We start from the raw sequence: 51,145 nt of genomic DNA, 5'->3' as shown, positions 1-51,145 counted from the left end.
GACCTGGCACCCGATCAGAGCCCGAGCTGATCAGAGTCTCAGCTGATCAAATACCCAGCTGAGACCGCAGCCGCAGCACCCCGAGCACGATGACCAGCACGACCGCGACGGTGACCGCGGCGAGCGCGATCCAGCCGGTACGGACCACGCGATCGCGGTCGGTTCCGGCGCCGAGAGCCTGCGGGCCGTAGAGGAACGCCGCGGTCGCCGCGGCACCGATCACCAGGCCGCCGAGATGTCCCCACAGCGAGATGCCGGGGATGGTGATGCTGATGAACACGTTGAGGGCGACGACGGACAGCACCGGTGCGGGGCTGCGCCGCAAACGCAGCAGGATGACGGCCTGCGCACCCATGAGCCCGAACACGGCGCCGGACGCGCCGGCGGTGACCGCGTCGGTCTGCATCAGCACGACCGCCGCGGAGCCGCCGAGCAGCGACAGCAGGTACACGGCGATGTAGCGGGAGCGACCGAGCACGATCTCGGTGTCGCGGCCGATCACCCACAGGGCGAACATGTTGACCGCGAGGTGGATCGGACCGAAGTGCAGGAAACCGCTGCCGAGCAGGCGCAGATATTCGTCGTTGCCCGCGATCATCGGCGGCCACAACGCGAGGTCGCGGAACAGGCCGGATCGCAGCTGGTTGTTCATCACGCTCGACGACTGCGCGGCCGTGATCGCGAAGATCAGGACGTTCAGTCCGATGAGGATGTAGGTGACCAGCGGTGTCGGATGGCCGCTGCGCACGGGGGCACCGGCGACGGTGCGGGCCTGCGGGGTGGCGCTACGGGCTGCGGCGACGCAGTCCACGCACTGTTGTCCGACCGACGCGTCGCGCAGGCAGTCGGGGCAGGCAGGTCGGCCGCAGCGGGTGCAGGCGAGCAGGGTGGGACGGTCGGGATGGCGAACGCACCGCGGCTGGGGCGGACGGCCGCCCCCTTCGGCCGCCGGGCCCCAGCCGGGGTTCGTCATGGAGTTCCTTCTCAGGCGATGGTGATGCTTTCGATGACGACGGCGTCGACCGGGCGGTCGGCCCGGTCGGTCGCGGTCGTCGCGATCGCGTCGACGACCTTGCGCGACGCCTCGTCGACGACCTCACCGAAGATGGTGTGGCGACGGTTGAGGTGCGGCGTGCGGTCGACGGTGATGAAGAACTGGGAGCCGTTGGTGCCCGGGCCGGCGTTCGCCATGGCGAGCAGGTACGGACGGTCGAACTGCAGCTCGGGGTGGAACTCGTCGCCGAACTGGTAGCCCGGGCCGCCGCGGCCGGTGCCGGTCGGGTCGCCGCCCTGGATCATGAAGCCGTCGATGACACGGTGGAAGACCGCGCCGTCGTAGAACGGACCACTGGTCTCGCCCTTGGCGTTCTGCGTCTTGTATTCCTTGGTGCCCTGCGCCAGGCCGACAAAGTTCTCGACGGTCTTGGGAGCGTGATTGCCGAACAGCGAGATCACGATGTCGCCGCGGTTGGTGTGCAGCGTGGCGGTGGCGGTCTGAAGAGGTGAAGTCACCTCTCCATCGTGCCATCCGGACATCTCGTGCGGGAGGAGTGCCCGAAGTGCGCGCCGCGCCCATGTCGGGGCACGTTGTGCCGACGCAACTTGTGTCGCACCTTGTGTCACAGTGGAACGATGACGCGTTCGAAAGAGTCCGGAAGCCATGGTGGATCCGATACCGCGCTCGCACATCCGCTGCTCGCGAATCCGCTGCTCGCGAATCCCCTGCTCGTGAATCCCCTGCTCGCGAATCCACTGCTCGCGAATCCACTGAAGGAATCGACCAGCATCGGTGGTGCACTGCAGGTGGTGGGTCAGGGTGCGCTCGCGCTCGCGCACGGTTCCCTGAGTGCGGGCCTGCTCGTGGCCCGCAGGTCGGCGGACGCCGCGAAGACGGTGCTGAGCCGCGCGCGTCGTACTTCTCCTGCCGGGGTGGTGGCGTTGGCATCCCACTCCGACGGCACCCGCCCCGGCCGCGGTCGCAAGGCTTTGATCGTGGCCGGCGCCGTCGGTGCGGTCGTGGCCGGCGGTGTCGTGTTCTTCCGGGCGCGGCGTTACGAGCATCCCCCGGTGGCGCCGGAGCCGCCGCGCGTCGATCAGGCTCGGCCGGTGTCGGAGGGCACGGCGGCTGAGGGCACCGACTGACTTCGAGTTCGGAACGACGGCCTGGTCACCCGGTGGTACAGGTGGCCGGGTCGTCGTTTGCTGCCTGCCGGTCGATCTCGCGGGCGGCGACGCGGATCTGACGGTCGACGATGTAGCAGGACAGGGCGTAGACCACTGCGAGGAGCACGAACAGGATCGGTACTGCGGCAAGGATTTCCATGTGACGCCTCCGTCGGCGACCCGGGATCACCGGGGGAAGGGGGACGGTCGGGGGTGTCAACGTCGACATGATCAAGAGTACGGACCCCCCGGCCGCCCGGCAGGCTCACATCCACCCAGTGGACGTGATTCCGTTCACATGCCACAACGACCTCGGGTTACCGGTCGGTACCGATATTCCGGATCGTGTGTTTTACCTCACATCGACGTGGATACTGGCCAGTAGGAACCCGATCGTGGAGGCCCGCGATGTCAGAACCCATCCAGATCAGTGAAGAACAAGCCCGGGCGGTGGCCGAGGAGGCCCGCGAATCCGGGTGGGAGAAACCCTCGTTCGCCAAGGAACTGTTCCTCGGCCGACTCACCCTCGACCTCGTCCACCCGTTTCCCCGTCCCACACCCGACGAGGACGCCCGCACCGAGGAATTCCTGGCGAAACTGCGCCGGTTCTGCCTCGAGATGGACGGCGCCCGCATCGAACGCGATGCGCGAATCCCCGACGAGTACGTCGCCGGGCTGACCGAACTGGGCTGCTTCGGCATGAAGATCTCGCCGGAGTACGGCGGGCTCGGACTGTCGCAGGTGGCCTACAACCGTGCCCTGATGCTGATCGCGTCCGTGCACCCCAGCCTCGGGGCGCTGCTGTCGGCGCACCAGTCGATCGGCGTTCCGGAACCGCTGAAACTGGCCGGTACCCCAGAACAGAAGCGGGCGTTCCTGCCGCGCTGCGCGCGCGGCGCGATCTCGGCGTTCCTGCTCACCGAACCGGACGTGGGCTCGGACCCCGCCCGGCTCGCGTCGACCGCGACCCCGGTCGAGGACGGCTCCGCGTACGAACTCGACGGCGTGAAACTGTGGACCACCAACGGCGTCGTCGCCGAACTGCTCGTCGTGATGGCCCGGGTGCCGCGCAGCGAGGGTCATCGCGGCGGCATCTCCGCGTTCGTCGTCGAAGCGGACTCGCCGGGCATCACCGTCGAACGCCGTAACTCGTTCATGGGACTGCGGGGTATCGAGAACGGGGTGACCCGCATGCACCGGGTGCGGGTTCCGAAGGAGAACCTGATCGGCCGCGAAGGCGACGGCCTGAAGATCGCCCTGACCACGCTGAACGCGGGACGCCTCGCGATCCCCGCGATGTGCGCGGGGGCCGGCAAGTGGTCGCTGAAGATCGCCCGCGAATGGTCCGCGACCCGGGTTCAGTGGGGCCGACCGGTCGGCGATCACGCCGCGGTCGCCGCGAAGATCTCCTACATCGCCGCCTCCACCTACGCGCTCGAGTCCATGGTCGAGCTGTCCGGTCAGATGTGCGACGAGAACCGCAACGACATCCGGATCGAGGCGGCTCTGGCGAAGCTGTGGTCCAGCGAGATCGCCTGCCGGATCGCCGACGAACTCGTCCAGATCCGCGGTGGTCGCGGCTACGAGACGGCCGCGTCGCTGGCAGCGCGGGGTGAACGGGCGGTCCCGGCCGAGCAGCTGATGCGGGACCTGCGTATCAACCGGATCTTCGAAGGCTCCAGCGAGATCATGCGGCTGCTCATCGCCCGCGAGGCGGTGGACGCACATCTGAAGGCGGCGGGCGAGCTCGCCGACCCGAAGGCGAATCTCGAGGAGAAGGCCAAGGCCGCGGCGAAGGCCAGCGGCTTCTACGCGAAGTGGCTGCCCAAGCTCGTCGCGGGCAAGGGCCAGTTGCCCACCTCGTTCTCCGAGTTCGGGCAGCTCGCGCCCCATCTGCGGTACATCGAGCGCAATTCCCGCAAGCTCGCCCGCTCCACGTTCTACGGAATGGCCCGGTGGCAGGCCGGTCTCGAGAAACGGCAGAACTTCCTCGGCCGGATCGTCGACATCGGCGCCGAACTGTTCGCGATGGCGGCGTCGTGTGTGAGGGCCGAACGGCAGCGGGCCGACGGCCACCCGGACTCGGCGGGCGCCTTCGAACTGGCGGACGTGTTCTGCCGTCAGGCCCGGCTGCGCGTCGACAAACTCTTCGACGAGTTGTGGACGAACACCGACGACCCCGACCTGCGCCTGACCAGCAGCATTCTCGAGGGCCGCTACGCGTGGCTCGAGCACGGCGTGCTCGATCCGAGCGAGGGCACCGGGCCGTGGATCGCGGCATGGGCGCCGGGACCGTCGACCGAGGAGAACCTGGCACGCCACTTCACCGAGACGCGGCATCGAACCCAGTAGTCCCCCCGAAACGGCGAACGGCCCGCACTCGAAGAGAGTGCGGGCCGTTCGTCAGGAGGTCAGAATCCGCCGCAGTTCGACGGTGCCGGCGCGCCGTTGAAACGGTCGAGCAGGTACGAGACCGACTCCGGCATGCCCATCAGCATCGGCGACAGGTGGTTGACGACGAAGCCCGGCAGGATCGGCGGGGTCGGGTTCGGCGAGAACTGGACGGTCGCGCCCTGTGCACACCAGTCCAGTGCGAGCTGGCGGCCCTGACCGAAGGGCACGGCGTCGTCCTGGGTGCCGTGCTGCAGCAGCACCGGGACCTGCGGCTTCAGGCGGCCGATACGCTGCTCGTCGACGATGGCCCGCGCCTTGGGCAGGCGCTCGAGGACGACGGAGAGCGGTTCACCGGTCCGGGTGTAGTCGCTGGTGCGCTGGAAACCGTGGCGGAAGATCGTCTCGGGGACGCACTCGTTCGCGACCTGGGCCAGCATCTCGCGGCCGTAGTCGTTGATCTCGGCGTCGATCTCATCGGAGATCTCCGGGTACGCGTCCTGCAGGCCGTTGATCGTGTAGCCGATGACGCCGGTCAGCGCGGTGCCGTCGATCTGGGCCAGGGTTGCGGCGAGATCGGCCGGCGGAGCACCCGCGTAGACGCCCTGCAGATCGAGGTCGGGGGCGTAGCTCGGAGCGAGTTCGGCGGCCGCCGCGGCAGCACCGCCACCCTGCGAGTAACCGAAGATGCCGACCGGACCGTCGTCGGGGATCGACGTGCCCGGCAGTTGCTGCGCCGCGCGCGCCGCGTCGAGCACCGCGTGGCCTTCGGCGAGGCGGTTGACGTAGGTGTGGTGTCCCGGGGTGCCCAGACCGTCGTAGTCGGTGACGACCACGGCGATGCCCTGCAGCAGCATCGCGTTGATGGAAATCAGTTCGTACTCGGTGAACAGATCCAGCGGCGGGTTGTAGTCCACCAGGTAGTTCAGGGCCTTCGACGGCGCGCAGCGGTCGCCCTGACCCTGGGTGCCGGGCGCGAGCACGACCAGCGGTCGCTCACCCGGACCGGACCACGGGGTGGACGGTTCGAGGTAGGTGCCGCCCACCGCGTTCGGAACCCCGTTGGCGTCGTGGCTGCGGTAGAGCAGGCGGGTGCCCTGGGCGGGGAACACGCCGTTCGTCGTGGGGACTCGGATCGCGAGATCCGAAGGCTCGCTGCGCAATACGTCGCCGGGGCTGCCGGCGGGCAGCGGGCTCGGCGGCACATAGAAGTCGCCCTCGGCATTGGCGACCGCGGGAGCCGCGAGCACGCTCCCCACCACCGCGGCGGAGGTCACCGCCGCGGAGAACCAGCGTCCGACCCTGCCGATCGCCATACTTCCCCCAGATGTTCTGTGTCCTGCATTCGAAAGTCAGCTGCGTGTGCCCCATCGCACAAGCGGTACGGACTGTAACACGTAACTTACCCTTGCGTAAGGTCCAGCCCCAGCAGCTCACCGCACGACGAACTCGCAGGTCAGCCCTTCAACGCCGCGCGCACCGCCTCGGTGTCGGCCTGCGTCCACCCCTCGGGGTCGAGGATCTCCGCCCACAGAGCCGCGGCCTCCGGGCCGTAGGAATGCCCGTAACCGTCGGGCACCTCGGCCGAGAACACCATGTCCAGGGTCACCTGCCAGAACGTCACGAACGGCATCCAGCGCATCCCCGGATCCACATCGGACCCGAGGGGTTCGCGCAGCCAGTCGGGCTTGTGCAGCAGCAGATCGAACGACCACCAGGTGATCGGATCACTGCCGTGCTGCCAGAACACGATCCGCGGAAGTTCCCACGGCTCAGGCAGATTCGCGTCCCCCGGGCTCGCCGCGAAGCGAATGTTGCGACCCTCGTCGACGATCGGCAGACGTTCGAGCGAACCCCGATCCCGCTGCTCGGTGATCCGCCCCCACGGCTGCGCGAAGTTGGGGGTGCCGACGAACAGCGCGCCGTCGGTCCGCGCGACCAGGTCGGAACCGGACGCGAACGCGGACTGCCCGCCGTACGACCCGAGACTCTCGCCGAAGACCACGAGCTTCGGCCGGGCCTCCTCCGGAAGACTCAGCCACACCTCGTAGACGGCCTCGAACAGTGCCCGCCCGGCCTCCATCGGCGACTCGCGGTCGGCGATGAACGCGAGCGGGCTCGGCAGATACGAGTACTGCATCGCCGCGATCGCCGAGTCCCCGCCGTTGAGGTACTCGAAGGAGTCGGCGACGCTGCCGTTGACCCAGCCGCGACCGGTCGTGGTCACGACGGCGAGCGCCTTCCGGTCGAAGCCGCCGGTTCGCTTCAGCTCGGCGACGACCCGCTCGGCGATGCCTTCGATGGTGTCCGCCGACACCCGGCCCGCGTACACGCGGATCGGTTCCCGGGCGGGCCGTCCCGTCACGGCCTCGATCTGCGCGGCCGACGGTCCGCCGGCGACGAACGTGCGTCCTTCCCTGCCGAGGGTGTCCCACGTCTCCGCGGATTCCGGCGACCCGGAACGTTCCGGCGCGGTCGGCTGCTCCACCCCCTCCTCGGTGCCGGTGTCCGCGATCGCGGAGGCCTCCTCCGCAGCTCCGAGAATTCCCCGGTACAGCGCACCGTTGACGAGCACGACGAGCAACGCCACGACCACCACGAGCGCGGTCACCCGCGCAACCGGCGCCGGCGTGTAGCGGTCGACGAACTGCGCGAGCTTGTTCGTCCCCGCGCGCAGGCCCCGCCCGATCGCCAACAGCAGCAACGCCACCACCAGGGCGATCAGCAGAACCGGCAGATAGAGGGACCGCTCGACCCGTTCCATGGTCACGAGGTCGCGGACGATCTGCTGCCACCACGACCCGAGAATCAGGAAGGTCGGAACCACCACGGCCGCGACGGCCGCGAGCACCCACCAGCCGACGCGGCGCGTTTTCGGCGACCAGTCCGGATGCACACCGCAGCGCCGCAGTGCCCACGCGATCAGGCAGCCGACGCCGTATCCGGTCGCCACGCCGATACCCGTCGCGACGCCCTGCAGATACCAGGTGCGCGGCAGAAGGGACGGGGTCATCGACCACACGAAGAACAGCAGCGCGAACGCGAGACCGACCGGGTGGAACGAGCGCGCGAAGGCCCGGGCGCGCGTGGGGGCACTCATCCTCGGGAGTGTAGGGGCGCAACCGTCCGGTTCGTATCGACACGCCGTACACCGCTACCGTCCGGTATGGGCCCGGATGAGCGATTTCGGTAGCAAGATGTAGGCGGTTCGTTACCTGCGAAGCGAGAGGGCTGTCATGGCAATCGGGGTCGGGCTCCGGATCGGCAGAGTCGTGTCCACCGCAGTGGTCGCGTCCAACGAACCGGGCACCCAGGATCCCGTGGTGATCGCCCGGGACACGGTCCTGCACATCGACGAGGACGGCACCACCACCCTCGGTTCCTACTCCTCCCACAACGAGGCACGCACCCTCGCCGGGTTCCTCGCCCGGGTCGGCGACCCCGCGGGTGTCACCGCCAGCGACGGTCGCGTGTACCGGGCGGAGGACGCGATGGCGACCGCGATCCAGTGCCTGCTGAACGAGACCGAACCGCTCCCGAAGTTCGGGGGCGCCGACGACGGATCCGAGCCCGGCTACACCGCGACCTACCCTTCCCACTGGGATTCCGATGCGGTCGCGTCGCTGCGCGCGGCCCTCGACTACGCGGATCTGCGGCACGTGGACCTGGCGTCGGACGCCCAGGGCGCCGCGACCTGGTATGCCTCCGAGATTTCCGAGACCCCCGGTCAGCTCATCGGTGTCTTCCACATCGACGACGCCGGTTCGACGGTGACGCTGGTGCGGTCCGGCGTACCGGCAGGCAAGGCGTTCCGGGTACCGACGAAGGGCGCACCGTCACCCGCGTCGCAGCTCGCGACCGCGCTCGGCTCGTTCGGGTGGCTGCCGCCGAATCTCGACGCGGTCGTCGTGATGGGTGACGGGATCGTCGCCCGCGACCGCTCGTACATCCAGGAGATCGCGAACAGCATCGCGACGAAGCTGACGGTCCGCACCCTCGTCGGTCCGGGCCCGGAGCAGACCGCCGCGCTGGGTGCGGCGATCCTGGCGGCCGGTTTCGTGCCGGCCCGGGAGACGAAGCGTGCCCGCATCGGGCTTCCGCCGTCGTACGACGAGACGGATGTGCTGACCGGTGGGATCGCGCGCATCCGGGCACGGGAGATGCTCGAGGCCGGGGAGAACGACGTCGTCGCGGCGCGGTTGCTCGCCGTCGGGCCGGACGACGAGGACGACCTCGAACCGGACACGACCGAGCACGACGAAACCGAGAAGCGGTCGCGCAAGCCGCTGATCCCGATCGTCGCCGGGGTCGCGCTGGTCGCCGTGCCGCTGCTCGTGTTTCTCCTGTGAGACAGGTGCCCCGGTGAGACGCCGGGTCAGGCGTCGTCGGTGATCGCCGCGAGCTCGGCGGCGTCCTCTTCGCCGAACTTCTCCTCGAGCGCCTCGGGCGTGTAGTCCAGGTCGATCTCCTCGACGGGACGGCCGCGCGCGGACTCGATCGCACCGAGCCGACGCTGGGCGCGGTCCGCCGCGTACGCCACGAACTCGTCGGGGTCCAACCCGAACGGCTGTTCCTCGAACTGATCGTTGATCCACTGGATCACGCCGAGCGCGTGCGGGAGCAACTCCCCCATACGTTGTTGCACCACATCCCAATTCGCGTCGTCGGCGGCGACGTGCCGGCGGCACGTGAACGTTCCCCACGCCATGTGGCGGCGCTCGTCGTCACCGATCCGCCGTACCAGCTCCTGCATGCCGGGCAGGATTCCGCGGGTCGTGCACACCTTTTGCCACGCGTAGTAGCCGGTGAGGGCGAGGCTGCCCTCGATGACGTGGTTGTAGGTGACGCTCGCGCGCACCTGGTTCGCCGGACTGGGATCGTGTTCGAGGATCCGCAGGGAATCGGGTAGTTCCTCGTAGAACAGCGCGCGGTAGTGCGGGTTCTCCGCGACGTACGGCAGCAGGTCGCCGGTCAGTCCCACCGCGTCCATCCACAGCCGGAACACCTGGGTGTGCTTGGCCTCCTCGAAACAGAACTGCGTCAGGTACATCTCGTCGCCGAGCCGGTTCTCGGCGGCCATCGCGCGCAGGAACGGCTGGATGTCCTGGGTGACGGCCTCCTCCCCCGCCGCGAAGTGCGTCACCAGATAGGCGCTGCTGCGTTTCTGTTCGCTGTTCAGGTCCGTCCAGTCCGCGACGTCCTGCGAGAAATCCAGGTCGAGGGGATCCCAGAACTTGGCGTTGCCCTTCGCGAACAGGCGCAGCGGGAAGGCGTCCCAGTTCAGTCCGCCTTCCCGCAGCGACGCGAATCCGTCTCGCCGCGGTGATACCTCGGTCACCCGTCCAGGCTAACCCCGTACCACCACCACGACCTGCGTTTTCAGCCTTCGAACAGCGTCTCGCCGGGATAGCCGCCGTCGGCGAACCCGGGTGGGATCGCGAACACCGCCGAACCGATCGGGGTGATCCACGGGTTCAGCGCGTCGTGGTCCGCCAGTCGCTGCTGCACCGGCACGAACTGGCGGTCGACGTCGGCCTGGTAGGCCGCGAAGAGCAGGCCCGCGTCGTCGGCGTCGTCGTAGTTGTAGCCGCGCCGCAGGAACTGCTCGTCCGCATTGCGCGGCCGTGCCCGGGCCATGTGCGATTCCGGTGGGATCACCGGGATGCCGTACCGGTCGACCGCGTCGAAATCGGGATCGTCGTGCTCGGCCGTGCCGGTGAGCGGCGCACCGTTCGACAGCGTGCGACCCACGGTGAGTTCCCTTGCCGGACGATCCAATTCGTCCCAGGTGTCGAGTTCCATGCGGATACGCCGCAACACCAGCGAGGACCCGCCGGCCAACCACGGGGGCGACCCCGGATTCCACACCCGGCCTTGGAATTCCGTGCTGCCCGCGGCGGGATTGACGGTGCCGTCGACCTGCCCCATGAGGTTGCGCATGCTCGCACCCTCGGGCCGGGTGCCGGGGGCGTGCCGGAAACCGCGCTGCACCCACCGCACCGACACCTGCGAGCGCACCGTCCGCGTGAGCGTACGCACCGCGTGCGCGACCGTGACGGGATCGTCGGCGCACACCTGGAGCATCAGATCGCCTCCGCTCCAACGGTCTTCGAGCCGGTCGACGGCGAACGCGGGCAGCGGTCGCAGCCATTCGGGCCGGACCGTCTCCGCATCGCCCGGCGCGAACACCGCGGGACCGAACACCCCCGGGCCGAATCCGACGGTGACGGTCAGGTTTGCCGGGTCCTCCGCGAGTTCCGGTTCGGTGTCGCCGAGGCCCCCGGTCCCGGTGGTGAGCCGGTACGCGTCCTGAGCCCAGACCTTCAGCACGCCGACGAGCGCGCGCCGATCGGTGCCGGGCAGCAGGTCCAATGCCACGAACGACGCGAACGCCTGCGGTTCGGTCTCGATCCCGGCCTGGTGGGTGCCGTGGAACCCGACGATGCGCGGGTCCTCGTCACGGGCCGTGACGCGGCCGATCCCGGCGGCGCCCAGTCCGACCACGCCGAGCGCGGCGGCGCCGCCCCCGAGCAGGCGCCGCCGCGTGAGCTCAGCCACCGTGGTTCGCCCCCTCCTCGGCACTCGGTACGTAGTTCTCGCGCGCCCCGGCGAAATCGCGGACCTGCGAGGTGAAATCGATCGACGAACCGTCGCTGAAGGTCAACGTGAACTCGATGTCGGTGCCGGGCGTGACTGGCTCGATCAGATCCATCAGCATCAGGTGATCGCCGCCGGGAGCGAGGCTGTGCCGGCTGCCGGCGGCGACGGTCAGCCCGCCGTCCATCTCGCGCATCGCCATCGCGCCGTCGGCGGCGGGAGCCATCTCGTGCAGTTCGGTCCGACTCGAGACCGGACTCGAGACGGACACGATCCGGACGGCCTGGTCGCCGGTGTTCTCCAGTTCGGCGAACGCACCGGTCATCCCGCTCTCGGCGGCCTTGGTCCACGCCGACGACACGACGATCGTGTCGGCCGCGGTCGCGGGGTCCTCGGATCCGCACCCGGCGGCGGCGAGCGCCGCCGCTGCGATCGCGGCGAACGCGAGGAACTTGGTCTTCTTCATGAGGGGTCTCCCGTACGGGTCTGTGCGCACGCTGGCGCGCGATCACCCCAGGCGGGTGATCGTGGAAGGAAAGGAATCGGTGTCAGACCGTGACGGGTGGGCCGCGCGGAACGATGCCGACGGACCGGCGAAGACCGCGCAGGACCGGCGGCCGGGGAGCAACGAGCACTGCGCCGGGCACGCGGAGAGGCGTGAACTGGGTCGGCGCGACGCGACGCAGCGAGGCGAGCACGAACCGGCATCCGCGTTCGGCGGCCGCAACCAGTAGTGCCGCCACCGCGATCGCCACGGCGTGGCCGGCGATCATCGCGGGTCCGGGAACGTGGAGGTGGCCGGTGTCGAGGGAGAGCACGAGGTGCCCGAGCACCTGACCGGCGACGAGAACCGCCGCGACGGGAAGCCTGGTGCCGGCGGCCACCACCCCGACGGCGAGCGTCGTTGCGATCAACAGCGCGACCGCGCTCTGGGAGGGAGTACCGCCGCCGCCGAGTGCGTGCGCCGCGATGCTCACGGCTCCGGAAACGGCGCCGGTCAGCCCGCCGCGCAGGCGCGCGACGAGGACTTCGGCGGTACTCATGACGACAGGATACGACTTTCTACGACGGTTAGTAGTAGCGGTCCGGTAAACTTGTCGACATAATGTCGATATGATTGCGACAGGCCGTCGGCAAATCCGGCGCCTCCTCCCCGCCCTCGTCTGCGAAGGACCAGCATGTTCCTGACCCTGCGCGAACTGTGGTTCGCGCGCACCCGATTCCTCCTGATGGGTGCGGTCGTCGCACTCATCTCGATCTTGATGGTGATCCTCTCCGGCCTGTCCTCCGGCCTGGTCACCGACGGCGTGTCCGCGCTGCAACGCACACCCGTACAGGCGTTCGCGTTCGCAGAAGGCACCAAGACCGACTCCGCATTCTCCCGCTCCGTCGTCACCGACGAGCAGGTCGCCGCCTGGCAGGAACGGCCCGACGTCGCGGAGGCCGCCCTGTTCGGCAACGCGATCGTCAACGCCAAGACCGGCGCCGGGATCCCCGTCGACCTCACCCTCTTCGGTATCGAACCCGGCTCCTTCCTGGAACCGGCCGCCGCCGAGGGCAGCGCCCTCCAGCAGGCCACCGACATCCTCGTCAGCGACAGCGCGCGCGACGCCGGCATCGAACTCGGTGACACGGTCGTCGTCGACCGTCTCGGCACCGAGCTGACCGTCGTCGGGTTCACCGCCGACAAGCGCACCTTCGGGCACGTCGACGTCGCCTACGTGCCGCTGCCCACCTGGCAGGAGATCCACGCCGGCGTGAAGGTCGGCGAACAGCCGCAGCCGGACATCTACCGCGAGGCCAGCGTCGTCGCGTTGCAGGGCGTCGACGGCGGGCTGCCCGACCTCGCCGCCGGGGATGCCGCCGCGGGCACCGTGTCCAAGACGCTCGAGGAGTCGTTCGACTCGTCGCCGGGCTACTCCGCCGAGATGATGACCATGTCGATGATCAAGGCGTTCCTGTACGCGATCTCCGCGCTCGTCGTCGGCGCGTTCTTCAGCATCTGGACCGTGCAGCGCAGCCGCGAACTGTCGGTGCTGCGCGCGATGGGTGCGTCCACCGGCTTCCTGCTGCGCGACGGACTGCTGCAGGCCGTCGTCGTGCTCGTCGCCTCCGTCGCCCTCGGTGTGCTCATCGGTCTCGGACTCGGCTCGGGCCTCGACGGCTCCGGCATGCCGTTCGCCCTCGAGAGCGGACCGATTGTGCAGGGTGCGGTGCTGCTCATCGTGCTCGGCCTCGTCGGTGCCGCCGTCGCCGTCGTCCGCATCACCCGCGTCGACCCCCTCACCGCACTGGGAGAAAACCGTTGACCGCCACCACCTCCACCCGCGCCGGGCTGGCCCTGACCGACACCTGCCTGAGCTTCGGCGACGGCGACAGCACCGTGCACGCGCTCAACCACGTGACTCTCGAGGTCGCGGCCGGGGAACTCGTCGCGATCGTCGGCCCGTCCGGCGCCGGCAAGTCCAGCCTCCTCGCGGTCGCGGGCGGCCTCACCCGCCCGACCTCCGGAACCGTGACCGTCGACGGCGTCGACATCACGGACCTGAAGCCGCGCGAGCTCACCCGGCTGCGCCGCGATCGCGTCGGGTTCGTGTTCCAGTCCGGGAACCTGATCCCGGCGCTCACGGCCCGCGACCAGCTCCGGCTCGTCGAGAAGATCACCGGACGCGAGGGCCGCGACCCCGACGAGCTGCTCGAATCCGTCGGCATGAGCCACCGCGCCGACCGCCGGCCGGGACAGTTGTCGGGCGGCGAACGTCAGCGCGTCGGTATCGCGCGGGCGCTGATGGCCCGGCCGGCGCTGCTGCTCGTCGACGAACCGACGGCCGCGCTGGACCGCAAACGCAGCCACGAGGTCGTCGAACTGCTCGCCCGTGAAACCCACGAGGCGGGGGTCGCTACGATCATGGTCACCCACGACCACGACGTGCTCGGCCACTGCGATCGGGTCCTCGAGATGGTCGACGGCGGGCTCGGGCCACACGACTGAACCGCCGGATACGAGAGGAGGGTCCGTGCCGAAGATCTCCGCGGCGACGGTCGTCGAGCACCGCGCCGCGCAACGGCGGGCCCTCCTCGACGCCGCTCGCGAACTGCTCGCGGAGGCCCCGGACCGGGCCCCCTCGCTCGCCGACGTGGCCGCGAGGGCCGGTCTGGCCCGGTCCAGCGTGTACCACTACTTCGGGTCCCGCGACGACCTGTTGCGCGCTGTCGTCGAGGACATGTTCCCCCGCTGGAACGCCAGGATCGTCGCGGCGATGAACACCGTCGACGATCCCGCGGAACGCGTGCTCGCCTACATCGAGGTGAACCTGCGGCTCGTCGCGGAGGGTGAGCACGCCGTCATCGGTGTCCTCGCGACCTTCACCCCGCAGGCGTTCACCGACGAACGGATGCACGCGCTGCATCAGGAGCTGGTCCTCCCCCTGCTCGACGCGTTGCGCGAGCAGGGGCGGCCCGACCCGGAACTCACCGCGGAGTTCATCAACGCCCTCGTCTACAAGGGCACCGAACTGCTCGAATCCGGCCGCAGCCTCGACGAGGTGCTGGACACCATCCGGAACCTGGCCGGGTTGGGATCGGAACGCACGAGCTTCTAATCGCCGCGTGTTTCACGTGAAACAGCGCGTTCGTTGCCGACGCGCTCACGAACTGCGGGCGCAACCTCCCCGGCGAACCGTTCGAGATCGGCAGCGGTATCCGAGCCGAGGAGGAACGTGCTGGTGCCGTGGCGCAACGTCAGCTCCGCCAGCTGCTCGGCCCACACCTCCGCAGGTCCGTGCAGGAACCTCCCGTCGGCGGTGTCGTCGAACGTCCCGGCGATGTTGTAGAGCCGCCGGATCACCGCCGGATCACGCTTCGCCGCAGTCGCGGCCGCATCGACCTTCGCGGTCATCGCGCCGAGCGCGTCCGGGCCGGCCGCGAACGAACTCGGCAGCCAGCCGTCCGCGTACCGGCCGGTGACGGCCAGCATCCGGTCCCCGTACGCCCCGAGCCAGATCTCCGGCTCGTGGGCGGGGCGCGGCCCCCGCTTCGCGCCGTCCAGCCGGTAGTACGTGCCGTCGAACCGCGCCGGCCCGGCGTCGTCGGACCACAGCGTCCGGATCACCGCGATCGCCTCGACGAGCGCATCGACCGACTCCCGGGGGCTGCGCCGCGGCCCACCGTTCGCAGCGACGGCGTCCCAGAACGCCCCGGCACCCAGCCCCAGTTCGACGCGCCCACCGCTGAGCCGGTCGAGTGAGGCCGCGCTGCGGGCCAGGATCACCGGGCCGCGCAGCGGCAGGTTCGCGACGTTCGGAGACAGGATCAGCGACTCCGTGCGGGCCGCGATCCAGGTCAGCAAGGTCCAGGTGTCGAGGAACCGCGGCTGGTAGGGGTGGTCCTGGACGGTCACCAGATCCAGTCCTGCCCGTTCCGCGACGAGCGCGAGTTCGACGACCGCGCCCGGATCGGCGGCGGTCGGTGTGAGGGATACCCCGAATCGCAGTTCGTGTCCGAAGTCCGGCACGGTCAGGACTTCCAGGACTCGGGATCGACGCGGTGCCGGCTGACGATCGACACCCGGTTGAACGCATTCATCGCGATCGCGACCCACACGATCGCCGAGAACTGGTCGTCGGTCAGGTGACGGCGCGCCTCCGCGTAGACGCGGTCCTGCTCGTCCGGCGACGGCAGATCCGTCACCGTCTCCGCCACCGCGAGCGCGGCCCGTTCGACATCGCTGAACAGGTCGGTGTCCCGCCACGCCCGCAGCACCGCGATGCGTTGCGGTTTCTCACCGTCCTTCAACGCATCGCGGGTGTGCACGTCCAGGCAGTAGGCGCACCCGTTGATCTGCGAGACCCGCAGGTTCACCAGTTCGACGACAGTGCGGTCCAGACCGGCCTGCGCCACCGCGTCCCGCACCGCCACCGCGACGGCGACCTGTGCCCGGTACACCGGTCGGGTCTGCTTGTCGATCGGGATACGCTCGGTGCTCGCCACGGAACGCTCGGTGCTCGCCACAGAACGATTGTCGGCCATCGGGGCCGACGCGACCGCCGATTCCGGAATCGGCCGGCCGCGCGCACGTGATCGGTGGCACGCTCGGAGCATGAGCAACACCGACGTCCATCCGGTCGAGACCACCTGCGGGACCGGTCCGTGTCCTCGCGACGAGGCGGGTCATCCCTACGTCGAGATCCTCACCGCCCGCGAGGTGCCACTCGGCGGTCCCCGCGCGATGCCGGTCCGGCGGACCCTCCCCCAGCGGCAACGCTCCCTCATCGGCGCGTGGTGCTTCGCCGACCACTACGGTCCCGACGACGTCGCCGCCACCGGCGGCATGGACGTGGCACCCCACCCGCACACCGGACTGCAGACGGTGAGCTGGCTGTTCACCGGCGAGATCGAGCACCGCGACAGTCACGGCGTGCACGCGTTCGTCCGGCCCGGCGAGGTCAACCTGATGACCGGTGGCCACGGCATCTGCCATTCCGAGGTGTCCACCCCGGACACCACCACGCTGCACGGTGTCCAGCTGTGGGTCGCGCTGCCGGACAGCGCCCGCGACGCACCCCGCAACTTCCAGCACCACGCGCCCGCGACCACCTACCTCGACGGCGGTTCCGCGAAGGTCTTCCTGGGCTCGCTCGGGGGCACCACGTCACCGGTGGAGACCTTCACGCCGCTGCTCGGCGCCGAGATCACCCTCGACGCGAACGCCGAACTGCACCTCGACGTCGACGCGGCGTTCGAGCACGGTGTACTCGTCGATACCGGCACCGTCCGTCTCGCCGGGACCGAGCTGTCGCGCGGCATGCTCGGCTACGTGGGCACCGGCCTGACGTCGCTGGCGCTCACGAACCTCACCGACTCCCCGGCCCGGGTCGTGCTGCTCGGCGGCACCCCGTTCGGCGAGGAGATCGTCATGTGGTGGAACTTCGTAGGCCGCAGCCACGACGAGATCGTCCGTTTCCGCGACGCCTGGGAGAGCGAATCCGATCGATTCGGCCGGGTCGAGGGCTACGAGGGGAAGGTCGCGAGGCTGCCCGCGCCCGCGCTGCCGAACGCGCAGCTGCGTCCGCGCCGGAATCCGCTGTAGGGGTCGGGCTCGCTGCACCGCGATACCGTTCGACATGCCCGAAATTGCGAGGCGGCGTCGTTCACAACCGCCGCCACCTCACGTGGTCCATCAGGCGATCATCGAGCCGGACCGCGATCCGACCCGCCCGTGGCTGATCCTGCGCGACGACGAACAGCGACCCACCCTGCTCGATTCCGTCGAGCCGAACCTGGTCGTGTGGAGTTCGCTGTGGCCGTGGCGTCCCGATGCCCTGATCCGTTTCGACCTCACCGGCGGACCTGGCGGCACGGCCCTGCAATGGATGTTGTTCGTCGACGACCCCGTCCCGGACGATGAGGTGGTCGCCCACATGCGGAAGCGGATCGACGAGTTGATCAATGCCGATCTGCGCTTCACGTTCGGCCAGTAGAGCGGGCAGGAACGAACAGAGGGCGCTTCCCGATCATTCGGAAAGCGCCCTCTGCCTGTGTCTTCGATTGTGGAGCCTAGGAGATTCGAACTCCTGACATCTGCCTTGCAAAGGCAGCGCTCTACCAACTGAGCTAAGGCCCCGTCCGCCGTCAGCGGCTGGTGACCTCGTGCCATTCGTCTTCGCTCCGAAGCATCCGAGCGATTCCGATGGCTACCAGCACTGCAGCTCCCACGAATGCGAGAACCTTCATGCTGGCTGCCCTTCCGGCACGGGGAGTGGGCCTAGGAGGACTTGAACCTCCGACCTCTTCGTTATCAGCGAAGCGCTCTAACCGCCTGAGCTATAGGCCCTCGAACCGATTCGGAACACTACCCCACCGAACCGCGAACAACAAAATCGGTTCGGCGGGGCAGCGTTTTCCCAGGTCAGTCCGGGTCTGCGAGAGTGACCTGCACACCGCCGACCAGATCGGTGCAGAGGTTGTAGATGAACGCCCCGAGCGTTGCCATGGCCGTCAACAGGATCGTGTTGGCCAGGCCGATCACCGTGGCGTAGCCGAAGACCTGACCTGCGCTGATCAGGCCTCCACTACCGGATTCGGACACGATGTCGGTGAAAGCGCTGTTCAGACGCTCCCACACGCCCATGCCGGCGAGGATGCCGTAGAGCAGACCCACCGCGACCATCCACACGAAGAAGAGTGAGAGGGAAATCACGGAGGAAATCTTGAGCATCGACCACGGATCGATGCGACGGACCTGAACGGTCGCGCGCAGCGGCTCCCCGGCCATCGGCACAGCCGCGGTCACAGCCGTGGCGGACGACGCGGCGGGAGCCCCCGGAGAGGCCTCCGCGGCTGCCGGGGCCGAAGCCGGAAGCGGGTGCTTCACCGTCGACAGGTCCGGCAGGTCCTTCGCGAGGTCCTTGCGTTCGATGTGCCGCGTCGGCCCGTCGATGATCGCCGACTTGGCCTTGACGGTCGCCCGATCCGCACCACCGGTCAGCGACGCCGCCGCGGTACCGGTCACGACGGGCCGGGTCGGGGGCGTCGGGGCGCTCTGCTGCCGTGCGCTGCCCGGCTGGGCCGAAGCGCGCTGCGGAGCAGCGTTCCCGGTGACCGTCCGGTCGACGCCCTGACCACGACCCGGCAGGTTCGTCTGCGGAGTGCTCTGGGGCGCGGCCGGGGTCTGCTGCTGTCCCCGCTGCCACGGCGGGGCCTGACCGGCGGCGGCCGGACGCTGGGTTCCGGACTGCGCGGGGTTCACGCCCTTGTCCGCGGACGACCGGACGGTCGGCGTCGTCTGTGCGGCCGGGTTCGATGTGGGCTTGTCGGCAGCGCCCGCCGCAGGCTTGTCTGCACCGGACGCCGGCTTGTCTGCACCGGACGCGGGCTTACCGGCACCGGTCGCGGGCGGATCCGACGGCTCGGACGGTTCCGGCTTCGTCGAAGCCTGGGCCGCCGGGCCTGCGGGGGCCTTCGGAGCGTCGGGCGACTTCGGAGCCGCCGGAGCCGATGCGGCCGACGGAGCCTGTGCCGACGACGGCTTCGCTGTGTCCGGCTTCACCGGCGCACCGGCCGTCTCCTGCCCATTAGGCCCCTTCGGTGCCGGCGACCCCTTGTCGGCACCTTTCGGTCCTTGGGGAGTGCTCACTTACGACTCCTTCGCATCTGATGTGGCGCCCTCCTCGGGCTCATCGGCGTTGCGTGCGATCGCCAGCAACGTGTCGCCCTCGGCCAGGTTCATCAACCGGACGCCCTTCGTCTGGCGGCCGGCCTTGCGCACCTGCTTGGCGGCGGTACGGATGACCCCACCACCGGAGGTGATCGCGTAGAGCTCGTCGTCATCGTCCACGATGAGCGCTCCGACCAGGGTGCCACGCTTGCGGTCGTACTGGATCGTCAAGACGCCCTTACCGCCACGGCCCTGGACCGGGTAGTCCTCCATCGGCGTGCGCTTGGAGTAGCCACCGGACGTCGCGACCAGCAGATACGTTCCCTCGCGGACCACATTGAGGGACAGCAGCTTGTCGTCGCCGTTGAACCGCATGCCCTGCACACCGGACGTCGCGCGACCCATCGGCCGCAGCGCCTCGTCCGTCGCCGAGAAGCGGATCGACTGGCCCTGCTCCGACACGAGCAACAGATCGTCGTCGGCGGAGCACAGCACCGCACCGACGAGTTCGTCCTCGTCGCGCAGGTTGATCGCGACGATGCCGCCGGACCGGTTGGAGTCGAAGTCCGCGAGCCGCGACTTCTTGACCAGGCCGTTGCGGGTGGCGAGCACCAGGTACGGCGCGTCCTCGTACGACTTGATCCGGATCACGCCCTGGATCCGTTCGTCCGGCTGGAACGCCAGCAGGTTCGCGACGTGCTGGCCGCGCGCGGTGCGGTTGGCCTCGGGCAGCTCGTACGCCTTGGCCCGGTAGACGCGGCCCTTGGTGGTGAAGAACAGCAGCCAGTCGTGCGTCGACGTCACGAAGAAGTTCTTCACGATGTCGTCCTGCTTGAGCTCGGCGCCCTTGACACCCTTGCCGCCACGCTTCTGCGACCGGTACAGATCGGTCTTCGTGCGCTTGGCGTAGCCGGTCTCGGTGATCGTGACGACGACGTCCTCACGGGCGATGAGATCCTCGTCGGACACCTCGCCGTCCGATGCGATGATCTTGGTGCGGCGCTCGTCGCCGTACTTGTCGACGACTTCCTTCAGCTCGTCGCGGACGATCGCACGCTGCCGCTCCGGCTTCGCCAGGATGTCCTTGTAGTCCTCGATCTCGCGCTCGATCTCGGCCAGTTCGTCGATGATCTTCTGGCGCTCGAGGGCGGCGAGGCGGCGCAGCTGCATCGCGAGGATCGCGTCGGCCTGGATCTCGTCGACGGAGAGCAGGTCCATCAGGCCCGTGCGGGCGATGTCGACCGTCTGCGAACGACGGATCAGGGCGATGACCTCGTCGAGCGCGTCGAGCGCCTTGACCAGGCCACGCAGGATGTGGGCCCGTTCCTCGGCCTTGCGCAGCAGGTACCGGGTCCTGCGGACGATGACCTCGATCTGGTGGTTGACGTAGTGCCGGATCATCTGGTCGAGGCGCAGCGTGCGCGGCACCCCGTCGACGATCGAGAGCATGTTGCAGCCGAAGCTGGTCTGCAGCTGCGTGTGCTTGTACAGGTTGTTGAGCACGACCTTCGCGACCGCGTCGCGGCGGACCGTGATCACGATGCGCATACCGACGCGGTCGGAGGACTCGTCGTGGATCTCCGAGATGCCGGCGATCTTGCCGTCACGGACCTGCGTCGCGATGGACGTGATCAGGTTGTCCGGGTTCACCTGGTACGGCAGTTCGGTGACGACGATCGTGGTGCGCCCCTTGGCGTCCTCCTCGATCTCGACGACCGCGCGCATCCGCACCGAACCGCGACCGGTGGTGTACGCGTCGTGGATGCCCTGGCTGCCCACGATCAGACCGGACGTGGGGAAGTCCGGGCCCTTGATGCGTTCCATGACGGCCGCGAGCGTGGTCTGCTCGTCCGCCTCGAAGTTCTCGAGCGCCCAGTAGATCGCCTCGGCGACCTCGTTGAGGTTGTGCGGCGGAATGTTCGTCGCCATACCGACGGCGATGCCGTTGGACCCGTTGATCAACAGGTTGGGGATACGGCTGGGGAGAACCGTCGGTTCCTGCGTGCGGCCGTCGTAGTTCGGCTGGAAATCGACCGTCTCGTGGTCGATTTCGCGGAGCATCTCCATCGCGAGCGGCGTGAGCCGGCACTCGGTGTACCGCATCGCGGCGGCACCGTCGTTGCCTGGGGAACCGAAGTTGCCCTGACCGTCGACGAGCGGGTACCGCATCGACCACGGCTGGGCGAGACGCACGAGCGCGTCGTAGATGGAGGAGTCGCCGTGCGGGTGGTAGTTGCCCATCGTCTCGGCAACGGCGCGGGCCGACTTCACGTAACCGCGGTCCGGGCGGAATCCATTGTCGTACATGGCGTACAGGACGCGGCGATGCACCGGCTTGAGGCCGTCGCGCACATCGGGCAGCGCGCGGCCCACGATCACGCTCATCGCGTAATCGATGTAGCTGCTCTGCATCTCCTGCTGGATGTCGACGGGCTCGATGCGGTCGTGCCCCGGCCCCTCCGGCGGCAACGTGGTGTCGGTCATGAGCTCCTTCTTCTACTCGGCTCGAACGTCTACCCGGAACCGTCGCCCGGTGGACGTCTCGCAACCACCCGAGTCTATAGGTGCAGGTCAGCGAACACCCAGAAGGACGGCACTTTACCTTCCATCACGTTGCACACAGGACGGTCGTGCCGGCGGGGAGGACCGAGTCCGGTCTAACCGAGCCGCGCGCCCTCGTCGTTTCCGCCCTGTTCGGCGACCCACTGATCGACCTCCCGTTCGAGTTGCGCCGCAACACGATCCGGGTCCATGAGGGTCAGCACGATGGGCAGTGTGATGACCACCGTGCCCACCACGAACACCGCGAACAACACCGAGAAGATCTCGATCCCACCGGGCATCGCGATCGAGGTATCCGGTGTCACCTCCACCGACGCCATCCCGAGGAAGTAGACACCGAGGACGGCCGCACCCGTCACGACACTTCCGCATATGCGCAGGAGCGTGCGGTCCGCGACCTCCACGAGCCACAGGAAGGAGAACGCCACGACCAGCGACACCGCTGCGGTCGCGATGACGAACGGGGTGTCGAAGGTGAAGGTGCCCTGCAGCCGCACGGACCACATGAGGGACAGGAACACCACACAGATCCCGGCGCCGAACAGCACCCCGCCGACGAGCAGCCGGCCGGGTGCATGCCCGTCGCGGCCGATCGAGACGACCAGCGCGACGAACGAGCTCACCAGCGCCACCGCCAGCGAGAACGCGATGGTCACCAGATCGTGGCGCACGACGCTGCCGGTGACCCCGAATCCCGCGACGGCGAGAAGCAGGGCCAGCCACGTCCCCACTCCCCCTGCGCACGCGGCGGCCAGCAGCATCCACAACAGCCCCTGCCGATCGGTGGTGGCGAATCGTGCCTTCCTGGCGCTCACGAGTCCGACCAGCAGACCGATCGACGACGTCGCGAACGCCAGGACCACCACCCACGCCCCCATGGAGAAGAGCTGGATGTCGGCGTCCACTACCGGGCCACCGGCTGGTGCAACTTCCTCAGTGCATATTCGGTGACGGTCACCAGAGCGGACTTCGCCGATTCGCGGGCCCGGGCGTCGATCGAGACGATCGGGACCTCCGCCGAGACGGCCAGCGCCTGCCGGATGTCCTCCACGGGGTAGCGAGGCGCGTCGTCGAACTCGTTGATCGCGACGATGAACGGGAGGTTCCGCGCCTCGAAGAAGTCGACGGCGGCGAAGCTCTCGTCCAGACGACGGGTGTCGATCAGCACGATCGCCCCGATGGCACCGCGGATGAGGTCGTCCCACATGAACCAGAACCGATGCTGTCCCGGCGTACCGAACAGGTACAGCACGAGATCCTCGGCCAGGCTGATACGACCGAAGTCCATGGCGACGGTCGTCGTGGCCTTCTGGGGCGTAGCGCTCAAGTTGTCCACGCCGTCGCTGGCGTTGGTCACCAAGGCTTCCGTGCGCAGCGGGACGATCTCCGACACTGCCCCCACCAACGTGGTCTTTCCGACACCGAAGCCGCCGGCGATCACGATTTTGGTCGAGGTCACCCGCTTGGGGTCGTTAGAGTTCGCGAAGTCCACTGAGGACCCTTTCAATCAGCTCACGACGCTCCGCGTCGCTCGAATCGTCTTTAAGCGTGGCCAAGATCTGGACGTGTCCGGCCTCGACGAGATCCGCGACGAGGACGCGTGCCACCCCGATTGGCACACCCACCCGAGCAGCGATCTCGGCTACCGACGGGGACTCCTTGCACAACTCCAAAATGGTGGCGTTGATGTTGTCCAGGTCCCGGGCCCGATCGTCGGTACCCGGGATTGCCTGGATCAACGCCTCCAACGCCAGTTCGACCGCGGGGTTCGTTCGCCCCGAAGTCAGTGAGTACGGGCGGACCAGACTGGGTTGGTCCGGCACCGACTCAGGTTTGCGCGATTCCATGGCCACCTCGACGTCAGGACCCCTGGCCGACCCGCGGGGTCGCCTCGACCGACGCTCCCACGCGGTCGACCAGGAGTGCCATCTCGTAACCGACCTGTCCGATGTCGCATTCCGAGGCGGTCAGTGCGGCCAGGTGAGAGCCGTCGCCGACGCTCATGAGCAGCAGGTAACCGTGCTGCATCTCCACGACGGACTGCAGGACACCGCCGCCGTCGAAGAGCTGCGAAACACCGTTGGACAGGCTGGCGAGACCGGACGTCACCGCAGCGAGCTGCTCGGCGCGATCGACCGGAAGGTGTGCGCTGGCGGCCATGAGCAGGCCGTCGGCGGACACGAGCACGGCGTGGGAAACACCGGGAACCTCGCGCGCGAAGTTCGATACCAACCAGTCCAAAGGACGAGTTACATCGGATCCGTGGTCAATATTCATCGAACTCCCTGTTCGTTGTTCTCACGTGTGGTCGCGTTCACCGTAGACCGACCGTTGCGGACACCCTGCTGGTGACGGCTGAGGTTCGCCCGGATGGCTTCCGGATCGCGCCGTCGGATCGTCGGCCGTTCCACGGGGGCCGCGGGTTCGACCGCACCCGGCACCAGACGGTGACCGGGGGCGCGGCGAGGCAGACCTGCAGTGGTGTGGTCCTCCACAGGTACCTCGGCCGCGCGCTGCGCTGCTTCCCATCCTGCATCAGCGGGCGACGTCCATTCCCGCTTGCGCCGATCCTCCGGCAGGCTGGTCGGGTCGACGAGCCAGTCGGACATCACGTCGTCGAAGATCGGCGGTGCTGCGGCCTGGCGGCGGAGGGCTCCGGTTTCGCCGCGGGGCTGGAAGAACGAGGCGGTCTTCGCCGAGTTCGTCCGGTACCGGTGCCGTGCGGCCTGGCTGGCCTCGCTGTGCGGCGAGACCGAGTCGCCGTTGGCGATGCTCGGCGCAGTCTGCACGGGAGCAGAGGAATCTGCGGCTCCGAGGGTTGCAGCCGGCTGCGGTGCATCCGACTGCGCGGACCGCTGCGGCAGACCCGGTGTGGCACCCGGCTGACGCTGCGGCAGACCGGGAGTCGCGCCCGGCTGACGCTGAGGCAGGCCGTTGACCGGTGCAGCGACCGGGGCCGGGGTTGCCGTCTCGACCGGGGCTTCGGCGACCGGATCGGGCCGCCGCACCGGCTGCTGAGCGTGACGCTGCGGCAGACCCGGCGTCGTACCCGGCTGACGCTGCGGCAGGCCCGTGACGGGTCCACCGATCGGCGCGAGCGGCGCAACAGGCTCGGAAGGCGCCGGCGCACTCACACCGGAACTCGCCGGAGCGGGAGTCAAACCGGGCGTGGCACCGGGCTGACGCTGCGGCAGACCCGGCGGGGGTGACTGACGCTGCGGGGCAGGCGACTGCGAGCCGGCGTGCTGGGGTGCGGGCTGCTGGGTCGTCGACGGCTGGGGTGCAGACCGCTGCGGCAGACCCGGCGTGGCACCCGGCTGACGCTGCGGCAGACCACCTTCCTGTGGTCGCTGAGCCACACCTGCGTCCTGCGGACGCTGCACCGGACCGGAGTCGACGCTCGGCGTCACCACCGTGCGTTCCGAATCCGACTCGGCCGCAGGCCGCTGACGCGACGGAAGCGCGGAGGCCAGAGCCGCTGCCGCGTCGGGCTGAACCCGGGGCGTCGGCGTCGACGCGGCCGGAGGAGTAGCCGACGACTGCGGGACCGGCAGACCGGGGGTCGCGCCGGGCTGGCGACGCGGCAGACCCGGGGTCGCACCCGGCTCGCGCTGCGGCAGACCGTCCACCGGCCGGCCGTTGGGCGCCCGGTGGTGGCCGTTGCGTTCCGGCTGCTGATGACCGTTCTGCTCCGGCTTCTGCAGCGACTGCGGCTGGGGCTGGACGGGTGTGACCGGAAGCTCGCCCGAGACCTCGGGACGGGCCTGACGCGGCACCTCCGGGATCTCGCCCGACCGGTGAGCCGGCCGATCCTGCTGTGTTGCAGCCGGAAGCTGCGCCATCTCGCGCTCCGCGCGCGGCAACGCCGGCTGCTCCTGGACATCGTTCGGCATGTCGGTGCCGCGCCAGGGCTGCGGACCCGTGTGGGACAGCGCGAGCGGCGAAACGAGCAGAACGTCCGGGATGTGCACGCTGGCAGTGATACCGGGGTTGCGTGCGGTGTCGAAGGTCGGACGCAGCCGCACGGTGAGACCGTGCCGGTCCGCGAGCCGCGACACCACGAACAGACCCATGTGGCGGGCCGAGTCGGGACCGACCTCGCCGCCCTGCGACAGGCGGTGGTTGATCGCTTCGAGTTCCTCGGCGGGGATACCGATACCGCGGTCGGCGATCTCGACGAGCAGACCTCCGTCGACGGCGCGAGCGAAGCTGAACGTGACGTTGCTGTCCGGCGGCGACGCACGCAGCGAGTTGTCGACGAGCTCGGCGAGCAGATGGACGATGTCGGTCGCGACGGCGCCGCTGAGGGCACCGTCCGGCGTCGAACCGATCTGAACGCGCTGGTAGTCCTCGACTTCGGACATCGCCGCGCGGAGGATGTCGCCGAGCTGGACCGGCGCGGAGTGACCGCGACGCACCCGCGTACCGGAGAGAATCAGAAGGTTGTCGCCGTTGCGGCGCATGCGGGCCGCAAGGTGGTCCAGACGGAAGAGGCTCTCGAGTCGGCTCGGGTCCTTCTCCTCGAACTCGAGTCGTTCGATGAGGCCGAGCTGCTGCTCGACGAGCGACTTGCTTCGCCGGGCGAGCGTCTCGAACATCTCGTTGATCTGGAGGCGGAGGTGCGCCTGCTCACCGGCGAGACGCAGTGCCTGCCCGTGCATGTCGTCGACGGCACGGGCGAGCTGGCCGATCTCTTCGGTGGTGTGCACCGGAACGCGGGTGAACTCGATGTCCTCGATGTTGTCGCCGAGCTTGATGCGGTCGACGGCTTCGGGCAGTTCCTGACGCGCGACCTTGAGTGCGCCGTAACGCAGCCGGCGGATCGGTCCGACGAGGGACCGCGACACCAGCAGCGCGAGCACGAGAGCGGCGAGCAGCGTCGCGAGAACGATCGCGGTGTCGCGCAGTGCGGCCGAACGGGTTTCCGCGGCGCGCTCTTCGACGGTGGTGGTGATGCCCTCGGTGGCCTGCTGGATCAGCGACCCGTAGATCTCGAGGCTTCGCATCATCGAGGTGCGCAGGTTCAGCAGCGGCAGAGGACCGTCGCCGGCCGCGTCGACCATGTCGGATCGGGTCTTCACCGCGGTGCGCAGCTCCTCGATCTGGCCGTCGGCCAGAGGGTAGGAACGCGCGAGCGTCTCGAGCATGGCGAGCTCGGCACCGGAGGCGGAAATCAGCTGCGTGCCCGGCTGATCGGGATCCCGCAGGATCGAGACGATGCCCATCACCTGGTCGAACAGGTAACGCTGGGTGGACCACGCGTCGACGAGGCGGGTGCCCTCGAGCAGCACCTCTTCGTCCTCGATGGGGTCGACGATCGCGCTCACGATGTCCGACATGTCGCTTCGCACTTCGGTGGTGCGCTGATTCAGGTCGGCGATCGGAACCTGGCCGGCCTTCATCTGGTCACGGAGTGCTTCGGCGCCGGCCAGCACGCGGGTGAGGTCCGCCGCGACGACCGGATCGAGCTCCGGGTTCAGCGCGACGGTGCGGACCTGCTCGAGTGTTTCGTCGAGTCGAGCGACTTCTTCCGGCGTGCTCAGACCCGCCGCGGTGGTACCCGCGAGGGTACCGAGCGCGGTACCGAAGTCGACGAGATCAGGGACGTGCGCGACCTGATCGGCAGCCTGCGAGAAGTGAACAGCGTTGGTGAGCTCTTCCTGGATGCGCAGACCACCCAGCACCATCGCCACCGTTACCGGAATGGCGAGTACTGCGGTGACCTTCCAGCGAAGACCCCACCCCTCGATGTTCCACCACCGCTGCCGGGGCGGCGAATCGTCACTCATGGATCAAGCTCTCCTTCCACCCCGATCACGACTCTGCACTGCACTCCACACGACCCGATCCGACGACCGGGCGCGAAGCACCGCGTGGAAGCAGTCGAATGAGGCGTTCCTGGGTGAGGGCACCTTAGCGGGACATACAGGGAATACGGAAGAACTTTCCATTTCCCCCGGCACCGCCGTCCCCCGATCGACAATCGCGAACACACGATCGCAGCAGATAGTACTCACCGGTAATGTGCCCGCGCTATTGCGTGCGCCACCGACACGCGAAAACGGCAGGGCAAAAGCTGTGATTTACAACACAACTCGTGCCCTGCCGTCACACTGGCATCACACGTCGAGGAACCTGACGTCCTTCGCGTTCCGGGTGATGAAGCTCCGGCGAGCCTCGACATCCTCGCCCATCAGCACGCTGAACAGCTCGTCCGCCGCGGCGGCGTCGTCGAGACTGACCTGACGCAGGATCCGCACACTCGGATCCATCGTGGTTTCCCACAGCTCGGTGGCATTCATCTCACCGAGACCCTTGTAGCGCTGGATGCCGTCGTCCTTGTTGATCTTCTTGCCGGCTTCGAGACCCGCCTTGAGCAGTCCGTCGCGCTCGCGGTCCGAGTAGGCGAACTCCGGCTCGGAACGCTGCCACTTGAGCTTGTACAGCGGCGGCTGGGCGAGATAGACGTGGCCGTTCTCGACGAGCGGGCGCATGAACCGGAACAACAGCGTCAGCAGCAGCGTCGCGATGTGCTGGCCGTCGACGTCGGCGTCGGCCATGAGCACGATCTTGTGATAGCGCAACTTCGAGATGTCGAACTCGTCGTGGATGCCGGTGCCGAAGGCCGTGATGATCGACTGGACCTCGGTGTTCTTGAGGACACGGTCGATGCGGGCCTTCTCGACGTTGATGATCTTGCCGCGCAGCGGCAGGATCGCCTGGTACATCGAATCGCGACCGGACTTGGCGGAGCCACCTGCGGAGTCGCCCTCCACGATGTAGATCTCGCACTTGCTCGGGTCGTTGGACCGGCAGTCGGCGAGCTTGCCGGGCAGGCCGCCGAGGTCGGTGGCGCTCTTACGGCGCACCAGCTCGCGGGCCTTGCGGGCTGCGACGCGGGCCTGCGCCGACGACACGGCCTTGGTCACGATCGTCTTCGCGTCCGCGGGGTTCGACTCGAGCCAGTGCGTCAGGTGCTCGTTGCATGCCTTCTGCACGAACGACTTGACCTCGGTGTTACCGAGCTTGGTCTTGGTCTGGCCCTCGAACTGCGGTTCCGAGACCTTCACCGAGATGATCGCCGCGAGGCCCTCACGGATGTCGTCACCGGTGAGGTTCGGGTCCTTGTCCTTGAGGAGCTTCTTGTCCTTCGCGTACTTGTTGACCACGCTGGTCAGCGCCGCACGGAACCCTTCCTCGTGCGTGCCGCCCTCGTGGGTGTTGATGGTGTTGGCGAACGTGTGGACGGACTCGGAGTAGCCCGAGTTCCACTGCATCGCGATCTCGAGTTCGTGGCCGGTACCGCGCGCGGTGAAGCCGACGACCGAATTGTGGATCGGCTGCTTGGTGCGGTTGATGTGGCGCACGTAGTCCTCGAGACCACCCGGGTAGTGGTAGACGCGGGACTTGACCTTGTGCGGCGCCTCCGGAGACTGCTCGGTCTCCTGCTCCTCGGCGGTCTTCGGCGCCTCGGCGAGTTCGCTGACGACATCTTCGGTGACTTCCTCGGGGGCGACGCGCTCGTCGGTGAGCGTGATCGTCAGGCCCTTGTTGAGGAACGCCATCTCCTGGAGACGGCGCGCGACAGTCTCGAAGTTGTAGGTCGTGGTCTCGAAGATCTCCGGATCCGCCCAGAATCGGACGGTGGTGCCGGTGGCCTTCGTCTCCGCACCCCGGATCAGCTCACCCGGCTTGGACGCGGTGTACGTCTGCTCCCAGTGGTAGCCGTCGACGTCGATCTCGACCTCGAGTTTCGTGGACAGCGCGTTGACGACCGAGATACCGACGCCGTGCAGACCGCCGGAGACGGCGTAGGCGTCCGAATCGAACTTGCCGCCCGCGTGGAGCTGCGTCAGGACGACCTCGACGGTGGGGGCACCGGATGCGTGCATGCCGACGGGGATGCCGCGGCCGTCGTCGACGACCTGGACGCCGCCGTCCTCGAGGAGGGTCACGTCGACCTTGGTCGCGTATCCGGCCATCGCCTCGTCGACGGAGTTGTCCACAACCTCCCAGATCAGGTGGTGCAGACCGCGTTCACCGGTCGAGCCGATGTACATGCCGGGGCGCTTGCGCACCGCCTCGAGTCCCTCGAGGACGGTGATGGACGAAGCACCGTAGTCACTCTTGCTCTTGTTCGACTTCTGGGCAGCCACGGGTGGGTAGCTCTCCTTCTCCGCCTCGGCCTCGCGCGCGTTCGCGCCACGCATGTCCACTCATCCTACTTGCAGCGACGACAAGTGCCGGGGACGACACAGGACGGGCGTACGGCACCGCTCATTGCCACGCAGCGGCGATCGCGCGGCCCGGCGCATCAAATTTGCCGCAGAGACTCCGGCTCGGCCGTCTGCCGGACGAAGTTCCCGGTCAGGCGGGCCAGCTCGTCCGGGTGGGTCCGCGGCGACCAGTGTCCCGCATCGAGCCGTTCCCGGTGCAGGTTCGGCACCCACCGTTCGGTGTCCTCGTACCCCGCGGGCCGCACCGCCCGGTCGTGGCCGGCCAGCACGAGCTGAACGGGCACGCCGGTGACGCGCTCCCGCGGCGAGGCCAGCCGACGCCGGATGTTGGCGCGGTAGAGCTTGAGGCCGTGCACCATGTCGTCGGCGAGGGTGGGCGCCGGCGACACGACGGACGGGTCGGCGCGGTCGAACATGCCGACGAAACGCGCCCAGTTCGGGGCGAGCACCCACCGCAGGACGGGTGCCGGCACCCCGGGGAGCTGGAACGCCAGCGTGTACGCGGACGCAACGGCCTGGGCGAGCGGGCCGGCGAATCGGCCCGCGCGCAGGCTCCTGCGCATCCACAACCCCAGGTGGTCCAGGTTCGGTCCGGACACCGAGGTGTACGAGGCGATGCGGTCGGCCGCGCCGGGCTCGCACACCGCCTCCCAGCACACCACCGCACCCCAGTCGTGGCCGAGCAGGTGCACCGGTCCCCCGCCGACCGCGTCGACGACCGCGTACAGATCCCGGACCAGTTCCCCGAGCCGGTAGTCCCGCACCCGCGGCGGGACACTCGAGGCTCCGGCACCGCGGTTGTCGTAGCGCACGACGCGGAATTCGTCGGTGAGCAGCGGCGCGACGCGGTCCCACAGGGCGTGCGTGTCGGGCCAGCCGTGCACGAGCACGAGCGTCGGGCCGTGCGGATTCCCCTCTACGACGACCTCGAGACGGATCGAGTCACGGGTGACGGTGAGCGTGGACACGGAACCTCCCGAGTGACATGAAACGACGAAAATCGTTGAACAACAACAATTTCCAACGATCCGCCGATGGCCCTACGGACACTCTCCGGCCGGGGCAGATTTAACGTAACACTCGGTTATAGATAAATCTACGGTTGCGGCTCAGCCGTACGTGTCCCGCGGCCCGCGACCGCGGATGTGCCGCTCGCCCTTGCGCCAGCTCGGCGCCGTCGGACCGGTGATCCGCAGTTCCTTGACCACCCCGTGCCCGACCGCCGCGGCGATCTTCGCGAGGATCTGCGCCTGCATCATCCGCAGCTGCGTCGCCCACGCCGTCGACTCCGCGGACACGTGCAGCACGCCCTCGCGCAACGTCGTCGGGGACGCGTGCGCGGCGATGTCGTCGCCCACCACACGCGCCCAGCTGCCGAGGACCGTGCCCTCCGACACGTGCCCGGACCATCCGCGCTGCTTCGACAGGGCGTTCACGAGCGCACCGAACGGCTGCGGATCGCGCTCGTCGGGGCCGGGCCCGGACCATCCACGCCGGCGACGACGCGGCCGCACCGGCCCCCGTGACGCACGCCCCTGCCCGACGGACTTGCCGCTGGCCTTGGCGGCCGCTCGAGCCTCCTCGAGAGCGCGACGCGCAAGATCGATGCCCCGCAACGGTTCCTGTGGATCATCCTGTGGATGATGTGGAGAAACGCTTCCGTTCTCTTCGTTCACGGCCGCACCTCCTCGACCTCGGTTCGGGTCAGCACCGACAACCGGCCCCGCTCGGAATCCTCGGCGCGCACCGAGAATCGGACCCCCGCAAGCTCGGACGGCACGTCCTCCGGGACCGCCGCGGTGATCAGCACCTGCTCGGCCGACGCCGCGACCGCCGCGAGCGCGGCACGCCGCCGACGGTCCAGCTCCGCGAACACGTCGTCGAGCATGAGCACCGGATCGGTGCCGTCGGACCGCAGCAACTCGAACGCCCCGAGCCGCAACGCCAGCGCGTACGACCACGATTCCCCGTGGCTGGCATAGCCTTTCGCCGGCTGATCGCCCAGGATCAACTCGAGTTCGTCGCGGTGCGGACCCACCAGGCAGACGCCCCGCTCGATCTCCCGGGTCCGCGCGGCGGCGAGCGCCGCGACGAACGCCGCCTCTATCGTCGCGCGGTCCCCGGGTTCGGGGCGGCGCTCCGGATCCGCGAACTCCGGGGGAAGAGCGTCGCCGAGACTGCTGCGGTAACGCAGCAGTGCGGGTCGCGACTCCGGGGCGATCGAGCGGTACGCGGCGACCACGTGCGGCGCGAGATCGTGCAGCAGCGCGATGCGCGCCGCGAGCAGTTCGGCACCGTGCGACGCCAGGTGCCCGTCCCACACGTCCAGCGTCGCCAGGGCCCCGGCCCCGTCCGCCGAGCGGGCACCCCGGCGCAGGGCACCGCCGGCGGTCTTCAGCAGCGCCGACCGCTGCCGCAGCACCTTGTCGTAGTCGGCCCGAACGCCCCCCAGCCTGGGGATACGGGTTGTGAGTAGTTCGTCGAGGAAGCGCCGGCGGTCGCCGGGATCGCCACGGACCAGCGACAGGTCCTCCGGAGCGAACAGCACGGTCCGGAGGATTCCGAGGATCTCCCGGGGCCGCCGCGTCGGCGACTGGTTGATCCGGGCGCGGTTGCTCTTGCCGTCGTTGATCTCGACGTCCAGGGCCAGTTCGCGGCCGGCGTTGACGACGTGTGCGCTCACCAGCGCCCGCGACGTGCCGGCGCGGAGCAGCGGCGCGTCGCCGGACACGCGGTGCGAGGTCAGGGTCGAGAGGTACCCCAGTGCCTCGAGCATGTTGGTCTTGCCGTGGCCGTTGCGCCCGAGCAGCACCGTCGGCCCCGGAACCAGGTCCACCGAGACGGCGTCCCAGGACCGGAAGTCGCGCAGTGAGAAGGTGCGAACGTACACGGGCCGCTCACCTCGTCCGTGCCGGTCAGCCCGGCAGACGCACGGGCATCAGCAGGTACGTGTAGTCGCTCTCCGGCGCGGCGAAGGTACCCGAGGCGTCCGGCTCCGGCTCCTCGTCGACAGCCGGGCGCAGCACTGCCGGACGGCTCGACGTGGTGAAGCCGAACGACACCTTCTCGGTGTGCAGCGAACCGAGCCCGTCGAGCAGGTAGCCGGGGTTGAACGCGATCACGAGCGGCTCGCCGTAGAACTCGGCGGGCAGCGATTCCTCGGCCCGGCCGGCGTCGTCGCCGCCGGCCGACAGGAGCAGCCCGCCGTCGGCGAACTCGAGTCGCACCTGGGCACCGCGCTCGGCGACCAGCGCGACACGCTTGATGGCGTCGACGAGCGGCGCGATCTCGACGGTCGCCATCGCGGTGTGCTCGGTCGGCAGCAGCTGGCGGAACTTGGGGAATTCGGCGTCGAGCAGGCGCGTGGTGGTGCGGCGGCCGTCGGCGACGATGCCCAGGAGCCCGTCCGCACCGACCGCGGATCCGCTGCCCAGCGCGAGCTGGACGGGCGAATTACCGGAACCACCAACGGTTTTCGCCGCCTCGGAGAGAGTCTTGGCGGGAACCAGCACGGCCGAGCTGGTGGATTCTGCGGTGGGCATCCACTCGACCTTGCGCACCGCGAGACGGAACCGGTCCGTGGCCGCGAGGACCATGTCGGTGCCGTCGATCTCGACGCGGATGCCGGTGAGCATCGGCAGCGTGTCGTCCTTGCCGGCCGCGACCGCGACCTGGCTGATCGCTTCGGAGAACACGTCGACGGGCAGCGACCCGGTCTGCTGCGGCAGCTCCGGCAGCTGCGGGTAGTCCTCGACGGGCATCGTCGGCAGCGAGAACTTCGCGCTGCCGCAGTTGATGAGCACGCGGGTGCCGTCGAGCACGACGTCGACCGGCTTGTTCGGCAGCGCGCGGGTGATGTCCGCGAGCAGCTTGCCGGACACCAGCACCTGACCGGGCGTGATCACCTCGGCCGAGACGTGCACCTGCGCGGAGACCTCGTAGTCGAAGCCCGAGACGGTCAGGCCCTGTTCGTCGGCCGCGAGCAGGACCCCGCCGAGGACCGGGACCGGAGGACGCGACGGGAGGCTGCGAGCCACCCAAGCGACAGAGTCGGCGAAGTCCTCGCGAGCAACACGAAACTTCATGGTTCCAAGCTCCATCTGCCGGTGGATCCTCTCGTCCGAGCTGACGTGCTTCCAGTGCACGTCGGGGGGCTGCCAAGTCCTAAGAAGTCTGACACAAGGCCCCGACACCGAAAGGTGGCATCGGGGACGTCGCTCCACGGTATGCCTTCGACTGCGGCTTGGAAAGCCGAGGGCTCGAGCGAGTCGGCGCTCTCGAGAGGCCTGTGGACTCGAGTGCTCCACACCCCCTGTTTTCAAAGAGTTTTTCTTGAAAGAAACTCAAAAGCAGTAATAGGGGGTGTGGAATCTGTGGAGGAACGACCGTCTACGCTGGTGACGCGCGGTCCGACGGGGTGGATGACTCGAGGATGAACTCGAGGACTACTCGAGGATGAATGTGAACATCTCGAGACTATCCACGTTCGGTGCACCGTTCGTCCACAGAGATTCCACGTTCTGCACATGCTAGTCCACAGGTGTGAGGATGTTTTCCGATCTCGAGATTCGGGATACCTCACAGGTGTGCAGAGCCTGTGCACGGACTGTGGACTAACGAAAACGGGCCCGGACTCGAGAGCCCGGACCCGTTCGATGTGAGTGTCTCCGTCAGCGCTTGGACCGCTGCTTGATGCGTGCCGTGAGCTCCTGCACCTGGTCGTAGACCTTGCGCCGCTCGGTCATCTCCTTGCGAATCTTCTTGTCCGCGTACATGACTGTCGTGTGGTCGCGGCCGAACGTCTGCCCGATCTTGGGCAACGACAGGTCCGTCAGCTCCCGGCACAGGTACATGGCGATCTGCCGTGCCTGCGCCAGCGGCCGTGCCTTGCCGGGGCCGCACAGGTCGTCGATCGACGTACCGAAGTACTCCGCGGTCACGGCCATGATCGTGGCCGAGTTGATCTCGAGAGCCGTCGAGTCGGGGATGAGATCGCGCAGCACGACCTCGGCGAGTGTGAGATCCAGGGGCTGCCTGTTCAGCGACGCGAACGCCGTCACGCGGATGAGGGCACCCTCGAGTTCCCGGATGTTGCGTTCGATCCGGCTGGCGATCAGCTCGAGTACGTCGTGCGGGACGTCGAGCCGGTCCATCCGCGCCTTCTTGCTGAGAATCGCGATGCGGGTCTCGAGTTCCGGCGGCTGCACGTCGGTGATCAGGCCCCATTCGAACCGCGTGCGCAGCCGCTCCTCGAGTGTCGCGAGCTGCTTCGGCGGACGGTCCGAGGACACGACGATCTGCTTGTTCGCGTTGTGGAGGGTGTTGAAGGTGTGGAAGAACTCCTCCTGGATACCTTCCTTGCCCTCGATGAACTGGATGTCGTCGACCAGCAGGATGTCGGTCTCGCGATAGCGCTTCTTGAACGCCACCTTGCGGTCGTCGCGGAGGCTGTTGATGAAGTCGTTCGTGAACTCTTCGGTGGAGACGTACTTGACCCGCATGCCCGGGAACAGGCGCTGCGCGTAGTGGCCGGCGGCATGCAGCAGGTGGGTCTTCCCCAGGCCCGACGCACCCCAGATGAACAGGGGGTTGTAGGCGCGGGCGGGGGCCTCCGCGATCGCGACCGCCGCGGCGTGGGCGAACCGGTTCGACGCGCCGATGACGAACGTGTCGAAGGTGTACTTGGCGTTGAGGCTGCTGCTACCGCCCGACGGCGCCGGCGCGCTCGGGGCGGGCGGCTGGGTGAAGTACGACGGCCACGACTCGCGGACGGCCGTGATGGCCTCGCGATCGTCGTCGACCTCCTCGAGTTCGCCGGCCTCCACCTCGAGCACCTCGTGGTCGAGGGACGACAGACGACGGTGCCGGAAGGGCTGAGCCAGGTCGCGCGGGCTGGGCTTGCGGGTGCGGGGCTCGGCCGGCCGGGCATCGAGCGGCAGCCCCTCCAGGGGCAGGGTGTCGCGCGGGACCGCGTACGGGTCCTCGCCGGGGTCGCCGGTCTCCTCGCTCGCTTCGATCCGCACGCCGAGGCCTTCCACACGATGGCCCAGATTGCGGTTGAGCGAGCGCAGGATCGGCTCGCGCAGATCGCGCTCGATGGCCTCCTGCGCGAACGACGACGGGACCGACAGCAAGGCGAATCCCTGCGCGAGGGTCAGCGGTTTGACCAGCGCAAGCCATGCTTTCTGGCCTTTGGTCAGCGCACCGCCGTCGGCGGTGAGTTCGGCGACGACGTCCGACCACACATCGGCCAGCGCGTTCGGCTCGTCGGTCACGTAGCTGTCCTCCACAGTCCCTAGGTTCGAGTTTCCACACAATTATCCACAGGTGTGGACAAGCATCGTGTCACGCCCTGCCGCGGGTCGCGGAGGTCGCACGGCGCTGGTGAACGATCTGTTCGAGTGAACCTGCGGGTCCGTGGGACGCCCGATCGGCGCCGGGGTCGATGCACCTGTCGGTGCACTCGCTGTCGATACGCCCCTTCGGGACCCGGGCGACCGCTTCGGTCAGGGTCGCTCTCGAGTGAGGCACGAAACAGGCGGGCGGGCACATCGCCGGTGACACGGCTGCGACAACAGTCGGTGGTGCACGTGAACCTTCGTCCCCTGCGAAGCCATGAGGGGAGCCTACACCGCAGGTGACCGTCGTCACATGCATTGCGTGACATGCGGAACCGCAGGCAGGCGGCGTGTCGGGTTGCGTCCGCCGCCGCGTCGCGGTTTGATTTCGCACCCCGCTCCGAGTAGCCTCGAACAGTCACTCATACGGCAGTGACGGATCCGTGCTGCGTCGCTGCACAGCCGCGTTCGGTACGGGTCATGCGATTTCCGAAATGTTAGACCGCTGACGCCTGCAGGCGTCACAGAACTTCGAGGAGTGTCGACCGTGGCCAAGGGCAAGCGGACGTTCCAGCCGAACAATCGCCGCCGCGCGCGCGTTCACGGCTTCCGTCTCCGGATGCGCACCCGTGCGGGTCGCGCGATCGTGTCGGCGCGTCGCCGCAAGGGCCGCGCCTCCCTCACCGCCTGATCCCGGTAACGGGAGCTCGGGGTGCTGCCTGAGCCGCACCGCCTGCGCCGTCGCGCGGACTTCTCCGAGACAGTCCGCCACGGTCGCCGGCAAGGTCGGCGCGATCTCGTCGTACATGCGATCGAGAGGGATCGGTCCGAGTTCGTGGTGAACAGCGACGGCCCGCGTTTCGGGCTGGTCGTGAGCAAGGCTGTCGGGCCGGCGGTGATTCGACATCGAGTCGCCCGCCGGCTTCGTCATATCTGCGCCGGCATCGTGAACGACGTTCCGTCCGACGCCGACATCGTCCTTCGTGCTCTGCCCGGTGCGGCCACCGCGACCTCTCGCGATCTCGAGCGTCAGGTCCGTTCGGGCCTCACCAAGCTCGGCCTGTTCGCGGACTCGGGGCACTCGGTATGACTGCCGCCTGGTCCAGGATCCGCTCGGCGCCGGCCCGGGCACTGATCTTCTGCATCGAGCTGTACCGCACATATGTGTCGCCGACACGGATGCCGACCTGCAGATTCACCCCCACGTGCAGCGAATACGCCGTCGAGGCGTTGCGTACGCGGGGGGTCGTCGTCGGATCCTGTCTGGCGATCGTGCGACTGCTCAAGTGTGCGCCCTGGCACCCTGGTGGGTGGGATCCGGTGCCCGAACGTCGGCCCCGCTCGCCCGGCCGAGTTCTCGACGGGCGAGCGTAGACCTGAGACCGACGCCGTGGGTGGCGATCATGGACGACCAGAGGAGTACATAGAGCCGTGCTCGACTTCATCTACTATCCCGTGTCCTGGATCCTGTGGGTCTGGCACAAAGTTTTCGGTGCCATTCCCTTCCTCGGTCCGGACAGCGGTGTCGCATGGGCGTTGTCCGTGGTGTTCCTCGTGTTCACCCTCCGGGCGATCCTGTACAAGCCGTTCGTCAAGCAGGTCCGCACGACCCGGCAGATGCAGGAACTGCAACCGCAGATCAAGGCGCTGCAGAAGAAGTACTCCAACGATCGCCAGCGCCAGGCGCTCGAGATGCAGAAGCTCCAGAAGGAGCACGGCTTCAACCCGCTGATGGGCTGCCTGCCGGTCCTGCTGCAGGTGCCGGTGTTCATCGGCCTGTTCCACGTGCTGCGCTCGTTCAACCGCACGGGCACCGGCATGGGACAGCTCGGTCTGGACCCGGTGACCAATGCGCAGATCGGTAACTACGCGTTCAGCCCGGAGGACGTGCAGTCCTTCCTGAGCGCCCGCCTGTTCGGCGCCCCCATCTCGGCGTGGATCACCCAGCCGATGGCTTCGCTCGAAGCGTTCGCACCGTTCGGCGGTATCCCCACCCGTTGGCAGATCGCGGCGGTCGCGATTCCGCTGATGATCATCGCGGGCGTCGCCACGCACTTCAACTCGCGCGCGTCGGTTGCGCGGCAGAGCGCACAAGCCGCCGCGAACCCGCAGGCCGCGATCATGAACAAGCTCGCGCTGTACGTCTTCCCGCTCGGCGTGCTCGTCGGTGGCCCGTTCCTCCCGATCGCGATCCTCCTCTACTGGGTGAGCAACAACATCTGGACCTACGGGCAGCAGCACCTCGTCTTCCGCAAGATCGACCAGGAGGAAGCCGAGAAGAAGGCGGCTGCGGTCGCGCGTCGCAACGAGAACGCGCCGAAGCCGGGCGCTCGGCCGGATCGTGCCAAGAAGAAGGGCGCGAGCCCCGCGAGCTCCGACAACCCTGGAAGCGACGAGAACGAACTGTCTCTCGAGAAGCCTGTGAGCGACGAACCGGAAAAGCCCACGGGTGAATCCGGGTCCGCAACGGCGAAGAAGCAGGGCGGCTCCAAGAACTCCAAGCGCAAGCGGCGCTGACCGAAGTAGAAGAGGGCGAACCATGGCCAGTGACCTGGACAAGGCACAGGAGGACATCGACGTGACGGCCGATTCCGCAAAGCTCGACGCGGACCTCGACACCGAGGACGACGACTACCTGGTCGAGGAAGGCGAAATCGCCGGCGACTACCTCGAACAGCTTCTCGACGTGCTCGACTTCGACGGTGACATCGACCTCGACGTCGAGGGCGATCGCGCGGTCGTGAGCATCGACGGCGGTGCCGACCTGACGAAGCTCGTCGGCCGGCAGGGCGAGGTGCTCGACGCGCTGCAGGAACTGACCCGGCTGGCGGTGCAGCAGGTCACCGGTGAGCGCAGCAAGCTGATGCTCGACATCGCCGGTTGGCGTGCGGGCAAGCGTGCGGAGCTGACCGAGCTCGGCACGGCCGCCGCGAAGCGCGTCCTCGAGACCGGTGAGCGCGAGTCGCTGGCACCGATGACGCCGTTCGAACGCAAGATCGTGCACGACGCCGTGGCCAAGATCCCCGGGGTGTCCAGCGAGAGCGAAGGCGCCGAGCCGCAGCGTCGCGTCGTCGTCATCAAGGACTGAGCGCCACCGGCATTCGGTGACATTCGACAGCGAGTGAGAACCGACAGCGGTGACAAACGACAGCGGAGGGGCACCGACGGTCACGTCGGGCCCCTCCGTTCGTGTGTGACCCCGGTGTTCCGGGGCAATGGGCTGTAGGGAGAGGATGTTTCACGTGGAACATGACGAGGAACGCGTCCTCGAGGTCGCGCATCAGGTGTTCGGCGAGCGGTTCGCTCTCGCACAGGAATACCACCGGTCCCTGTCGACCGACGGCGTCGAACGGGGTCTCATCGGACCCCGTGAAGTGCCGCGGTTGTGGGACCGGCACCTCCTCAACTGCGCGGTGGTCGGTGAGCTCATCGAGAAGGACGAGAGCGTCGTCGATGTCGGCAGCGGTGCCGGACTCCCCGGCATTCCGCTTGCGATCGCGCGTCCGGATCTGCACATCACGCTCGTGGAACCGCTGCTGCGTCGCTCCGTCTACCTTGCGGAGTTCGTCGAAACACACGGACTCGAGAACGTCCTGGTCGTGCGCGGGCGCGCCGAACAGCCCGGCGTCCTCCAGGAGGCGGGTGGTGCGGACGTCGTCACGTCCCGTGCGGTCGCACCCCTCGCGAAACTTGCCAAGTGGTCGCTCCCCCTGATCCGGGTCGGTGGCCGGATGCTCGCGCTCAAGGGAAGCTCCGCAGCCGAGGAAATCGAACGCGATCGTGAAGAACTGGAACGACTCGGTGCCGGCGGTCTCGAGGTGCTCGAGTGCGGCGTCGGATTGCTGGAGGTGCCCACCATCGTGGTGAAAGCCGAACGGATGGCGCGTCCGGCGCGGCGACGCAAGAAGAAATAGTCGCGCACGTTCCACGTGAAACATCGGCCCCTCCCCTCCCCGACCGGGAAGCGGAGGGGCCTTTTCGTGTCGCCGAGATATGCGGTGTCGCGCTGTACCGAACTCGAGGTTCGACGCATACGGACGCATACGAGAAACCTCGAGTCCCTCGAGCATCTCGAGCTCGAGCAATTCTCTCGAGATCTTCCGGGACGACTCCGGAATGCCGAATAGGGCGAATTCGGTCGCGTGTGCGGTGGTACCGGGAGGTCGATTTCATTTCGTCACTGTGACGGCACTCTCGGCGCCGCAGCCCCGGATCGCCATACTTGTATACCGAAATCTTTGAATGCCAATAGATTTGGTTAGATATCTATCGAAAGTTGTTTCTGCAAAGCCACTTTGGACGGCGAATCCCGTCCCTGGTGACGTGGTGGTGGTAGTCCCGTCGCCAAGCTGTCCGCGTGTCGTGTTTCACGTGAAACACGGGTGCGGCCCCGGCATGTTTCACGTGAAACAGAAAAGTCGGCAGTGTCACCGTGTGGCCCTAGAATGCGGGATGGAATACTGAACGAAAAGAGGGGACCAATGCGACGGCGGTGGTTCGACGGACCTCGGGCGTCGCATCGAGATGTTCTGTCTCGCGCCTCAACCACGTCAACGCCGACCGTCCCGGGTGCGGGTCGACGATAAAGGAGCGTTCAATGTCGGGTGGATCCGAGTCTGCTGTTTCACGTGAAACCGAAGCTATCGACGACGAATTCTTCCCGGTGCCGTTCGACGGAATCTCCGCGGCGGACACTCCGATCGGGGCCGCAGCCCATCGCGCGAGCCAGGTCCTCCACCCGAGCGCCGCAGACTCTCTACCGAAGCCGACCGAACGACGGATCTTCACCGTCGCGAATCAGAAGGGTGGCGTCGGCAAGACCACGTCGACCGTGAACCTCGCGGCCGCGCTCGCGGTTCAGGGACTGACGGTGCTCGTCGTCGACCTCGATCCGCAGGGCAACGCCAGCACCGCGCTCGGTGTCCCCCACTACTCGGGGGTCGCGTCGAGCTACGAGGTCCTGCTCGGTGAGGTGAAGGCGTCCGAGGCGGTCCAGCAGAGCCCGCACAGCGAGAGGCTGTTCTGCATTCCCGCGACCATCGATCTGGCCGGTGCGGAGATCGAACTGGTCTCGATGGTCGCCCGTGAGAACCGGCTGAAGAACGCGCTGACCGCCGCCGCTCTCGGCGATCGCGAGTACGACTACATCATCATCGACTGCCCGCCGTCGCTGGGGCTGCTGACCGTCAACGCGCTCGTCGCGGCGAAGGAAGTGCTCATCCCCATCCAGTGCGAGTACTACGCCCTCGAGGGTGTCGGTCAGCTGCTGCGCAACATCGAACTCGTCCAGTCGCATCTCAACCCGGAACTGCACGTCTCGACCGTGCTGCTGACCATGTACGACGGTCGCACCAAGCTCGCGGATCAGGTCGCGGCCGAGGTGCGCGCCCACTTCGGGGACGCCGTCCTGCGGTCCGTCATTCCCCGCAGCGTGAAGGTTTCCGAAGCTCCCGGGTACGGAATGACCGTGCTCGACTACGATCCAGGTTCGCGCGGTGCGATGAGCTATCTCGACGCCGGGCGCGAATTGGCGGCGCGAGGTCACGACAAGAATCAGGGGAACGAATGAGCGCGACACGCAAGGGAGGTCTCGGACGGGGTCTGGCGGCGCTCATCCCGACCGGACCGGTCGAAGCACCGCCGGTACCCGCGACAGCTCCTGCCGGGACCGCGACGGCACCGACGGCACCCGCTCCCTCTGCGCCGGCTCCCGCCGGGAACGCGCCGAGCAAGAACACCACCGGCAAGACCGCCGCGCAGCGTAAGGCGGGCGGTGTGTCCGGCATGACGATCCCGTCGACCGGTCTCGGATCCGCCGCCGCCGACGTGATCATCGGCGACGGAACCACCCCCGCTCATGCCCCGACCGCTGTTTCGACAGAGCAGCCCCTCCCCTCCCCCACCGGAGCGGTGTACGTCGAGGTGCCGATCGACCGGATCGAGGCCAATCCGAAGCAGCCGCGTCAGGTGTTCGACGAGGAGGCCCTCGCCGAGCTGGTCCACTCGATCCGCGAGTTCGGGCTCATGCAGCCCATCGTGGTCCGCCGCACGGAGGGTGACCGCTTCCAGCTCGTCATGGGCGAGCGCCGCTGGCGAGCTTGCCAGGAGGTCGGCCTGGAAACGGTCCCGGCCATCGTCCGCGACACCGACGACGACGCGCTGCTGCGCGACGCGCTGCTCGAGAACATCCACCGCGTCCAGCTCAACCCGCTCGAGGAAGCCGCGGCGTATCAGCAGCTGCTCGAAGAGTTCGAGGTGACCCACGAGGAATTGGCGTCGCGTATCGGACGGTCGCGGCCCGTCGTGACCAACATGATCCGGCTCCTCAAGCTTCCGGTCGCGGTGCAGCGCCGGGTCGCCGCCGGAGTCCTGTCCGCCGGGCACGCGCGGGCGCTGTTGTCTCTGGAGGCCGGTGCCGACGCTCAGGAGGTCCTGGCCGCCCGCATCGTCGCCGAGGGCATGTCGGTGCGTGCCACCGAGGAGGCGGTGATGCTCGCGAACCGCGGTGACGGTCCCACCGCCGCGCCCCAGCGTCGCAAGCCGATCCAGATGCCCGGTCTGCAGGATGTCGCGGAGCGGCTGTCGAACTCCTTCGATACCCGCGTCACGGTGAGCCTCGGCAAGCGTAAAGGCAAGATCGTCGTCGAGTTCGGATCGGTCGACGATCTGCAGCGCATCGTGACGATGATGGAGTCCCAGGTCGATCCTTCTTGACGGGCCGCCTATGCAGGACGACAGTCGAGAATACGGACGTGGAGGCGAAGTAGACCGGTGTCGACTCGAGTCACATCACTCACGCTGAGTGGAATCGACCAGTTGCCGGCGCACGCGCGGCGCTGCGTGTTCTGGGAGATGGATCCGGGGGCGGTCCGCGGTGCGCGCGATTTCTGCGATCCGGAGTTCGAAAAGGAAGCGTGGCTGTCGATGGTCATGCTGCAGTGGGGTTCGTGCGCGCAGCTCGCGACGGTCGACGACAAGCCGGCCGGCTGCGCGTTCTATGCCCCGCCCAACATGGTTCCACGCGCCCAGCTGTTCCCGACCTCGCCGGTCAGCGCCGACGCGATCCTGCTGACGAGCATGCGGATCGAGCCGTCCGCCGACGACCTGAATCTGGGCAGTGAACTGATCCGCGCGGTCGTCGACGATCTGGTCCGGCGTAATGTGCGGGCCCTGGAGGCGTTCGGGATCCGGGCCACCGACGATGCAGAGCAGAACAGCGGGGTGCCGACGGCGACGGCTGCACTCGACTGCTCCCCCCTCGAGTGCATGATCCCCGCCGATTTTCTGGAGGACATGGGCTTCGAGGTGGTTGCCCCGCACCCGCGCTTCCCCCGGCTTCGGCTCGAACTGAATCGGGATCACGGGTGGAAGGAAGAGGTCGAGGCCGCGCTCGACCGGCTGATCGAGGCCGCGTCGATCACCATCGCGGAACTCGACGGCGCCCGCACCCCGGTCGGAGCGCGCTGACGCGAACGCACTGTTTCACGTGAAACAAACACCCCGCCGGACTCGGGCCGGCGGGGTGTTTCGTGTTCGGGGGGCGGACCGCTCAGCGGGTCTCGGTGATCGACAGTTCCTCGGCGAGCAACTCGGCGAACGTGTAGGTGCCTGTCGGCTGGTCGTCCTGTCCGAGCAGGTACAGACGCTTGACGGCGATGAGGATCGCCTCGGCGATGACGTCGCGCGATCGCGGATCGGAGAGCAGCGCCGCGTCCTGCGGGTTGGTGAGGTAACCGAGGTCGATCTGCACCGTGGGCATGTTGGTCAGTCGCAGCAGGTCCCATGTGCGGCCGTGGCTGCGGCAGTCCTGCAACGCGGTGCGGGCGACGATCTCACGCTGGATGTAGCCGGTGAGGACCTGACCGATCATCGACTCCGAGCCGTGCGCGTTGCCGTAGTGGAAGCTGGCGATGCCGCGCGCCGCCGGGTTGGGGCTCGAATCGCACCGCAGCGAGATCATCAGGTCCGCGCCGAACGCATTCGAGGTGCCGGCCCGTTCGATGTCCGTCGGGTTGGCGTGGTACGGCCGCGACAGGAACGTCTCCATGCCGGTGGCGGCCATCCGCCCTTCCAGCCGGCGGGCGAGATCCCACAGGATGTCCGCCTCGGAGATCGCACCGTGCCGGCTGCGCACGATCACGCCGTGATCCTTGCCGCCGAGACCGGGATCGATCACGATCCGCTTGCCGCTGAGTTGCGGTCCGGAGCGGCGGACGATTTCCTCTTCGCTGATCGCGTGCGGTGAACCACCCGAGACGCGGGTGCCGAGCAATTCCAGCGCGCGCAGGGTCTCGGGGCCGCAGATGCCATCCGAGGCGAGGCCGATCTCCCGCTGGAAGGAGCTGAGCGCCTCGTGGGTGCGGGGACCGAAGTAGCCGTCCACTCGGTCCACGTAGAACCCGAGGTCCTGCAGGCGGGTCTGCAGCGCGGCGACGTCGTCTCCGTACAGCGGAGCCGACAGCTGGTAGATGAGGGTGCGGGCGCCGAGTCGGTACGACGCCTCCTTCAGCGACCGGTAGGTCGCGGGGCCGACGATCCCGTCGACGAGCAGCCCCCGCTGCTGCTGGAAGGCGCGCACGGCACCGTCGAGTTCGCGGTCGAAGACGACGTCGGAGCCGACCCAGTCCCGGGAAGCGGTGTCGTCGTGGAGGAAGCCCAAACCGGCAAGGGTGCTGCGGATCTCGGCGACAGCGGGGCCGTGGTCGCCGTGACGCAGTCGGTGCATGTCTCGGGCCTTTCCGTGCTGACCTGATGGTGCCCGCAGGGCAGGCCGCATCGCTCGATTGTCGCAGATGCGCCCGGAACAGGAGAAATCCGGGCGCATCCGTGGCGAAGGTGTCGTGTCCTTCGCCGGGCTTCGATCGGTGGGACGCTACTACAGAACGTCACCCAGGTCGCGCAGAAGCGCCGCCTTGCCCTTGGCGCCGACGATCGTCTTCACCGGCTTGCCGCCGGAGAACAGGATCATCGTGGGAATCGACATCACCTTGTAGTCCTGGGCCGACGTCGGGTTCGCGTCGATGTCGAGCTTCGCGACGGTCAGCTTGTCGCTGTGCTCACCGGCGATCTCCTCGAGGACCGGGGCGACCATCTTGCACGGACCGCACCAGGTGGCCCAGAAATCGACGAGGACCGGCTTCTCGGACTGCAGAACGTCCTCGACGAACGAGGAATCGGTGATGGTGATGGTGTTGGCCACGATGTCTCCTAGAAATTCGGATGGGCGAAGCGGGGGTGTCAGGCCTCTGCCGAGGCTGTCGATCAGGCCTCTGCCGAGGCTGTGGACAGGTCGGCGGCCGCATGCTCGGCGAGCCACCGCTCGGCGTCGATGGACGCGGAGCAGCCGGTGCCGGCCGCGGTGATGGCCTGCCGGTAGGTGCGGTCGACGAGGTCGCCGGCGGCGAACACGCCCGGCACGGACGTGGCCGTGGTCGGCGACTGCACGAGCACGTAGCCGTCGGCGTCGCGGTCGACCTGACCGGCGACGAGGGAGCTGCGCGGGTCGTGTCCGACCGCGACGAACAGGCCCGTGACGGCCAGGTCGCTGCGCTCGCCGGTCACGGTGTCCTCGAGGACGAGGTTGGTGACGCTGTTCTCGCCCTGCACCTCGACGACCTGCGCGTTGGTGATGAAGCGGATCTTCTCGTTGGCGCGGGCACGCTCGAGCATGATCTTCGATGCGCGGAACTCGTCACGGCGGTGGATCAGCGTGACGCTGCGCGCGAAGCGGGTGAGGAAGGTGGCCTCCTCCATCGCGGAGTCGCCGCCGCCGATCACGGCGATGTCCTGGTCGCGGAAGAAGAAGCCGTCGCAGGTTGCGCACGCACTGACGCCGCGGCCGAGCAGCCGCTCCTCGCCCGGGACGCCGAGGTAGCGCGGCTCCGCGCCCATCGCCAGGATGATCGCGCGGGCCTGGTAGGTCTCACCGTTCGCGACGACCGTCTTGACGGGACCCGTGACGTCGAGTTCGTCGACGTCCTCGGTGCGGATGTCGGCGCCGAAGCGCAGCGCCTGCTCACGCATCTGCTCCATGAGCTCGGGGCCCATGATGCCGTCCTTGAAACCGGGGAAGTTCTCGACCTCGGTCGTGGTCATGAGGGAGCCACCGAACTGGGTGCCTTCGAAGACGAGGGGCGCGAGTTCGGCGCGGGCTGCGTACACCGCGGCCGTATATCCGGCCGGTCCCGAACCGACGATGATGAGGTCGTGAATCGTGGGCGGAGTGGTCATTCGGGCCTTCCGGTTCGTCTGTGACTGGTGGTGCGATGCGCGTCGGTGTGCAGCAACGAAAGAAACAACACCAGGGTAAAGGGTGTTGTTCCACGCGCGCCGTGCGTCACGCCACACTCGGGCTGTCGAGGCTGGTCCGGCGTCCGCTGCCGGGGCGCAACCACTCCCCTCCCCCACCGTGCAGAGACACCGCTGCCACCGCCCGGAGGGGCGGTGGCAGCGATATCGAGGGGGCGGATCAGACCGTCTGGGGTGCCTCGCGGAGCGCTTCGCGGATCACGCAGTGGGTGCCGGAGTAGATGGTCGGCATGCACTTGTTGCAGTGGATGCACAGACCTTCGTCGGCCTTCTCGTCCCGGAACTTGTTGACGACATCGGGGTCGCGCAGCAGGGCCCGGCCCATCGCGACGAAGTCGAATCCCTCCTCGAGTGCATTCTCGATGGTGTCGAGCCGGTTGATGCCGCCGAGCAGGATGATCGGCAGTTTCAGTTCGGAGCGGAACTGTCGTGCTTCCTTCAGGAAGAAGCCTTCCTCGAACGGGTAGGTCGGGAAGATCTTGGGACCGTAGAACTTGAGACCCCAGCCCACGATCTTCGGCTGCGAGGCCACGAACTCCTTCAGCGGGACCTCGCCGCGGAAGAAGTACATTCCGTTGAGCAGCGAGCTGCCGCCGGTCAGTTCCATCGCGTCGACGTGGCCGTCGGCTTCGATCATCTTGGCGATGGGCAGCGACTCGTCGAGCCACAGGCCCTGGGGGACACCGTCGGTCATGTTGAACTTCGCGATGACGGCGATCTTGTCCCCGACGGCCTTGCGCACGGCTTCGAGCACGCGGCGCGGGTACGCGCTGCGGTTCTCGAGGGATCCCCCGTAGCGGTCGGTGCGCTTGTTGAGGTTGGGGCTCATGAACGAGCTGAGCAGATAGTTGTGCCCGAGGTGCACCTCGACCGCGTCGAAGCCTGCCTCGACGGCATTGCGGGCGGCGTTCTCGTAGTCCTCGACGACACGGTCGAGCTGTTCGAGGGATGCACCGCGAACCAGGCCCATCCCGGGCGCGCTGATGCGGGTGGACGGCGCGAGCGATTTGGTGCCGTTGGAGATCTGGTTGGCAACGAGGCCTGCGTGGCCGATCTGGGCGGAGGCGAGGCCGCCTTCGGCGTGCACGGCGTCGGTGAGGCGGCGCAGGCCGGGGATGGTTTCGCGGTCGAGGACGACGGTGTCGCGATGGACGCGACCTCCCGGGGAGACCGAGCAGTAGGCGACGGTGGTCAGTGCCGTACCACCGCGAGCCACCTCGGCGTGGAACTCGACGAGTTCGTCGGTGATCGCGCCGAGCGGCATGACCCCTTCGAAGGTGGCCGCCTTGACGATGCGGTTACGGAGCGTGAGTGGTCCGAGTCGAGCCGGTTCGAACACTTGGGGTCGCGACGGAGACATGGCCCTACTTTCGATGCCAGTGGTATCGTAATTACCGTTCAACTATAGCCCGCACGATGGTCTGGATCACATCGCACACCGAGAAGATACAACCTGTATGTCTCTGGCCCCACCCGGACGCCCCCGCGAACCCCGAATCGACGCCGAAGTCCTGGCCGTGACCAGGGAAATGCTGATCGAGGTCGGCTGGGAACGGCTGAGCATGCGGGGCATCGCCGCCCGCGCCGGCGTCGGCCGCGCGGCCCTGGCCCGTCGCTGGCCGAGCAAGGAGCACCTCGTGCTCGACGCGCTGCTCGGTTCCGCGCCGGATCTCGAACCGTACGACGGCATCGATCGGCGCGGATGGATCGAATGGGTGGTCACCGGCAGCGCCGAACTGTTCTCCCGCCCGGACGTGCGGGCCGCACTCCCCGGACTGCTCACCGCACTCCGCGACCACGAAGATCTGCGAAATACGTTGTGGCGCACCTTCAGTGGGCCGAGCACCGCGCTGTTCTCCGACGGCACCGACCGGGACCCACTCGACGCACTCGCCGTTCTCGTGATGGCCGCGGGATCGGCGTTGTTCAGCAGCCTCATCGCCGCGGAGGACGACACGCCCGCGCTGCGGGCCCGGATCCTGGAACTGCTGCTGCCGGTGGCGGATCGCTGACCGGCCTCACCCGATCGACGTCACGTACAGCGTCTCGGGATGCGTTGCGTCGCAATCTGTTCCGACGACCACGGCGGTGAGCTGCGGGGGGACCTCGCCCGGCACCAGCAGCACGACCGCGTCCCGGTCGCCGTACTCGATCGTCTTGGACCCGAGCACCGGACCCGCGGGGTCGATGCCGTTCGCGGCCAGACAATCGGCGAGCGCGCGGTCGTCGGACAGCGGCCCGAGATCGGTGGAACCGACCAGGCTGCGCAGGGTGTCCGGTTCGAGCGCCGCGGCGTCGTCCGGGCCGACCGCGATCGGCGTGACCGGTGCCGTGCCGTCGGTCGAGGAATCCGCTCCCCCGACGACCACGACCGCGACCACCGCGACGACGGCCGCGGCAGCACCGACCACCGCACCCGCGAACATGCGACGACGGCGCTTGTGGGCACGGACGGCACCGAGGACCGCGTCGTCCAGCCGCATCGCCACCTCGGCCGGCATCGGCTCGCCGGGCGCATCCGCATCCGCATCCGCGAGTCCGCGCAGACGCTCCTGCACGGCGTCGAGGGCGTCGAGCACGGCCATGGCGTCGGAGTCCTCCCGCACCAGCGGCCACAGGCGCTCGGCGACCTCCTCGTCGAGCGCGCCTGCGTGAAGGTCGGCGAGCAGGTCCGCAGGGTACGGCGGACGCAGCAGTTCGCCTTCGTTCATGCGAAGTCCTCCTCGGCGGCTCGGTGCCCTCTCAAGACAATTAGACGGTCCGTACTCAGGTTCGGTTCCCCGGCTCCTGCAGATCGCCCAGAAGCACTGCCAGTTTGTAGCGCCCCCGAGCGCAGCGGCTCTTCACGGTGCCCTCCGGGACACCGAGGCGCCGGGCCGCCTCCCGAATCGAGTACCCCTCGATGTCGACCGTGACCACCGCGACCCGCTGGTCGTCGGGAAGGGCCTCGAGGGCGGCCTCCACATCGAGTGCGGTCTCGACCTCGGCGATGTGGTTGCGTTCGGTTCGCGGTTCGTCCCCGTCCTCGAGATAGAGAGGAACCGTGGGCCGGGCCCGGTTCCGGCGAATGCGATCGAGACACGCATTCACGACGATCGTGTGCAGCCAGCTCCGGACCGCCGCGTCCGCCCGGAACGACGAGGCGGTGCGGTGCGCCGACAACAACGCCTCCTGCAATGCATCCGCCGCGTCCTCCGGCGAATAACTCGTTCGCCGGGCGACCTTCCACAGATGGTCGTAGTGACGTCGCAACAGTGTTGCGAACGCCTGGTCGTCCCCGGCCGCATGCGCTGCCAGCAATTCGGCATCGGACACGGCGATTTTTGCGATCCCCCCGAAAATTCGCACGCGCGGATGGTATCCGATCCGACCGTGGAATCTGCGGTGAGCGAAGCCGTTATTCGCTTGCGGTGAAGGTGACCTCGGCGATCGTGCTCTTGTTGCTGCCGCTGCTGGTGGCGAGGTCGGTGATCCACAGCAGCACGTTCGACGTCCTGCCCTCCGCGCTGATCGGGATTTCCGTGGTACCGGAACCCAGAGTGGCCGAACCGATCACCTGCGTCTGATCCAGCGACGCCTGATCCGAAGGTGCACTGCGGATTTCGACGACGGTGCCCGGATCGTCCGTGGTGACCGAGACCGATTGCAGCGCTACCGGATCGGCGAGACCGAACATCAGGCCGACACCGTTCTTGAGCGACGGGAACGGATCGAAGTACGCGTCGGTGCTCCACTGCGTGCCGGGATCACCGTCGATGGCAAGGGACGCCGTCGCAGGCGAGTCCGGAGTGCCCTGCGGCGAGAACACCTCGACCGAAGTCGCCGAGACCGGGCCGGCCGGGGCCGGTTCTTCCGCCGGTGCCGCCGCCTCGGGGGCGGGCGTCTCCGCGGTCGGAGTGAGCCCGAACTCCTGACTCGTGAGCGGTTCGTCGGAGCTGCCGCCGGCCAGCAGATTCGCGATCCACCAGCCGATCAGCGCGAGCAGCACCACGGTCGTGATGCCCAGCCCGACGAGGGCCATGAGCATCCGCTCGGATCGCTTCTTCTTCTCGGCGAGCGCTTCCGGATCGGAGAGGGCGTGCGCCTCGGTGGCCGCCCGCTGCCCCAGCCGCAGTGCCGGGATCATGTCCGTCTTCTGATCGACGACCGAAGCCTGGTCGAGAATGTGCTGCACGGTCGCCGCGGTCCGGATTCCGCCGTCGCTCTGCAGCGCCCGCACCGCGACCGCGGAGATTTCGAAGGGCACCTCGGGCCGCAGCGCGCGCGGCTCGACGAGTGCACCGTCGGCACCGTGGTCGGCCGGCGCCATGCCGCCGATGGTTCCGCCCGCGGGGGCGGGGGCTCCCGCAGCCGCCACGTCGGGCAGCGGCCACCTGCCGGTGATCAGCCCGTAC

The 51,145-nt window shown here is 68.1% G+C and carries 48 protein-coding genes, 2 tRNA genes and 1 pseudogene; 18 read left to right on the top strand and 33 right to left on the bottom strand.

What is annotated here, in order from left to right:
• Positions 1-46 precede the first annotated feature (46 nt).
• Complete coding sequence (locus tag ACN675_RS11500) at positions 47-973, bottom strand: rhomboid family intramembrane serine protease (protein ID WP_420750987.1); 927 nt, start codon at positions 971-973, stop codon at positions 47-49.
• Between the two features lie 11 nt (positions 974-984).
• Positions 985-1,512, bottom strand: coding sequence for a peptidylprolyl isomerase (locus ACN675_RS11495; RefSeq protein ID WP_420750986.1), 528 nt, complete (start codon positions 1,510-1,512; stop codon positions 985-987).
• Positions 1,513-1,632: 120 nt separating this feature from the next.
• Here ACN675_RS11495 and ACN675_RS11490 point away from each other — a divergent pair, with 120 nt between their 5' ends.
• Positions 1,633-2,142: a hypothetical protein gene (locus ACN675_RS11490; RefSeq protein WP_420750985.1), complete on the top strand. Its 510-nt coding sequence runs from the start codon at positions 1,633-1,635 to the stop codon at positions 2,140-2,142.
• 25 nt (positions 2,143-2,167) lie between these two features.
• Here ACN675_RS11490 and ACN675_RS11485 read toward each other — a convergent pair whose 3' ends face one another.
• A complete protein-coding gene (locus tag ACN675_RS11485; protein WP_197257138.1) occupies positions 2,168-2,323 on the bottom strand; it encodes a hypothetical protein in 156 nt (51 codons plus the stop codon).
• A gap of 248 nt (positions 2,324-2,571) precedes the next feature.
• On the opposite strand from ACN675_RS11485, the gene ACN675_RS11480 reads away from it, so the two are divergent.
• Positions 2,572-4,515: an acyl-CoA dehydrogenase family protein gene (locus tag ACN675_RS11480; protein WP_420750984.1), complete on the top strand. Its 1,944-nt coding sequence runs from the start codon at positions 2,572-2,574 to the stop codon at positions 4,513-4,515.
• Between the two features lie 59 nt (positions 4,516-4,574).
• On the opposite strand, the gene ACN675_RS11475 is transcribed toward ACN675_RS11480, so the two are convergent.
• Both ACN675_RS11475 and ACN675_RS11470 read right to left on the bottom strand, forming a co-directional pair.
• Positions 4,575-5,870 (bottom strand): lipase family protein, encoded by a 1,296-nt coding sequence (locus ACN675_RS11475; protein WP_420750983.1) that lies wholly within the window; start codon positions 5,868-5,870, stop codon positions 4,575-4,577.
• A 140-nt stretch (positions 5,871-6,010) separates the two neighbouring features.
• Positions 6,011-7,654, bottom strand: a complete 1,644-nt coding sequence (locus tag ACN675_RS11470) for an alpha/beta hydrolase (protein WP_420750982.1) — start codon at positions 7,652-7,654, stop codon at positions 6,011-6,013.
• A gap of 136 nt (positions 7,655-7,790) precedes the next feature.
• On the opposite strand from ACN675_RS11470, the gene ACN675_RS11465 reads away from it, so the two are divergent.
• Complete coding sequence (locus tag ACN675_RS11465) at positions 7,791-8,903, top strand: hypothetical protein (RefSeq protein ID WP_420750981.1); 1,113 nt, start codon at positions 7,791-7,793, stop codon at positions 8,901-8,903.
• A 26-nt stretch (positions 8,904-8,929) separates the two neighbouring features.
• Here the strand turns inward: ACN675_RS11465 and ACN675_RS11460 are convergent, their stop codons facing one another.
• The 4 genes from ACN675_RS11460 to ACN675_RS11445 all read right to left on the bottom strand — a co-directional run bounded on the left by ACN675_RS11460 (position 8,930) and on the right by ACN675_RS11445 (position 12,194).
• Positions 8,930-9,892 carry a R2-like ligand-binding oxidase gene (locus tag ACN675_RS11460; protein WP_420750980.1) on the bottom strand — a complete coding sequence of 321 codons (963 nt, stop codon included), beginning with the start codon at positions 9,890-9,892 and terminating at the stop codon, positions 8,930-8,932.
• Positions 9,893-9,933: 41 nt separating this feature from the next.
• A complete protein-coding gene (locus ACN675_RS11455; RefSeq protein ID WP_420750979.1) occupies positions 9,934-11,112 on the bottom strand; it encodes a Dyp-type peroxidase in 1,179 nt (392 codons plus the stop codon).
• The gene (locus ACN675_RS11450) at positions 11,105-11,617 is read right to left on the bottom strand and encodes a copper chaperone PCu(A)C (protein ID WP_420750978.1); all 513 of its coding nucleotides are present in this window, start codon (positions 11,615-11,617) and stop codon (positions 11,105-11,107) included. Before ACN675_RS11450 ends, ACN675_RS11455 begins: the two co-directional genes overlap by 8 nt.
• A gap of 82 nt (positions 11,618-11,699) precedes the next feature.
• Positions 11,700-12,194, bottom strand: coding sequence for a hypothetical protein (locus ACN675_RS11445; protein ID WP_420750977.1), 495 nt, complete (start codon positions 12,192-12,194; stop codon positions 11,700-11,702).
• A 135-nt stretch (positions 12,195-12,329) separates the two neighbouring features.
• Here ACN675_RS11445 and ACN675_RS11440 point away from each other — a divergent pair, with 135 nt between their 5' ends.
• From ACN675_RS11440 to ACN675_RS11430, 3 genes are read left to right on the top strand one after another with little or no spacing between them, the layout of a single operon-like run.
• Positions 12,330-13,460, top strand: a complete 1,131-nt coding sequence (locus tag ACN675_RS11440; RefSeq protein WP_420750976.1) for an ABC transporter permease — start codon at positions 12,330-12,332, stop codon at positions 13,458-13,460.
• The gene (locus ACN675_RS11435; protein WP_420750975.1) at positions 13,457-14,143 is read left to right on the top strand and encodes an ABC transporter ATP-binding protein; all 687 of its coding nucleotides are present in this window, start codon (positions 13,457-13,459) and stop codon (positions 14,141-14,143) included. Before ACN675_RS11440 ends, ACN675_RS11435 begins: the two co-directional genes overlap by 4 nt.
• A gap of 25 nt (positions 14,144-14,168) precedes the next feature.
• Complete coding sequence (locus ACN675_RS11430; protein WP_420750974.1) at positions 14,169-14,753, top strand: TetR/AcrR family transcriptional regulator; 585 nt, start codon at positions 14,169-14,171, stop codon at positions 14,751-14,753.
• Here the strand turns inward: ACN675_RS11430 and ACN675_RS11425 are convergent.
• Positions 14,750-15,664: an LLM class flavin-dependent oxidoreductase gene (locus ACN675_RS11425; protein ID WP_420750973.1), complete on the bottom strand. Its 915-nt coding sequence runs from the start codon at positions 15,662-15,664 to the stop codon at positions 14,750-14,752. The two genes, ACN675_RS11430 and ACN675_RS11425, sit on opposite strands and share 4 nt — an antisense overlap.
• A gap of 2 nt (positions 15,665-15,666) precedes the next feature.
• On the bottom strand, positions 15,667-16,179 hold the full coding sequence (locus tag ACN675_RS11420) for a carboxymuconolactone decarboxylase family protein (RefSeq protein ID WP_420750972.1): 513 nt from the start codon (positions 16,177-16,179) through the stop codon (positions 15,667-15,669).
• Positions 16,180-16,249: 70 nt separating this feature from the next.
• On the opposite strand from ACN675_RS11420, the gene ACN675_RS11415 reads away from it, so the two are divergent.
• Both ACN675_RS11415 and ACN675_RS11410 read left to right on the top strand, forming a co-directional pair.
• On the top strand, positions 16,250-17,239 hold the full coding sequence (locus tag ACN675_RS11415) for a pirin family protein (protein WP_420750971.1): 990 nt from the start codon (positions 16,250-16,252) through the stop codon (positions 17,237-17,239).
• Between the two features lie 34 nt (positions 17,240-17,273).
• On the top strand, positions 17,274-17,630 hold the full coding sequence (locus tag ACN675_RS11410; protein WP_420750970.1) for a hypothetical protein: 357 nt from the start codon (positions 17,274-17,276) through the stop codon (positions 17,628-17,630).
• 70 nt (positions 17,631-17,700) lie between these two features.
• Here the strand turns inward: ACN675_RS11410 and ACN675_RS11405 are convergent.
• The 15 genes from ACN675_RS11405 to dnaA form a co-directional block, all read right to left on the bottom strand.
• A tRNA-Ala gene (locus ACN675_RS11405) sits at positions 17,701-17,773 on the bottom strand.
• 136 nt (positions 17,774-17,909) lie between these two features.
• Positions 17,910-17,983 (bottom strand) — tRNA-Ile (locus tag ACN675_RS11400).
• Between the two features lie 75 nt (positions 17,984-18,058).
• Complete coding sequence (locus tag ACN675_RS11395; protein ID WP_420750969.1) at positions 18,059-19,285, bottom strand: DUF3566 domain-containing protein; 1,227 nt, start codon at positions 19,283-19,285, stop codon at positions 18,059-18,061.
• Positions 19,286-21,790: a DNA gyrase subunit A gene (gyrA, locus tag ACN675_RS11390; RefSeq protein WP_420750968.1), complete on the bottom strand. Its 2,505-nt coding sequence runs from the start codon at positions 21,788-21,790 to the stop codon at positions 19,286-19,288.
• 173 nt (positions 21,791-21,963) lie between these two features.
• Positions 21,964-22,773, bottom strand: coding sequence for a signaling protein (locus tag ACN675_RS11385; RefSeq protein WP_420750967.1), 810 nt, complete (start codon positions 22,771-22,773; stop codon positions 21,964-21,966).
• Positions 22,773-23,327, bottom strand: a complete 555-nt coding sequence (locus tag ACN675_RS11380) for a GTP-binding protein (protein ID WP_068159210.1) — start codon at positions 23,325-23,327, stop codon at positions 22,773-22,775. The genes ACN675_RS11385 and ACN675_RS11380 overlap by 1 nt, the downstream gene beginning before the upstream one ends.
• A 13-nt stretch (positions 23,328-23,340) precedes the next feature.
• Positions 23,341-23,715, bottom strand: a complete 375-nt coding sequence (locus ACN675_RS11375; protein ID WP_072808921.1) for a DUF742 domain-containing protein — start codon at positions 23,713-23,715, stop codon at positions 23,341-23,343.
• Positions 23,716-23,728: 13 nt separating this feature from the next.
• Positions 23,729-24,145, bottom strand: coding sequence for a roadblock/LC7 domain-containing protein (locus ACN675_RS11370; protein ID WP_068159208.1), 417 nt, complete (start codon positions 24,143-24,145; stop codon positions 23,729-23,731).
• Positions 24,142-27,657, bottom strand: coding sequence for an ATP-binding protein (locus ACN675_RS11365; protein ID WP_420750966.1), 3,516 nt, complete (start codon positions 27,655-27,657; stop codon positions 24,142-24,144). The genes ACN675_RS11370 and ACN675_RS11365 overlap by 4 nt, the downstream gene beginning before the upstream one ends.
• A gap of 330 nt (positions 27,658-27,987) precedes the next feature.
• Complete coding sequence (gene gyrB / locus ACN675_RS11360) at positions 27,988-30,024, bottom strand: DNA topoisomerase (ATP-hydrolyzing) subunit B (RefSeq protein ID WP_420750988.1); 2,037 nt, start codon at positions 30,022-30,024, stop codon at positions 27,988-27,990.
• Between the two features lie 158 nt (positions 30,025-30,182).
• Positions 30,183-31,073, bottom strand: a complete 891-nt coding sequence (locus ACN675_RS11355) for an alpha/beta fold hydrolase (protein WP_420750965.1) — start codon at positions 31,071-31,073, stop codon at positions 30,183-30,185.
• A gap of 141 nt (positions 31,074-31,214) precedes the next feature.
• Entirely contained in the window at positions 31,215-31,781 is a 567-nt protein-coding gene (locus tag ACN675_RS11350) for a DUF721 family protein (RefSeq protein WP_420750964.1), read from the bottom strand.
• Positions 31,778-32,995: a DNA replication/repair protein RecF gene (recF, locus tag ACN675_RS11345; protein WP_420750963.1), complete on the bottom strand. Its 1,218-nt coding sequence runs from the start codon at positions 32,993-32,995 to the stop codon at positions 31,778-31,780. The genes ACN675_RS11350 and recF overlap by 4 nt, the downstream gene beginning before the upstream one ends.
• Positions 32,996-33,020: 25 nt before the next feature.
• Positions 33,021-34,205, bottom strand: coding sequence for a DNA polymerase III subunit beta (gene dnaN, locus ACN675_RS11340; protein ID WP_420750962.1), 1,185 nt, complete (start codon positions 34,203-34,205; stop codon positions 33,021-33,023).
• Between the two features lie 570 nt (positions 34,206-34,775).
• On the bottom strand, positions 34,776-36,380 hold the full coding sequence (gene dnaA / locus ACN675_RS11335) for a chromosomal replication initiator protein DnaA (RefSeq protein ID WP_420750961.1): 1,605 nt from the start codon (positions 36,378-36,380) through the stop codon (positions 34,776-34,778).
• A 610-nt stretch (positions 36,381-36,990) separates the two neighbouring features.
• On the opposite strand from dnaA, the gene rpmH reads away from it, so the two are divergent.
• From rpmH to ACN675_RS11290, 9 genes are all read left to right on the top strand, one after another.
• On the top strand, positions 36,991-37,134 hold the full coding sequence (gene rpmH / locus ACN675_RS11330; protein WP_006550910.1) for a 50S ribosomal protein L34: 144 nt from the start codon (positions 36,991-36,993) through the stop codon (positions 37,132-37,134).
• Between the two features lie 21 nt (positions 37,135-37,155).
• Positions 37,156-37,533 (top strand): ribonuclease P protein component, encoded by a 378-nt coding sequence (rnpA, locus tag ACN675_RS11325; RefSeq protein WP_420750960.1) that lies wholly within the window; start codon positions 37,156-37,158, stop codon positions 37,531-37,533.
• Positions 37,530-37,817, top strand: a complete 288-nt coding sequence (gene yidD / locus ACN675_RS11320; protein WP_420750959.1) for a membrane protein insertion efficiency factor YidD — start codon at positions 37,530-37,532, stop codon at positions 37,815-37,817. Before rnpA ends, yidD begins: the two co-directional genes overlap by 4 nt.
• A gap of 57 nt (positions 37,818-37,874) precedes the next feature.
• The gene (gene yidC, locus ACN675_RS11315) at positions 37,875-38,960 is read left to right on the top strand and encodes a membrane protein insertase YidC (RefSeq protein WP_420750958.1); all 1,086 of its coding nucleotides are present in this window, start codon (positions 37,875-37,877) and stop codon (positions 38,958-38,960) included.
• 22 nt (positions 38,961-38,982) lie between these two features.
• Positions 38,983-39,531: a protein jag gene (locus tag ACN675_RS11310; protein ID WP_420750957.1), complete on the top strand. Its 549-nt coding sequence runs from the start codon at positions 38,983-38,985 to the stop codon at positions 39,529-39,531.
• 145 nt (positions 39,532-39,676) lie between these two features.
• On the top strand, positions 39,677-40,357 hold the full coding sequence (gene rsmG, locus ACN675_RS11305; RefSeq protein ID WP_420750956.1) for a 16S rRNA (guanine(527)-N(7))-methyltransferase RsmG: 681 nt from the start codon (positions 39,677-39,679) through the stop codon (positions 40,355-40,357).
• A gap of 683 nt (positions 40,358-41,040) precedes the next feature.
• Positions 41,041-42,012: a ParA family protein gene (locus ACN675_RS11300; RefSeq protein WP_420750955.1), complete on the top strand. Its 972-nt coding sequence runs from the start codon at positions 41,041-41,043 to the stop codon at positions 42,010-42,012.
• On the top strand, positions 42,009-43,157 hold the full coding sequence (locus tag ACN675_RS11295) for a ParB/RepB/Spo0J family partition protein (RefSeq protein ID WP_420750954.1): 1,149 nt from the start codon (positions 42,009-42,011) through the stop codon (positions 43,155-43,157). The genes ACN675_RS11300 and ACN675_RS11295 overlap by 4 nt, the downstream gene beginning before the upstream one ends.
• Positions 43,158-43,214: 57 nt before the next feature.
• Positions 43,215-43,910, top strand: coding sequence for a GNAT family N-acetyltransferase (locus ACN675_RS11290; RefSeq protein WP_420750953.1), 696 nt, complete (start codon positions 43,215-43,217; stop codon positions 43,908-43,910).
• 82 nt (positions 43,911-43,992) lie between these two features.
• On the opposite strand, the gene ACN675_RS11285 is transcribed toward ACN675_RS11290, so the two are convergent.
• The 4 genes from ACN675_RS11285 to ACN675_RS11270 all read right to left on the bottom strand — a co-directional run bounded on the left by ACN675_RS11285 (position 43,993) and on the right by ACN675_RS11270 (position 48,111).
• Positions 43,993-45,168: an N-acetylmuramoyl-L-alanine amidase gene (locus tag ACN675_RS11285; protein WP_420750952.1), complete on the bottom strand. Its 1,176-nt coding sequence runs from the start codon at positions 45,166-45,168 to the stop codon at positions 43,993-43,995.
• Positions 45,169-45,318: 150 nt separating this feature from the next.
• The gene (trxA, locus tag ACN675_RS11280) at positions 45,319-45,642 is read right to left on the bottom strand and encodes a thioredoxin (protein ID WP_197256365.1); all 324 of its coding nucleotides are present in this window, start codon (positions 45,640-45,642) and stop codon (positions 45,319-45,321) included.
• 62 nt (positions 45,643-45,704) lie between these two features.
• On the bottom strand, positions 45,705-46,673 hold the full coding sequence (gene trxB / locus ACN675_RS11275; protein ID WP_420750951.1) for a thioredoxin-disulfide reductase: 969 nt from the start codon (positions 46,671-46,673) through the stop codon (positions 45,705-45,707).
• 238 nt (positions 46,674-46,911) lie between these two features.
• Positions 46,912-48,111 (bottom strand): NADH:flavin oxidoreductase, encoded by a 1,200-nt coding sequence (locus tag ACN675_RS11270; protein ID WP_420750950.1) that lies wholly within the window; start codon positions 48,109-48,111, stop codon positions 46,912-46,914.
• Between the two features lie 97 nt (positions 48,112-48,208).
• On the opposite strand from ACN675_RS11270, the gene ACN675_RS11265 reads away from it, so the two are divergent.
• A complete protein-coding gene (locus tag ACN675_RS11265) occupies positions 48,209-48,763 on the top strand; it encodes a TetR family transcriptional regulator (protein ID WP_420750949.1) in 555 nt (184 codons plus the stop codon).
• Positions 48,764-48,769: 6 nt separating this feature from the next.
• Here ACN675_RS11265 and ACN675_RS11260 read toward each other — a convergent pair whose 3' ends face one another.
• The 3 genes and pseudogenes from ACN675_RS11260 to ACN675_RS11250 form a co-directional block, all read right to left on the bottom strand.
• The gene (locus ACN675_RS11260; RefSeq protein WP_420750948.1) at positions 48,770-49,462 is read right to left on the bottom strand and encodes a hypothetical protein; all 693 of its coding nucleotides are present in this window, start codon (positions 49,460-49,462) and stop codon (positions 48,770-48,772) included.
• Between the two features lie 55 nt (positions 49,463-49,517).
• On the bottom strand, positions 49,518-50,099 hold the full coding sequence (gene sigM / locus ACN675_RS11255; protein ID WP_420750947.1) for an RNA polymerase sigma factor SigM: 582 nt from the start codon (positions 50,097-50,099) through the stop codon (positions 49,518-49,520).
• 49 nt (positions 50,100-50,148) lie between these two features.
• Positions 50,149-51,145 (bottom strand): annotated as a pseudogene (locus tag ACN675_RS11250) (peptidoglycan biosynthesis protein MviN); the annotation flags it as partial.

This window comes from Rhodococcus sp. O3 (genome assembly GCF_048897285.1).
GTDB lineage: Bacteria > Actinomycetota > Actinomycetes > Mycobacteriales > Mycobacteriaceae > Rhodococcus.
The sequence above is the reverse complement of the archived record's forward strand: the minus strand, read 5'-3'. Positions and strand labels throughout refer to the sequence as shown.

Bases quoted from the DNA above. Each gene is read 5' to 3' on its own strand.
- ACN675_RS11500 (WP_420750987.1), bottom strand. From the start codon at position 973: ATGACGAACCCCGGCTGGGGCCCGGCGGCCGAAGGGGGCGGCCGTCCG.
- ACN675_RS11490 (WP_420750985.1), top strand. From the start codon at position 1,633: ATGACGCGTTCGAAAGAGTCCGGAAGCCATGGTGGATCCGATACCGCG.
- ACN675_RS11485 (WP_197257138.1), bottom strand. From the start codon at position 2,323: ATGGAAATCCTTGCCGCAGTACCGATCCTGTTCGTGCTCCTCGCAGTG.
- ACN675_RS11480 (WP_420750984.1), top strand. From the start codon at position 2,572: ATGTCAGAACCCATCCAGATCAGTGAAGAACAAGCCCGGGCGGTGGCC.
- ACN675_RS11475 (WP_420750983.1), bottom strand. From the start codon at position 5,870: ATGGCGATCGGCAGGGTCGGACGCTGGTTCTCCGCGGCGGTGACCTCC.
- ACN675_RS11470 (WP_420750982.1), bottom strand. From the start codon at position 7,654: ATGAGTGCCCCCACGCGCGCCCGGGCCTTCGCGCGCTCGTTCCACCCG.
- ACN675_RS11465 (WP_420750981.1), top strand. From the start codon at position 7,791: ATGGCAATCGGGGTCGGGCTCCGGATCGGCAGAGTCGTGTCCACCGCA.
- ACN675_RS11450 (WP_420750978.1), bottom strand. From the start codon at position 11,617: ATGAAGAAGACCAAGTTCCTCGCGTTCGCCGCGATCGCAGCGGCGGCG.
- ACN675_RS11445 (WP_420750977.1), bottom strand. From the start codon at position 12,194: ATGAGTACCGCCGAAGTCCTCGTCGCGCGCCTGCGCGGCGGGCTGACC.
- ACN675_RS11440 (WP_420750976.1), top strand. From the start codon at position 12,330: ATGTTCCTGACCCTGCGCGAACTGTGGTTCGCGCGCACCCGATTCCTC.
- ACN675_RS11420 (WP_420750972.1), bottom strand. From the start codon at position 16,179: ATGGCCGACAATCGTTCTGTGGCGAGCACCGAGCGTTCCGTGGCGAGC.
- ACN675_RS11415 (WP_420750971.1), top strand. From the start codon at position 16,250: ATGAGCAACACCGACGTCCATCCGGTCGAGACCACCTGCGGGACCGGT.
- ACN675_RS11410 (WP_420750970.1), top strand. From the start codon at position 17,274: ATGCCCGAAATTGCGAGGCGGCGTCGTTCACAACCGCCGCCACCTCAC.
- gyrA (WP_420750968.1), bottom strand. From the start codon at position 21,790: ATGACCGACACCACGTTGCCGCCGGAGGGGCCGGGGCACGACCGCATC.
- ACN675_RS11375 (WP_072808921.1), bottom strand. From the start codon at position 23,715: ATGGAATCGCGCAAACCTGAGTCGGTGCCGGACCAACCCAGTCTGGTC.
- ACN675_RS11370 (WP_068159208.1), bottom strand. From the start codon at position 24,145: ATGAATATTGACCACGGATCCGATGTAACTCGTCCTTTGGACTGGTTG.
- ACN675_RS11365 (WP_420750966.1), bottom strand. From the start codon at position 27,657: ATGAGTGACGATTCGCCGCCCCGGCAGCGGTGGTGGAACATCGAGGGG.
- dnaN (WP_420750962.1), bottom strand. From the start codon at position 34,205: ATGGAGCTTGGAACCATGAAGTTTCGTGTTGCTCGCGAGGACTTCGCC.
- yidD (WP_420750959.1), top strand. From the start codon at position 37,530: ATGACTGCCGCCTGGTCCAGGATCCGCTCGGCGCCGGCCCGGGCACTG.
- ACN675_RS11310 (WP_420750957.1), top strand. From the start codon at position 38,983: ATGGCCAGTGACCTGGACAAGGCACAGGAGGACATCGACGTGACGGCC.
- rsmG (WP_420750956.1), top strand. From the start codon at position 39,677: ATGTTTCACGTGGAACATGACGAGGAACGCGTCCTCGAGGTCGCGCAT.
- ACN675_RS11300 (WP_420750955.1), top strand. From the start codon at position 41,041: ATGTCGGGTGGATCCGAGTCTGCTGTTTCACGTGAAACCGAAGCTATC.
- ACN675_RS11295 (WP_420750954.1), top strand. From the start codon at position 42,009: ATGAGCGCGACACGCAAGGGAGGTCTCGGACGGGGTCTGGCGGCGCTC.
- ACN675_RS11285 (WP_420750952.1), bottom strand. From the start codon at position 45,168: ATGCACCGACTGCGTCACGGCGACCACGGCCCCGCTGTCGCCGAGATC.
- trxB (WP_420750951.1), bottom strand. From the start codon at position 46,673: ATGACCACTCCGCCCACGATTCACGACCTCATCATCGTCGGTTCGGGA.
- ACN675_RS11270 (WP_420750950.1), bottom strand. From the start codon at position 48,111: ATGTCTCCGTCGCGACCCCAAGTGTTCGAACCGGCTCGACTCGGACCA.
- ACN675_RS11265 (WP_420750949.1), top strand. From the start codon at position 48,209: ATGTCTCTGGCCCCACCCGGACGCCCCCGCGAACCCCGAATCGACGCC.
- ACN675_RS11260 (WP_420750948.1), bottom strand. From the start codon at position 49,462: ATGAACGAAGGCGAACTGCTGCGTCCGCCGTACCCTGCGGACCTGCTC.